General features: G+C 45.7%; 51 protein-coding genes and 1 other annotated feature. Of the genes, 40 read left to right on the plus strand and 11 right to left on the minus strand.

The genetic code is table 11. The features are described 5' to 3' along the window. The first annotated feature begins 184 nt into the window (after nt 1–184). The 4 genes from ilvD (G5A70_RS12695) to G5A70_RS12710 are packed head-to-tail and all read left to right on the plus strand — an operon-like array spanning nt 185 to nt 5,338. Nucleotides 185–1,906 carry a dihydroxy-acid dehydratase gene (gene ilvD, locus G5A70_RS12695; protein WP_173749963.1) on the plus strand — a complete coding sequence of 574 codons (1,722 nt, stop codon included), beginning with the start codon at nt 185–187 and terminating at the stop codon, nt 1,904–1,906. After that, entirely contained in the window at nt 1,906–2,667 is a 762-nt protein-coding gene (locus G5A70_RS12700; protein ID WP_173749964.1) for an SDR family oxidoreductase, read from the plus strand. The genes ilvD (G5A70_RS12695) and G5A70_RS12700 overlap by 1 nt, the downstream gene beginning before the upstream one ends. Before the next feature lie 35 nt (nt 2,668–2,702). Then, nucleotides 2,703–4,430, plus strand: coding sequence for a dihydroxy-acid dehydratase (ilvD, locus tag G5A70_RS12705; protein WP_173749965.1), 1,728 nt, complete (start codon nt 2,703–2,705; stop codon nt 4,428–4,430). Nucleotides 4,431–4,441: 11 nt separating this feature from the next. Continuing rightward, the gene (locus tag G5A70_RS12710; protein ID WP_173749966.1) at nt 4,442–5,338 is read left to right on the plus strand and encodes a dihydrodipicolinate synthase family protein; all 897 of its coding nucleotides are present in this window, start codon (nt 4,442–4,444) and stop codon (nt 5,336–5,338) included. A 49-nt stretch (nt 5,339–5,387) separates the two neighbouring features. On the opposite strand, the gene G5A70_RS12715 is transcribed toward G5A70_RS12710, so the two are convergent. Continuing rightward, nucleotides 5,388–6,038: a tetratricopeptide repeat protein gene (locus tag G5A70_RS12715; RefSeq protein ID WP_173749967.1), complete on the minus strand. Its 651-nt coding sequence runs from the start codon at nt 6,036–6,038 to the stop codon at nt 5,388–5,390. Between the two features lie 215 nt (nt 6,039–6,253). Between G5A70_RS12715 and G5A70_RS12720 the strand changes: the two genes are divergently transcribed. The 10 genes from G5A70_RS12720 to G5A70_RS12760 all read left to right on the plus strand — a co-directional run bounded on the left by G5A70_RS12720 (nt 6,254) and on the right by G5A70_RS12760 (nt 13,732). Next, complete coding sequence (locus G5A70_RS12720; protein ID WP_173749968.1) at nt 6,254–7,000, plus strand: ABC transporter ATP-binding protein; 747 nt, start codon at nt 6,254–6,256, stop codon at nt 6,998–7,000. Beyond that, entirely contained in the window at nt 7,000–7,917 is a 918-nt protein-coding gene (locus G5A70_RS12725) for a SufB/SufD family protein (protein ID WP_173749969.1), read from the plus strand. The genes G5A70_RS12720 and G5A70_RS12725 overlap by 1 nt, the downstream gene beginning before the upstream one ends. A gap of 85 nt (nt 7,918–8,002) precedes the next feature. Then, nucleotides 8,003–8,932, plus strand: coding sequence for an alanine-tRNA synthetase second additional domain-containing protein (locus G5A70_RS12730; protein WP_173749970.1), 930 nt, complete (start codon nt 8,003–8,005; stop codon nt 8,930–8,932). A gap of 435 nt (nt 8,933–9,367) precedes the next feature. Then, a complete protein-coding gene (locus G5A70_RS15760) occupies nt 9,368–9,691 on the plus strand; it encodes an Rpn family recombination-promoting nuclease/putative transposase (RefSeq protein WP_226853710.1) in 324 nt (107 codons plus the stop codon). Next, nucleotides 9,684–9,971, plus strand: a complete 288-nt coding sequence (locus G5A70_RS15765) for a hypothetical protein (protein ID WP_226853712.1) — start codon at nt 9,684–9,686, stop codon at nt 9,969–9,971. The genes G5A70_RS15760 and G5A70_RS15765 overlap by 8 nt, the downstream gene beginning before the upstream one ends. A 407-nt stretch (nt 9,972–10,378) precedes the next feature. Beyond that, the gene (locus G5A70_RS12740; protein WP_173749971.1) at nt 10,379–10,591 is read left to right on the plus strand and encodes a FeoA family protein; all 213 of its coding nucleotides are present in this window, start codon (nt 10,379–10,381) and stop codon (nt 10,589–10,591) included. Between the two features lie 55 nt (nt 10,592–10,646). Continuing rightward, entirely contained in the window at nt 10,647–10,865 is a 219-nt protein-coding gene (locus G5A70_RS12745) for a FeoA family protein (RefSeq protein ID WP_173749972.1), read from the plus strand. Nucleotides 10,866–10,912: 47 nt separating this feature from the next. Further along, nucleotides 10,913–13,105, plus strand: coding sequence for a ferrous iron transport protein B (gene feoB, locus G5A70_RS12750; protein WP_173749973.1), 2,193 nt, complete (start codon nt 10,913–10,915; stop codon nt 13,103–13,105). A gap of 81 nt (nt 13,106–13,186) precedes the next feature. Further along, the gene (locus G5A70_RS12755) at nt 13,187–13,354 is read left to right on the plus strand and encodes a FeoB-associated Cys-rich membrane protein (protein WP_173749974.1); all 168 of its coding nucleotides are present in this window, start codon (nt 13,187–13,189) and stop codon (nt 13,352–13,354) included. An 18-nt stretch (nt 13,355–13,372) separates the two neighbouring features. Beyond that, on the plus strand, nt 13,373–13,732 hold the full coding sequence (locus G5A70_RS12760) for a heavy-metal-associated domain-containing protein (protein ID WP_173749975.1): 360 nt from the start codon (nt 13,373–13,375) through the stop codon (nt 13,730–13,732). A gap of 49 nt (nt 13,733–13,781) precedes the next feature. Here the strand turns inward: G5A70_RS12760 and G5A70_RS12765 are convergent, their stop codons facing one another. Next, nucleotides 13,782–14,687 carry a helix-turn-helix domain-containing protein gene (locus tag G5A70_RS12765; protein WP_173749976.1) on the minus strand — a complete coding sequence of 302 codons (906 nt, stop codon included), beginning with the start codon at nt 14,685–14,687 and terminating at the stop codon, nt 13,782–13,784. A 122-nt stretch (nt 14,688–14,809) separates the two neighbouring features. Between G5A70_RS12765 and G5A70_RS12770 the strand changes: the two genes are divergently transcribed. Next, complete coding sequence (locus G5A70_RS12770) at nt 14,810–17,566, plus strand: glycoside hydrolase family 3 protein (RefSeq protein ID WP_173749977.1); 2,757 nt, start codon at nt 14,810–14,812, stop codon at nt 17,564–17,566. Between the two features lie 39 nt (nt 17,567–17,605). Here G5A70_RS12770 and G5A70_RS12775 read toward each other — a convergent pair whose 3' ends face one another. Beyond that, nucleotides 17,606–18,208, minus strand: coding sequence for a TetR/AcrR family transcriptional regulator (locus G5A70_RS12775; RefSeq protein WP_173749978.1), 603 nt, complete (start codon nt 18,206–18,208; stop codon nt 17,606–17,608). 241 nt (nt 18,209–18,449) lie between these two features. On the opposite strand from G5A70_RS12775, the gene G5A70_RS12780 reads away from it, so the two are divergent. The 3 genes from G5A70_RS12780 to G5A70_RS12790 all read left to right on the plus strand — a co-directional run bounded on the left by G5A70_RS12780 (nt 18,450) and on the right by G5A70_RS12790 (nt 23,954). Beyond that, nucleotides 18,450–20,519, plus strand: coding sequence for an efflux RND transporter permease subunit (locus G5A70_RS12780; RefSeq protein ID WP_173749979.1), 2,070 nt, complete (start codon nt 18,450–18,452; stop codon nt 20,517–20,519). Between the two features lie 12 nt (nt 20,520–20,531). Beyond that, nucleotides 20,532–23,168: a hypothetical protein gene (locus G5A70_RS12785; protein ID WP_173749980.1), complete on the plus strand. Its 2,637-nt coding sequence runs from the start codon at nt 20,532–20,534 to the stop codon at nt 23,166–23,168. 108 nt (nt 23,169–23,276) lie between these two features. Further along, nucleotides 23,277–23,954 carry a 4Fe-4S binding protein gene (locus tag G5A70_RS12790; RefSeq protein ID WP_173749981.1) on the plus strand — a complete coding sequence of 226 codons (678 nt, stop codon included), beginning with the start codon at nt 23,277–23,279 and terminating at the stop codon, nt 23,952–23,954. 48 nt (nt 23,955–24,002) lie between these two features. On the opposite strand, the gene G5A70_RS12795 is transcribed toward G5A70_RS12790, so the two are convergent. Together G5A70_RS12795 and G5A70_RS12800 are read right to left on the minus strand one after the other, a co-directional pair. After that, nucleotides 24,003–24,812 (minus strand): ABC transporter permease, encoded by an 810-nt coding sequence (locus G5A70_RS12795; RefSeq protein WP_330489597.1) that lies wholly within the window; start codon nt 24,810–24,812, stop codon nt 24,003–24,005. Next, nucleotides 24,787–25,575, minus strand: a complete 789-nt coding sequence (locus G5A70_RS12800; RefSeq protein WP_173749982.1) for an ABC transporter ATP-binding protein — start codon at nt 25,573–25,575, stop codon at nt 24,787–24,789. The genes G5A70_RS12795 and G5A70_RS12800 overlap by 26 nt, the downstream gene beginning before the upstream one ends. Before the next feature lie 139 nt (nt 25,576–25,714). Here G5A70_RS12800 and G5A70_RS12805 point away from each other — a divergent pair, with 139 nt between their 5' ends. Both G5A70_RS12805 and G5A70_RS12810 read left to right on the plus strand, forming a co-directional pair. After that, entirely contained in the window at nt 25,715–26,713 is a 999-nt protein-coding gene (locus G5A70_RS12805; protein ID WP_173749983.1) for a 2-hydroxyacid dehydrogenase, read from the plus strand. A gap of 192 nt (nt 26,714–26,905) precedes the next feature. Then, entirely contained in the window at nt 26,906–27,334 is a 429-nt protein-coding gene (locus G5A70_RS12810; RefSeq protein WP_173749984.1) for a flavodoxin, read from the plus strand. Between the two features lie 14 nt (nt 27,335–27,348). Here the strand turns inward: G5A70_RS12810 and G5A70_RS12815 are convergent, their stop codons facing one another. The 3 genes from G5A70_RS12815 to G5A70_RS12825 all read right to left on the minus strand — a co-directional run bounded on the left by G5A70_RS12815 (nt 27,349) and on the right by G5A70_RS12825 (nt 30,714). After that, on the minus strand, nt 27,349–29,259 hold the full coding sequence (locus G5A70_RS12815) for a PfkB family carbohydrate kinase (protein ID WP_173749985.1): 1,911 nt from the start codon (nt 29,257–29,259) through the stop codon (nt 27,349–27,351). A 103-nt stretch (nt 29,260–29,362) separates the two neighbouring features. Continuing rightward, a complete protein-coding gene (locus G5A70_RS12820) occupies nt 29,363–30,142 on the minus strand; it encodes a carboxymuconolactone decarboxylase family protein (RefSeq protein ID WP_334297957.1) in 780 nt (259 codons plus the stop codon). A 29-nt stretch (nt 30,143–30,171) separates the two neighbouring features. Beyond that, the gene (locus tag G5A70_RS12825) at nt 30,172–30,714 is read right to left on the minus strand and encodes a flavodoxin family protein (protein WP_173749987.1); all 543 of its coding nucleotides are present in this window, start codon (nt 30,712–30,714) and stop codon (nt 30,172–30,174) included. A 129-nt stretch (nt 30,715–30,843) separates the two neighbouring features. Here G5A70_RS12825 and G5A70_RS12830 point away from each other — a divergent pair, with 129 nt between their 5' ends. The 6 genes from G5A70_RS12830 to G5A70_RS12855 all read left to right on the plus strand — a co-directional run bounded on the left by G5A70_RS12830 (nt 30,844) and on the right by G5A70_RS12855 (nt 35,009). Next, complete coding sequence (locus G5A70_RS12830) at nt 30,844–31,224, plus strand: hypothetical protein (protein ID WP_173749988.1); 381 nt, start codon at nt 30,844–30,846, stop codon at nt 31,222–31,224. Nucleotides 31,225–31,462: 238 nt separating this feature from the next. Then, a complete protein-coding gene (locus G5A70_RS12835; RefSeq protein WP_173749989.1) occupies nt 31,463–32,647 on the plus strand; it encodes an MFS transporter in 1,185 nt (394 codons plus the stop codon). Nucleotides 32,648–32,650: 3 nt separating this feature from the next. Continuing rightward, complete coding sequence (locus G5A70_RS12840; RefSeq protein ID WP_173749990.1) at nt 32,651–33,073, plus strand: NUDIX hydrolase; 423 nt, start codon at nt 32,651–32,653, stop codon at nt 33,071–33,073. After that, entirely contained in the window at nt 33,060–33,827 is a 768-nt protein-coding gene (locus G5A70_RS12845; protein ID WP_173749991.1) for a GNAT family N-acetyltransferase, read from the plus strand. Before G5A70_RS12840 ends, G5A70_RS12845 begins: the two co-directional genes overlap by 14 nt. A gap of 14 nt (nt 33,828–33,841) precedes the next feature. Continuing rightward, complete coding sequence (locus tag G5A70_RS12850; RefSeq protein ID WP_173749992.1) at nt 33,842–34,495, plus strand: lysoplasmalogenase family protein; 654 nt, start codon at nt 33,842–33,844, stop codon at nt 34,493–34,495. A gap of 40 nt (nt 34,496–34,535) precedes the next feature. Then, nucleotides 34,536–35,009 (plus strand): methylated-DNA--[protein]-cysteine S-methyltransferase, encoded by a 474-nt coding sequence (locus G5A70_RS12855; RefSeq protein WP_173749993.1) that lies wholly within the window; start codon nt 34,536–34,538, stop codon nt 35,007–35,009. A gap of 129 nt (nt 35,010–35,138) precedes the next feature. On the opposite strand, the gene G5A70_RS12860 is transcribed toward G5A70_RS12855, so the two are convergent. Continuing rightward, on the minus strand, nt 35,139–36,887 hold the full coding sequence (locus G5A70_RS12860) for an Rqc2 family fibronectin-binding protein (RefSeq protein WP_173749994.1): 1,749 nt from the start codon (nt 36,885–36,887) through the stop codon (nt 35,139–35,141). A gap of 171 nt (nt 36,888–37,058) precedes the next feature. Between G5A70_RS12860 and G5A70_RS12865 the strand changes: the two genes are divergently transcribed. Genes G5A70_RS12865 through G5A70_RS12895 form a run of 7 tightly spaced genes read left to right on the plus strand, consistent with a single transcriptional unit; the run spans nt 37,059 to nt 42,158 of the window. Next, nucleotides 37,059–37,937 carry a YicC/YloC family endoribonuclease gene (locus G5A70_RS12865; protein WP_173749995.1) on the plus strand — a complete coding sequence of 293 codons (879 nt, stop codon included), beginning with the start codon at nt 37,059–37,061 and terminating at the stop codon, nt 37,935–37,937. A gap of 14 nt (nt 37,938–37,951) precedes the next feature. Continuing rightward, entirely contained in the window at nt 37,952–38,224 is a 273-nt protein-coding gene (locus tag G5A70_RS12870; RefSeq protein WP_173749996.1) for a DUF370 domain-containing protein, read from the plus strand. Further along, on the plus strand, nt 38,217–38,855 hold the full coding sequence (gmk, locus tag G5A70_RS12875; RefSeq protein ID WP_173749997.1) for a guanylate kinase: 639 nt from the start codon (nt 38,217–38,219) through the stop codon (nt 38,853–38,855). Before G5A70_RS12870 ends, gmk begins: the two co-directional genes overlap by 8 nt. Next, complete coding sequence (gene rpoZ, locus G5A70_RS12880; RefSeq protein ID WP_173749998.1) at nt 38,852–39,136, plus strand: DNA-directed RNA polymerase subunit omega; 285 nt, start codon at nt 38,852–38,854, stop codon at nt 39,134–39,136. The genes gmk and rpoZ overlap by 4 nt, the downstream gene beginning before the upstream one ends. A 60-nt stretch (nt 39,137–39,196) precedes the next feature. Continuing rightward, the gene (rimO, locus tag G5A70_RS12885) at nt 39,197–40,537 is read left to right on the plus strand and encodes a 30S ribosomal protein S12 methylthiotransferase RimO (RefSeq protein ID WP_173749999.1); all 1,341 of its coding nucleotides are present in this window, start codon (nt 39,197–39,199) and stop codon (nt 40,535–40,537) included. Beyond that, nucleotides 40,521–41,063 (plus strand): CDP-diacylglycerol--glycerol-3-phosphate 3-phosphatidyltransferase, encoded by a 543-nt coding sequence (gene pgsA / locus G5A70_RS12890; RefSeq protein WP_173750000.1) that lies wholly within the window; start codon nt 40,521–40,523, stop codon nt 41,061–41,063. Before rimO ends, pgsA begins: the two co-directional genes overlap by 17 nt. A 15-nt stretch (nt 41,064–41,078) precedes the next feature. Beyond that, entirely contained in the window at nt 41,079–42,158 is a 1,080-nt protein-coding gene (locus tag G5A70_RS12895; RefSeq protein WP_173750001.1) for a nicotinamide-nucleotide amidohydrolase family protein, read from the plus strand. 4 nt (nt 42,159–42,162) lie between these two features. Here the strand turns inward: G5A70_RS12895 and G5A70_RS12900 are convergent, their stop codons facing one another. Both G5A70_RS12900 and G5A70_RS12905 read right to left on the minus strand, forming a co-directional pair. After that, the gene (locus G5A70_RS12900; RefSeq protein WP_173750002.1) at nt 42,163–42,444 is read right to left on the minus strand and encodes a hypothetical protein; all 282 of its coding nucleotides are present in this window, start codon (nt 42,442–42,444) and stop codon (nt 42,163–42,165) included. Next, the gene (locus tag G5A70_RS12905; RefSeq protein WP_173750003.1) at nt 42,437–42,814 is read right to left on the minus strand and encodes a hypothetical protein; all 378 of its coding nucleotides are present in this window, start codon (nt 42,812–42,814) and stop codon (nt 42,437–42,439) included. The genes G5A70_RS12900 and G5A70_RS12905 overlap by 8 nt, the downstream gene beginning before the upstream one ends. 112 nt (nt 42,815–42,926) lie before the next feature. Between G5A70_RS12905 and G5A70_RS12910 the strand changes: the two genes are divergently transcribed. The 7 genes from G5A70_RS12910 (at nt 42,927) to trpA (ending at nt 49,948) form a co-directional block, all read left to right on the plus strand. Next, nucleotides 42,927–43,100: a hypothetical protein gene (locus G5A70_RS12910; protein ID WP_173749962.1), complete on the plus strand. Its 174-nt coding sequence runs from the start codon at nt 42,927–42,929 to the stop codon at nt 43,098–43,100. 11 nt (nt 43,101–43,111) lie between these two features. After that, nucleotides 43,112–43,400: a binding site (T-box leader), on the plus strand. Between the two features lie 80 nt (nt 43,401–43,480). Then, a complete protein-coding gene (gene trpE / locus G5A70_RS12915; protein WP_173750004.1) occupies nt 43,481–44,944 on the plus strand; it encodes an anthranilate synthase component I in 1,464 nt (487 codons plus the stop codon). Continuing rightward, nucleotides 44,941–46,548: a bifunctional anthranilate synthase component II/anthranilate phosphoribosyltransferase gene (locus tag G5A70_RS12920; protein ID WP_173750005.1), complete on the plus strand. Its 1,608-nt coding sequence runs from the start codon at nt 44,941–44,943 to the stop codon at nt 46,546–46,548. The genes trpE and G5A70_RS12920 overlap by 4 nt, the downstream gene beginning before the upstream one ends. Before the next feature lie 3 nt (nt 46,549–46,551). After that, nucleotides 46,552–47,337, plus strand: coding sequence for an indole-3-glycerol phosphate synthase TrpC (gene trpC / locus G5A70_RS12925; protein ID WP_173750006.1), 786 nt, complete (start codon nt 46,552–46,554; stop codon nt 47,335–47,337). Next, nucleotides 47,334–47,957 carry a phosphoribosylanthranilate isomerase gene (locus tag G5A70_RS12930; protein WP_173750007.1) on the plus strand — a complete coding sequence of 208 codons (624 nt, stop codon included), beginning with the start codon at nt 47,334–47,336 and terminating at the stop codon, nt 47,955–47,957. Before trpC ends, G5A70_RS12930 begins: the two co-directional genes overlap by 4 nt. Next, a complete protein-coding gene (trpB, locus tag G5A70_RS12935) occupies nt 47,950–49,134 on the plus strand; it encodes a tryptophan synthase subunit beta (protein WP_173750008.1) in 1,185 nt (394 codons plus the stop codon). The genes G5A70_RS12930 and trpB overlap by 8 nt, the downstream gene beginning before the upstream one ends. After that, the gene (gene trpA / locus G5A70_RS12940) at nt 49,127–49,948 is read left to right on the plus strand and encodes a tryptophan synthase subunit alpha (RefSeq protein WP_173750009.1); all 822 of its coding nucleotides are present in this window, start codon (nt 49,127–49,129) and stop codon (nt 49,946–49,948) included. The genes trpB and trpA overlap by 8 nt, the downstream gene beginning before the upstream one ends. Nucleotides 49,949–49,981 lie beyond the last annotated feature (33 nt).

Below are 49,981 nucleotides of genomic sequence, written 5' to 3' on the forward strand. Positions count from 1 at the left end.
TAATAATCAGCAAGGATGATTATAGGTTCTGTGGATAAAACTGCGGAAACTCAAGGAAGGCATTCTCTTGACGCAAGGAGAAAATAGTGCTAAAATACAAATAGATATGACGTATGATGTCTTAAAACAAAAGAGAGAAACCTTATAAAAAACTTCCAAATACTTATGGAAAAGGAGAATGATTATGGAATTAAGAAGTCAGGAATTAAGAAAAATTGCACCGGAATTAGACCCTCTTCGTCTGGGAACAGGCTGGAAGGTAGAAGATTTGTCAAAACCTCAGATTATGATTGAAAGTACCTTCGGAGACAGCCATCCGGGCAGCGGACATCTTCTGGAACTGGTGGAAGAGGCCAGAGAAGGAATCGCAGAGGCAGGCGGCCATGGGGCCAGATACTTTACAACAGATATCTGTGACGGAGAAGCTCAGGGACATGATGGTATTAATTACTCTCTGGCTTCCAGAGATATGATTGCCAATATGATTGAGATTCATGCCAATGCGACGCCTTTTGACGGTGCTGTGTTTGTGGCAAGCTGTGATAAGGGTATGCCGGCACACTTAATGGGTGTGGGAAGAGTGAATATTCCCTCTATTGTAGTGACAGGCGGCGTTATGGATGCGGGTCCGGACCTGCTGACACTGGAACAGATTGGAAAATACAGCGCAATGTGTGAACGTGGAGAAATCACAGAAGAGAAGCTGACTTACTATAAGCAGCACGCCTGCCCATCCTGCGGCGCCTGCTCCTTTATGGGAACAGCCTCTACCATGCAGATTATGGCAGAAGCCCTGGGATTAATGCTGCCGGGCAGCGCCCTGATGCCTGCTACCAGCCCGGATTTAAGAAAAGTGGCAAAAGAAGCCGGAAAACAGGCAGTATGGCTGGCAGAGCACAATCTGACACCGGATAAAATTGTTACGATGAAATCTTTTGAAAATGCAATTATGGTGCACGCAGCCATTTCCGGTTCCACCAACTCTCTTCTTCATCTGCCGGCCATTGCCAGGGAATTTGGTATTGAAATTGACGGAGATACCTTTGACAGACTCCACAGAGGAGCTCATTACCTTCTGAATATCCGTCCGGCAGGAGAGTGGCCAGCACAGTATTTCTACTATGCAGGCGGTGTGCCGACAATTATGGAAGAAATTAAAGATATGCTGCATCTGGATGTGATGACCGTTACCGGAAAAACACTGGGTGAAAATCTGGAAGATTTAAAGAAGAATGGATTCTATGACAAATGCGATGCCTATCTGGCAAAAGTAGGATTAAAGAGAGAAGACGTCATTCGTCCCTTTGATAAGCCTTTCGGTACAGACGGAAGCATTGCCGTTCTTTACGGAAACCTGTGTCCTGACGGAGCAGTGGTGAAACACACAGTTGTTCCAAAAGAAATGTTTGAGGCGACCTTAAAGGCCCGTCCCTTTGATTGCGAAGAAGACGCTATTCATGCGGTACTGACCCATGAAATTAAACCGGGGGACGCTGTGATTATCCGCTATGAGGGACCGAAAGGAAGCGGAATGCCGGAAATGTTCTATACCACAGAAGCGATTGCTTCTGACGGAGAATTGGGAGCTTCGATTGCACTTTTGACAGACGGAAGATTTTCCGGCGCATCCAAGGGCCCGGCCATTGGACATATTTCTCCGGAAGCAGCCCAGGGCGGCCCGATTGCTCTGGTAGAAGAGGGCGATTTGATTGAGGTGAATATTCCAAACCGTGTACTCCGTATTGTGGGAATTGCAGGAGAAAAAAAGACAGAAGAAGAAATCCAGGAAATTTTAAAAGAACGTAAGAACAACTGGACACCGAAGCCATTAAAATATGACAAAGGCGTATTGAAAATATTCTCAGAACATGCAGTTTCTCCTATGAAAGGCGGGTACATGAAATAATGAATCTGTTCGATATTACAGGGAAAAAAGCCATTGTCACAGGAGGAACCAGAGGGCTTGGCTATGGTATGGCAGAGGGCTTTCTGGAAGCCGGCTGTGAGGTGGCTATTGTAGGAACTTCAGATAAAGTGTATGAGGTGGCAGAAGACTTCCAAAAAAGAGGTTTTTCCTGCCACGGCGTAAAAGGAAACCTGGGAGAGCGGGAAGATGTTTATCGGGTATTCCGGGAATGTGTCGAAAAGCTGGGCGGTGATTTGGATATTTTGCTGACGGCTCACGGCATACAGAGAAGACACAGCGCAGAAGAGTTTCCCATGGAAGAGTGGGATGAGGTGATTGGTGTGAATCTGACTTCCGTTTTTATTCTGTGTCAGGAAGCAGGGAAACTTATGTTGAAAAAGGGATATGGCAAGATTATCACCATTGCTTCTATGAATTCGTTTTTTGGAGGGCAGACCATTCCGGCCTATGCAGCAGCAAAAGGCGGCGTGGCGCAGCTGACCAAAGAGCTGACCAATGACTGGCTGGCCAGAGGGGTGAATGTCAATGCCATTGCCCCTGGCTATATGGCAACCGAGATGAACAAAGCTCTGTTAGACCCTGAAAATCCCAGATTTGCTTCTATTTCAGAGAGAATCCCGGCACATCGCTGGGGAACCGGAGAGGATATGAAGGGGACAGCTATTTTCCTGGCCTCTCATGCCAGCGACTATGTAAGCGGTGCTGTGATTCCGGTGGATGGCGGATATCTGGTGAAGTAAGATACATGGATACCTGTATAAAGGAGCGGATAAGTATGAATAAAAAACAGAAAAGTGCACCCCAGCGGCTTTTATGGGCGCAGTTTGATGCCTTGCAGATGGGCTCCGGCTGGGACGAAGAGGATATTCAAAAACCTCAGATATTGTTGGAGGATGTCTTTGGAGACAGTCATCCCGGCAGTGTTCATCTGGCAGGGCTTATGGAACAGGCCAAATACGGAGTCTTTGAAAAAGGTGGATTTCCCGCTCAGTACCACACCACGGATATCTGTGACGGCTGTGCCCAGGGACATGACGGTATGAATTATATTCTGGCTTCCAGGGAAGCTATCTGTGATATGATAGAGGTGCATGGCAGTGTGTATCCCTGGGACGGAATGATTTTGTCTGCCTCCTGTGACAAGTCCATTCCTGCCCAGTTAAAGGCGGCTGCCCGTCTGGATATTCCTGCTATTTTTGTACCTGGCGGCAGTATGCGCCCCGGACCTGATATGACAACTTCCTTAGTGGCAGGGGATATTTCCCTGCGTCAAAAGAGAAAAGATGCCATTACGCCAGAGGAAATCCGGGATTATAAGAAAACAGGATGTCCTTCCTGCGGAGCCTGCACGTTTCTGGGAACAGCCAGTACTATGCAGTGTATGGCTGAGGCATTGGGACTGGCGCTTCCCGGTTCAGCGCTTATGCCGGCTACCATGCGGGATATTCTGGCCTGTGCCAGAAAAGCAGGACGCCAGATTATGGAATTAGTAGAAAAAGATATAAAAGTCAGTGATATTCTCACAAAAGAAGCACTGGAGAACGCCATTGTGGTACACAGCGCCATTGGGGGTTCTACCAATGCCACTCTGCACTTGCCTGCTATTGCAAGAGAATTGGGAATTTATCTGGAACCGGAGCTTTTCGATGAAATCAACCATAGGGTTCCTCATTTGGGAAATATTACTCCAAGTGGAGAGCATTTAACCGAAGCCTTCTGGTTTGCAGGAGGCATTCCTATGGTGGAACTGGAACTGAGAGATATGCTGCATTTGGATGTGATGACCGTAACCGGAAAAACGCTGGGAGAAAATCTGGAAGAGATTCAAAAGGAGGGCTTTTTTGAACGCAATATCGGTTATCTGCACAATTATGGTTTGCACAGAGAGCAAGTTATTTTCCCGGTGGAAAAAGCAGAAGAAAAAGGTTCTGTGGCTGTTTTACGGGGAAATCTGGCGCCAGACGGGGCAGTTATCAAATATTCTGCCTGCACGCAGGAAATGCGGGAACGCAAAGGACCGGCAAAAGTGTATAACAGCGAGGAGGAAGCTTATCAGGCCGTGGTAGAGGGCAGGGTAAATCCCGGAGATATGCTGGTTATCCGTTATGAAGGCCCAAGAGGAAGCGGAATGCCGGAAATGTTGATGACAACAGAGGCCATTGTCTGCGATGAACGGCTCAATGGTTCCGTGGCCTTGATTACAGACGGGCGTTTTTCCGGTGCTACCAGAGGAGCGGCTATTGGACATGTATCTCCGGAAGCAGCAGCAGGAGGCCCGCTGGCTTTTATTGAAACGGGTGACATTTTGAAGTACAGTGTGGAAAAACGTTATCTGAACGTTGTGGGAATCCAGGGACAGGAATTACCCGAGGAAGAGATTCAGAAAGTTTTGAAGGAACGAAGCCAGGCAGGTATTATCCCCCGTCCTAAACGGAAAGGGCTGTTTGGACGTTATACCAGACATGCACTTTCCGCCATGGAGGGGGCAGGATACGAAGAGTAGGGAGGAACATTATGAAGGCAAAATGGATTACACCGGTAGTGACAGCCCTGGACCAAAAGGGGCATATAGATATCGAAGCAAATAAAAGGATTTATGATTTTCTCATAGACGGCGGTATGGACGGTATCTTGCTGTTTGGCAGTATCGGAGAGTTTTTTGCACTTTCCCTGGAAGAAAAGAAAATCATGATTCGGGAGGCTGTAAAACACATTCGTCATAGAGTCACACTTTATGTGGGAACCTGTCATATGGAATTTGAGACCTGTGTGGAATTGTCTAATTATGCCATAGAGCAGGGAGCTGACGGCGTGATGGTGATTTCTCCCTACTATTTCAATCTGCCGGACAGTGCGATTCTGCATTTCTATGATACATTGGCAGAGCAGGTGAAGGGATCTGTACTTTTGTACAATTTTCCGGACCGTACAGGGCACGACCTTTCCCCGGAACTGATATACCGGCTGGTGTCTGAACATGAAAATATTGTGGGCATTAAAGATACGGTGGCCACTATGGGGCATACCAGAGCTATTATTCAGAAGGTGAAAAAAGAGTTTCCCAATTTTATGGTGTATTCTGGATTTGACGAGTTTTTCGGACACAACGTACTTTCCGGAGGAGACGGTTGTGTGGCTGGTCTGTCTAATTTTGCTCCGGAAGTAGCTTCCGCTTATGCCAATGCAGCCAGAAATGATGATTTGGAGAAAATGGCACAGTGTCAGCAGAAAATTGACAGCCTGATGGCTATTTATGATGTGGCACCGCAGTTTATTCCTACCATTAAAAAGGCCATGGCAGTGCGCGGTATTCAGATGGAACCGGTGTGCGCCCAGCCCCTTTTGCCGGCTACAGAGGAAGAGACCGGCAAAATCCGGGAAATTTTAAAACATGCAGGATTGAAGGAATAGAAAAACTCCCCGCAAGACGGAAATGCTGTCTTTGCGGGGAGTTGTGCTTTTAAGAATTTTCTTTTTCCGGGTGTTCCAGCTCATCAATAGCCAGGCGGAAACCGTTCTGTGCAGCTTTCATGCGCCAGAAATCCGCTTTTTCAACGTCTTTTTCTACCCCTTCACCATAGCGGTAGAGGACAGAAAGGTTATACTGGGCTGCCGGAATATTGCCGTTTGCGGCTTTTTCAAAAAGCTGAAAGGCTTTTGCTGGTTCATAGGGAATGGTTTCTCCTGAGAGAAACTGTGCGCCCATGCAGCACATAGCCCGGAAATCTCCCTGGGCGGCAGCTTTTTTATACCAGTCAAAGGCCTTGGAAATATCGGGTTTTGTGCCAATCCCCTCTTCGTAACAGCGTCCCATGTTGTACTGGGCATTCATGTTTCCGCTCTTTGCAGCCTGGTTCATGTAGAAAAGGGCTTTTTTGTCATCTTTTTCCACACCCCTGCCCTGGGCATAGAGAAGCGCCAGATGCATAGCGGCCTCTATATGGTCTTTTTTTGCTGCTTTTTCATACCACTGTGCTGCCTGAGCATAGTCCACAGAAGTACGAATACCGTTTTCATAATAATAGCCCACACCGTAAATAAAATCCCGCTGTCCGTTTTCTGCGAGGATTTTCAATTCTTCTACGGTGAGATTTAAATTTTTCATATCCATAGGTGTGTTCTCCATTTGTCTGTGTTTTGTAAAATAATATTCATTATACCACAAAGCAACGGCCAGGGGAACCTGTTACCGTCTCCGGAAGGACAAAATTATGAAAATCCCTTTACAATAAGAAAACAGCCTTATATAATAGAAAACGGACGAAAATTGTTAATATTTGGCTGAGCCAAAGAACAATTTCATGACATAGAACGGAGGGAAAAACCATGCTTGAATTAAAGGACGTGTCCTTTCGTGTTCCGGAGGATTCCAAAGAGGAAGAAAAGGGAATTCTGGAGCATGTAAGTTTCACCCTGGAGGACAATAAATTTGTTGCCATTACAGGACCAAACGGCGGAGGAAAATCCACGCTGGCAAAAATTATCGCAGGAATTGAAAAGCCCACAGAGGGACGCATTTTCTTTGACGGGGAGGATATTACAGACTGGAGTATTACCGAAAGGGCCAGGCACGGTATCAGTTATGCTTTCCAGCAGCCGGTGCGTTTTAAGGGAGTAACGGTCTTTGATTTAATTAATCTGGCGGCAGGAAAGGACATTTCCCTGTCCGGCGCCTGTCAGTATCTTTCCGAAGTGGGGCTGTGTGCCAAAGATTACATTAACCGGGAAGTAAACAGCAGTCTTTCCGGCGGTGAGATGAAGCGTATTGAAATTGCTACGGTGATGGCAAGAGGAACCAGGCTGTCTGTTTTTGATGAACCGGAGGCTGGTATTGATTTGTGGAGTTTTCAGAACCTGATTCATGTGTTTGAAAATATGCATAAACAGCAAAGCGGCTCCATTCTGATTATTTCTCACCAAGAGAGAATTTTAAATACAGCAGATGAAATTCTGGTCATTGCAGACGGGAAACTGGTACGCAGAGGAAGCAAGGATGAAGTGCTTCCGGCATTATTAAGCGCAGCAGAGACAGATACGGGCTGCAGTATCTGGCAGAAGGGAGTGCAGAACTAATGGATACCATACAAAAAGAACTTTTAGAGGCAGTGTCAGGGCTGCATGAAATCCCTGTAGGTGCATATAATATCCGGACCAACGGCAAGACGGAAGCCAGAAACAGCACGGAGCATATTGAAATTATCCCCAGAGAGAGCGGAGACGGTATTGTCATTAAAATCAAGCCGGGAACAAAAAACGAGAGTCTTCACATTCCCGTGGTTTTAAGCCAGGCAGGTTTAAAAGAAACAGTGTACAATGATTTTTATATTGGAGATGACTGTGATGTTACCATTATTGCAGGCTGCGGTATCCACTGCGGAACCGATGATTCCAGCCAGCATGACGGTATCCACAGCTTTTTTATCGGGAAAAATTCCAAGGTGAAATATGTGGAGAAGCATTATGGCAGCGGAGACGGCAAAGGACAGCGTATTATGAATCCGGAGACCATTGTGGAAATCGGAGAAAACAGTTATATGGAAATGGATACTGCCCAGATAAAAGGTGTGGATTCCACGATTCGCAAGACAACAGCAAAACTGGGAGCACATGCCAGCATGAAAGTCATGGAAAGACTGATGACGCATGGAACGCAGAAAGCGGAAAGCCGTTTTATCGTGGATTTAAACGGGGAAGATTCCGGAGCCAACATTATTTCCCGTTCCGTGGCAAAGGATGAATCCCATCAGCTTTTCCAGTCCGTGTTAAACGGAAATGCAAAGTGCAGCGGACATACGGAGTGCGATGCGATTATTGTGGGCAATGCAAAAATCAGTTCTATTCCGGAAATCACAGCAAACAATTCAGACGCGGCGTTGATTCATGAGGCTGCCATCGGCAAAATTGCAGGGGAACAAATTGTGAAACTGATGACACTGGGACTGACAGAAGAAGAGGCGGAAGAACAGATTATCAGCGGATTCCTGAAATAAAAACTGGAAATAATAGACGCTTTCTTGTCTGATTTGTGGTAAAATAGAGATAACTATTAATTGGGAATGGAATGAGGGTATTTCTATGATTTATAACAATGTAAGACATGAATGTAACCTTTATAATTTCTTTTTTGCGCCGAGGGGAAACCGCAGGGTTATGGAGTTGGGCATGAAGATTACCCAGATGTATTTGAATCCATTTGACCGGATTATCGGCATTATCGGCGCCAAGGATTCGGGAAAGAGTATGCTCATTAAAGGCATGTTTCCCGGGATTCAGACAGTAGAATCAGATGACGAATACGATATTCTGGACATGCCGCTTCTGAATTCAGAAGATGTAGGTTTTTACACACCCAGAACCTTTCATGTGGATGTGCGTGCAGCTATGAAATATGTGTCTCTGGAGCGGATTGCCGAGGCGGTCCATCATGTGACCAGCCAGCAGAAACGGGTGATTGTAGAGCATTTTGAAATCCTGTATCCGGTGCTAAAAAGAAATGCGGACTTGCTCATTGGAATCGGGGAAGAAGTGATTGTCACAAGACCGTCTCTTTTTGGACCTTTGCCGGGAAACATTGCGGACATTGTTTTTAAGTCTCTGGTTTACCGGAAAATGGCCCACAGCGCGGAGGATTTGTTTGGGTACTGCGTCAGGGATATTGAGCGTCCCCGTTCGACCCGTTCCGGTATTAAGCATGGATTTATGATTAATTATGCAGACAAGCCTGCTTTTGATTTGGAACAAATCGAGGGAAGAATTCTGGATTTGATTCGCCAGGATTTGCCTATCGTACCTTATGATGAGGAACATATCAAAATCGGGGACGAAATCATCCCCTGTACCGGACCGCTGATGCATGTGGAAAGCACTGGGAAGATTGTAAATTTCTCTCTGGTGAAGGAATTTTACTATGAGCCTAAGTTCCGCGAATATGTGGTGGCGGGAACCGTGGGGTATAAGCATGAAGTGACAGAGAATGATGAAGAACTGAATAATATTGAAATTTAGTCAGATTTCAGATAAAAGAGAAGTGAACACAACATGAATGGTTGTATAGCTTCTCTTTTTTTCGTTGTAAAAGAGGGGTATAACGTAATAAATGAAAAAAATTAATTATTTTGTAAAAAACAGATGAAAAATACATAGAAATGTTGTATTATCCCATCTTTGACAGTTGGAGAAGAAAAACGGCAACAAAGTAAGCAACTGTCAAACTCCCGCTTGTGCAGGTGTGGCTCTCGTTGCATAAAAGGAGAAAATTTGGAAGTAACTTGATTCTTGAGGTACGGTTCTTTATAATGAAAATATAGAACAGGGGGAGATGTAAATGTCTTACGATGCGGTTGTATGGCTACAAGGTTTTAAAGTACATGAGATGACACGATATCAATTACGATGATGATTGATGATAAGCTTTTAATTTAAAATAAGCGAGGTGTTAATGTGCAGAAAACGAAACGGAATGTAATGAATGAAAAAGACTTACAAAGGATAACAGAACTTCGCCTGATGGATGATGACTTTTTTTCAGAGGCTCTGGATGGGAAGATTATGGATATAGAAATCCAGCGTTCCGACAGGGGCTCAGGGGTGAAAAGGGCCAGGTTTCACAGCAGTATGATAGACCGCACACTTCTCAGTAAAGGAGAGGATTTTGAAGATTTGGTTGATACCTATGTAATCTTCATTACGGAAAATGATAAATTTGGTATGGGGATTCCGCTGTATCATGTGGAAAGAAAGATTACGGAGCTGGATGATGCATGATTTCAATTACAAAGAGGCAAAGGATATTGTAAATCCATTACTTGCAGAAGAAGTCAGATACTTAAAAGAGACAGAAGGAGGTCGAAGCCAGATGTGCAAACTTTTAGAAGAGATGAGAAATGAAGCTACCGAAAAAGCTACGGTTGAAGCTACTTATAACAAGGCCGTGAGTACTGCGCTGAAGATGCTGAAAAAGGGTTATTCGATAGAGGAAATTGCAGAGATAACGGATTTGCCTTTGGAAGAGGTTCAGGAACTGGCAGATAGGAAAACAGTATAAGATGATTTTCCATGCTTATGTGCAGTGGCATAACCGGGGAAATGGATAATTCTACCCAAGATAAAAATCAAAAATACAGTCAGAGGACATATTGTCTTTTATATAGTGGACAATCTCGTAAAACTTATTTTATCGAAATGGGAAGAAACATGAGATTTTATCAGTCGTCTAATTATGAAACGTATGGTTCGTTTTCATAGGCCCCAGCCGCTTTTTGTGGTTTAAAGAGTTCAACGGCAGCAATGCTCGCGCTGGGAGGAGTTGGTGCTTTGGTTGCTGTTGAACAAGTAAATTTTATAAAATTTACTATTGACATTTTGAAAAAGTTAGCGTATTCTAATCAATGAAGTTAGTGAAAACTAAGAAAAGTTAGAAGGCACTAAATATTTGATGAACGGAGGGATTCTATGCAGCCATTGATTTTTTTACAAAACGGAGAGCAGGCAACAATCAGACGAATAGGCGGTGCTGCGGAAACGAAAAGGTTTCTGGCGAATCTGGGATTTGTAGAACAGGCTCAAATCAGCGTCATTTCCAAGCTGAATGGAAACATGATTGTCAATATCAAGGATTCCAGAGTAGCAATTAACGAGGATATGGCAAAACGTATTATGGTATAGGGATGAACAACGTTTGTTATGAAATATTTTATCAAAGACAGGGAGGAGAAGTGAAATGACACTGAAAGATGCAAAAGTAGGTACCACAGTGGTGGTTTCCAAAATTGAGGGTGACGGTGCTTATAAACGCCGCATTATGGATATGGGAATCACAAAAGGCTGTGAAATTTTTATCCGCAAGGTAGCCCCTCTTGGTGACCCGGTAGAGATTACCGTTCGGGGATATGAACTTTCGCTGAGAAAGCAGGATGCCCAGTGCATACAGCTTCGATAAATTTTTTTGGACTAAAGTTAAATCTAACTAACCAGGAGGAATGAAAAATGGCAATTAAGATTGCGCTTGCCGGAAACCCCAACTGTGGAAAGACGACCATGTTTAACGCATTGACCGGGGCAAACCAGTACGTTGGAAACTGGCCGGGGGTTACAGTGGAAAAGAAAGAGGGAAAAATCAAAGGAAAGAAAGGAAACGGGGAAGAAATCATCGTGACGGACCTGCCGGGTGTTTACTCCCTTTCTCCTTATACATTGGAAGAGGTTGTGAGCCGTGATTATCTTCTGAAAGAAAATCCGGATGTAATTTTAAATCTGGTAGATGCAACCAATATCGAACGAAACCTGTATCTGACCACACAGCTGATAGAAACAGGAGTGCCTGTGGTGATTGCGCTGAACATGGCAGATTTAATGGAAAAAAATGAGATTAAGATTGACGTAAAGCGTCTCGGGACTCTCTTAGGCTGCCCGGTGGTGAAAACTTCTGCCCTAAAAGGCACCGGACTGGAAGAGGCGGTGAAAGAAGCGGTTCACTGTGCAAAGCAGGGAAAACAGGAGCTGCCGAAGAAAATCTTCGGTAAGGATATGGAAAGCGCCATTGCACAGGCTGAGGGCTGGCTGCAGGATGTTGCCGAAGAAAGCAAACTGAGATGGTATGCTGTGAAGCTTCTGGAAAGAGACAGCAAGGTTTTGGAAGAACTGTCTTTAGATGCCAAGGTGCGAGAACAGATTGAGGCAGAGGCAGAACGTCTGGAGAAAAAAGAAGATGATGATATGGAAAGTATTGTCACAGATGAGCGTTACTCTTTTATCCAGAAAGTTGTTGCAGATGCAGTAAAGAAGACGGCAAATAAGCTGACTATGTCCGATAAAATCGACAAAATTGTCACCAACCGTATTTTAGGTCTTCCGATTTTCCTTTTGGTCATGGGGCTGGTGTATTATGTTTCCGTAACGACAGCCGGCAGCATGGCAACCGACTGGACCAATGACACCTTTGTAGTGTCCATTCAGGACGCGGTTTCCGGATTTCTGGCTTCGGCAGGCGCCAATGATTTGATTATCAGTCTGGTTTCTGATGGTATTATCGGCGGCGTGGGAGCTGTGCTGGGATTCGTTCCTCAGATGGCAATTTTATTCCTGTTTCTTTCTGTTTTGGAAGACTGTGGTTACATGGTTCGTATCGCTTTTGTTATGGACCGTATTTTCCGCCATTTCGGACTTTCCGGAAAGAGTTTTATTCCGCTTCTGATTTCTTCAGGATGCGGTATTCCGGGAATTATGGCGTCTAAGACCATTGAAAATGACAATGACAGACGTTTGACCATTATGACAGCAACCTTTATTCCCTGCGGTGCCAAACTTCCGGTTATTGCACTTATGGGCGGTGTTATGGTAAGCTATACAACAGGCAGCTATGAAGCGGGCGGTCTGATGGCGCCGTTTATGTATCTTTTGGGGATTGTGGCTGTTCTGGTATCTGCCATTATGCTGAAAAAAACAAAACCGTTTTCCGGCGAACCGGCGCCATTTGTTATGGAACTTCCTCAGTATCACATTCCTTCTGCAAAGACTGTACTGCTTCATGTATGGGAGAGACTGAAAGGATTTATGATTAAAGCAGGTACGATTCTGTTCCTGGCTTGTGTAGTTATGTGGTTCCTGGGCGGATTTGGATTTACCAATGGCGGTTTCGGTATGGTAGAGGACAGCAACAACAGTCTTCTGGCCGCTGTCGGCGGAGTTATTGCACCGATTTTTGCACCTCTTGGATTTGGAGAATGGCAGCCAGTGTCTGCTTCACTTTCCGGATTCACCGCAAAGGAAGCCATTGTTTCTACCATGGGTGTCCTGGCAAATGTCAGCAGCAGTATGTCTGAAGACCCTATCACCGTAGGGGCAGCTATCCAGTCCTGGTTTCCAAGCGCATTGGCAGCATTTTCTTTCCTGCTGTTTAACCTTCTGGATTCTCCCTGTCTGGCAGCCATTGCGACGATGGCGCAGCAGATGCAGTCCAGAAAATGGTTCTGGTTTGCAATTTTATTCCAGAATGTGTTTGCTTACATGGTGTGCCTGAGTATTTATCAGATTGGTCTTCTGGTGACAGGAGGAGGATTTACCGCAGGCTCTGCGGCAGGGATTCTGGTAGCGGCAGTCATGCTGTTTATGTTATTCCGGCCAGACCCATATAAACATAAAAAAACCTATGCAAAGAGCTCTGTGCAGGCAGCAAGGTAAAAAATAGAAACAACAGCCTGAACAGGCACTTTCCAAAGTGTTTGCTTCAGGCTGTATTTGTATAGAGAGGAGTGAAAGAATATGTTCGCAGATATTGTATTGGCAGGCGGCATTGGCCTGTATTGCGGTTATGTGATTTACCGGCAGATAAAAAACCGTAAAAATCCAAAGGCAGGGTGCAGCGGCTGCTGCAGCAGTTGTCATGGCTGCAGTCATGCAGAACCTTACAATTCGAAAAAGCAGATTTAAAAGAAAGGCAGGAAGCATATGATAAATGGAATTATTTTAGTTTTAGTTCTTGCTGTTTTGATTCTGGCAGTAAAAAGTACAGTGAAACATTTCCGGGGAGAGTGTTCCTGCTGTGGCGGGAGCAAGGGTCTGATAAAGGAAACAGAAAAGAAACTTTCCAATCCCATTGTTGGGAAAAAGACAATCTCTATAGAAGGCATGACCTGTGACCATTGCAGACAGAGTGTGGAAAAAGCGCTGAATGCCATGGATGGGGTTTCTGCAAGAGTAAATCTGAAAAAGAAGCAGGCTGCTGTGGCTTATGACCGGACAGTGGCAGATACAGAACTGCGAAGAGCGGTGGAAGGAGCCGGCTTTCAAGTGACAGCAATAAAATAGTAAAAGATCACAGGTGCAGGCATTCGGTTAAGGAACCAGAGAAAATTCCTTAGCCGGATGCTGTTTCTTTTTTCATAAATTCTTTCCGAAACTGCAGGGGAGAGCGTTTTTTGTGCTGCCGGAACAGGCGGATGAAGTAGCTGGTAGAGCCAAAGCCGTAGGAGGCAGCAATTTCTGTTACCGGGAGTGTAGAGGAAACCAGCAGTTTTTCTGCTTCTGTGAGCCGGATACGGGTGACGTAATCGCTGAAACTCATGTGCAGAAGGTGATTGAAGCAGCGGGAAAAATAGCTGGAACTCATGCCGCACAGCCGGGCTGCCTCAGAGGCTTTCAGCGGCATATCGCAGTGTTCCTGGACGTAGGAAAGAGCCGGGGTAAGCTGTGCGGCCAGTTCGGCCTGAAAAGGCGCTTCAACAGGCTGTGCGGTGCCTTTCTGGTGCCAGTAGCGCAATACCCAGAGAAAAATGCTGCTGATATGGTTTCGGATGGCCAGAGGATAGCCGTAAGGCTTTTGCGCGTCTTCCTGAAACAAGGCATCTATGAGCTCGGGAATTTCCGTCTGTGCAAGAACGTTATGGGGAATGACTTTTTCCTGTATCTGACTGTCTGTGAGAAAAGGCAGAAGATAAAGGATTTCGGAACCGTTCTGAGAAAGTCCGTTATAGACCAGTTGGGGGAGAAACCGTATGACATAGTAAGTTCCTCCGTTTTCCGACAGGCTGTTAATGAGATGTACTGCATTGGCGGGAATCAGAACCATATCTCCGGGGCCGAACCGGTGATAGGAGTTCCCCAGGTAAATCTCAAAGGTTTCTTCCCGACCGAATAAAATTTCAATATATTCATGATAGTGGGCAGGGTAGACCATCCCCGTTCCTTTCATATCCTGCAAGTGGCATACATACTGTAAGGGAATACCGTCTATGCAGGGCTTTTTTTCTTTCATGTATTCCATGGCAAAGTCCTTCTATGACAAAATTTTATTATTTTTGAGCATGAAAATTATAGCATCAAATCCGGGAAACGTCTATAATAAAGCCAGAAAATTCCACAGGGAAACAGAAAGGAAAGGAAAAAATGGAGTGTACAAAAATGGGCGTGCCCTTAGAGGGCTTCGGCGATAAGGTAAGAGAGACGGCAGCAGAAGGAATGGTCCTTCTGAAAAATGAGAAACAGATGTTTCCGCTGACAAAAGAGGACCATGTGGCCATCTTTGGCAGATGTCAGATAAATTATTATAAAAGCGGAACCGGTTCAGGCGGTGCGGTACATACAGCCTATACCACCAATCTGGTGGAGGGTCTGCGCCGTTATAAGGAGATTTCCTTAAACGAAGAACTGGTGCAGATTTATGAAAACTGGGTAAAAGAAAATCCTTTTGATGACGGAGGCGGTGTCTGGGCAGGGGAACCCTGGTACCAGAAAGAGATGCCGGTGTCGGAAGAGATGGCAAGAAAAGCGGGAGAAACTTCCAATAAAGCCATTGTGGTAATCGGAAGAACCGCAGGAGAAGACCAGGACAATGCTCCCGTGGAAGGCAGTTATCTTTTAACAAAAGAAGAGAGACAACTCATTGAAACTGTGGCAGGGTGCTTTGAAAAGACAGCCGTGGTGCTGAATGTTTCCAACATTATAGATATGAGCTGGCTGGAAACCATACAGAACAAAGCGCATGTCTGCAGTGTGCTTTACACCTGGCAGGGCGGTATTGAAGCCGGAAATGCCAGTGCAGATGTGCTGACAGGGGCAGTGACTCCAAGCGGCAAGCTGCCGGATACCATTGCCTATGATATCGCAGACTATCCCAGCACAGAAAACTTCGGAGACGAAGAGAGAAACTATTATGCGGAAGATATTTATGTGGGTTACCGTTATTTTGAAACTTTTGCACCGGAAAAAGTGCAGTTTCCCTTTGGTTTCGGTTTGTCTTACACAGAATTTCAGACTCAGGTGACAAGAGCCAAAGTGCAGGGAGAGGGAAAGGAAGCAGTTGCTGTAATAGAGGCTTGTGTGACCAACACAGGCGCCGTATACAGCGGCAAAGAGGTTGTGCAGGTCTATTATGAAGCCCCTCAGGGAAAACTGGGACAGCCGGTACGTCAGCTGGCAGCTTTTCAAAAGACCGGACTTTTGGCGCCGGGAGAAAGCCAGAAGCTGACCTTTACCATCAAGGCATGTCAGCTGGCTTCTTACGATGACAGTGGCGTGACAGGATACAAAAATGCGTATGTGCTGGAGGAGGGGACGTATGGTTTTTATGTGGGAACCGACGTGCGAAATGCCGGACAGGTGCTTTTTGCAGAGGGAAAGGGTCTGAAGATTCCTTCCTGTGTGGTTGTGCAGAGCTTACAGGAGGTGCTGGCGCCTGCAGAAGCTTTTCAGAGACTTCGTCCGGGCAGATTGTCCGAACAGGGGATATATGAAAAGACAGAGGAAGATGTGCCTTTACAGAGCGTTTCTTTAAAGGCGCGGATTGCAGAAAATCTGCCGGAAGAAATGGAGATTACCGGAGACAGAGGGATTACTTTTTCTATGGTGCAGGAAGAGAAAACATCCTTAGAGGCATTTGTAGCACAGTTTACCAAAGAACAACTGGCGAGAATTGTAAGAGGAGAAGGCATGTGCAATCCTATGGTGACACCGGGAACAGCCTCTGCTTTTGGCGGAACAGCCCCAAGCCTTTACCGCTATGGAATTCCAGCAGCCTGCACTGCAGACGGACCTTCCGGAATCCGTATGGACAGCGGTCTTCAGGCCACACAAATGCCCATCGGAACCATGCTGGCGGCCAGTTGGAATCCTGAGATGATGGAAGAATTATACGAATGGGAAGGAAAAGAACTGTTAAGAAATCAGATTGATACCCTTTTAGGACCGGGCATGAATATACACAGAAGCCCTTTAAACGGAAGAAATTTTGAATATTTTTCAGAAGACCCTTATCTGACCGGAACATGTGCGGCGGCAGCGGTAAGAGGTATCGGGAAAACCGGAGCAGCTGCTACCATTAAGCATTTTGCCTGCAACAATCAGGAAAAAGGCAGAACCACGGCAGACTCTGTAGTGTCCCAGAGGGCTTTAAGGGAAATTTATCTGAAAGGCTTTGAAATGGCAGTAAAAGAAGGGAAGGCACGCTCTCTGATGACGTCTTACAATCCTTTAAACGGACACTGGACTGCTTCTAATTATGATTTGTGTACCACTGTTCTGCGGGGAGAGTGGGGATATGAAGGCATTGTCATGACAGACTGGTGGGCCAAGATGAACGACCCTGTAGAAGGGGGAAAAGGGGATATGAAGAATACGGCCGCTATGGTTCGGGCACAGAATGACCTGTACATGGTTGTTGGAAACGGCGGTTCCCAGGAAAATATCTATGAAGATAATACCTTGGAAGCGCTGGAAAGCGGAAACCTGAGTGTAGGAGAACTGCAGAGATGCGCTATGAATATCTGTCGCTTTATTTTGGAGAGCCCGGTGGCAAAAAGGCCTTTAAAGACACCGGAAGAACTGGAAAAGGAAGCCGGAAGCTTTGCTTTTGTGCCAGTGAAGCTGATTCCCGAAAAAGAGGAAACTATGCGGCTGTCTATAGAGCACACCGGACGGTATAAGTTTTTTGTGAAGCTGCGTTCCGGACTTTCTCAGCAGGCCCAGTCGTCCTGTAATCTGCTGCTGAACGGAAAGCCTGTAGCTACCGTACAGACCAATGGAACCGGAAACGAGTGGAATCTGATAAAGCTGGAGAACATCTATCTGGAACCGGGAGACTATCAGGCGGCGCTGCAGGACGTGAAGGCAGGCATGGAGATAGCCTGGGTGGAAGTGTGCAGGTAGAAAACGGGGAACGGTTCTTTGCGGCAGTTCCCCAAAAGATTATTCTCTGTATTGACTGAAAATTCCTCTGATAACCTCATAAAGAGGCTTCTTTATCTGGTCTAAAGGCACCGGCTGTTCATAAAGAATGGTATTGTAGCTGGTGCCGCTGACCAATTCTAATATCATATACATCATCAAATCCGGTGTGCGGTAGGTATGGGAAGCATGGGCCAGCATGGTTTCATAAATGGTGAAAATAGCGGGCGTATCTTTGCTTGGCGCAACACTTAAAAAATCTTTGAAAAATCCCCAACTCAAATGTTTGGAAATCAGCAGCACCAGATTGTGGTTCTGGGCAAACTGGTCCAAAATGTTGTCAATGATAAACAAGACCTGTTCTTCAAAATCTTCAATTTCCTTATGTTTTCTAAGTTCTGTATAGGCTGTCTGAAAAACCTGATTGGCCTTGTGACTGATTAAATGATTGCGGATATCATACTTATCCTTAAAATACAGATAGAAAGTTCCCTTTGCCACTCCTGCTTTTTTAACGATATCTGCAATGGAGGTCTTGTTAAACCCATTTTCAATAAACAAAGTGAAAGCAGAATCCAGAAGGGAGTTTCTTTTCTGCTCTTTATTAGTTTCTATCTTACTCATTGGTATTGCCTCCTTCCCCACAATTATAGAGAGAAAAGAGGGGAAAAGTCAAACCTCAAATGTCTGAAATGAGGAATTCTGCATATTGCATAAAAACGAAAACTGACTTTTGGTCATAAGTAATATTGACTAAAGGTCAGTTTTGCGTTATAACAATTAATGACCAAAGGTCATAAAAATAAGAATATGAAGACGCTATGTCTGCATATGTTTAGCAAAAACGGGAAAGGGAGGAAAGGAAATGGTAAAGCTGGGAAGGAAAATTGTCAAATTCCGGGTTCCGATTTTTGTTCTGAGCCTGCTGCTGTTGATACCATCCGTGATAGGATATATAAACACCAGAGTGAATTATGATGTGCTGTACTATCTGCCGGATGATATTGAAACGATGAAGGGACAGAATATCCTGGTGGATGAATTCGGAACCGGTGCGTATTCCATGTTCGTATGTGAAGGCATGCCAAATAAAGATGTGGCGGCTCTGAAAGAAAAAATAGAGGAGGTAGAGCACGTTTCGCAGGTGGTGTGGTACGACAGTTTTGCGGATTTAAGTCTTCCGACAGAAATGCTGCCGGAGAAAATACGAAGCGTTCTGTTCTCAGAAAATTCCACCATGATGTTTATTATTTTTGATACGACTACATCAGCGGATGAAACTATGGACGCCATAGGAGATATCAGAAAGCTGGCGGGAAAGCAGTGCTTTGTCAGCGGCATGTCGGCCATTGTAACAGATACCAAAAATCTGGCAGAGTCGGAGGTGGCTATTTATGTACTGATTGCCGTTGTACTGTCCTGTATCGTTCTGGCGCTGGCCATGGAATCCTATCTGATTCCGTTTCTGTTTCTGGCCAGTATCGGTATTGCCATTGTTTATAATATGGGAACGAATATTTTCAAAGGAGAAATTTCTTATATTACCAAGGCGTTAAGTGCAGTTTTACAGTTGGGTGTTACCATGGATTATTCCATTTTCCTGTGGCACAGCTATCAGGAACAGAAGGAAACTTATAGAGAGAACCGCAAGGAAGCCATGGCCCAGGCCATAGCTGCTACCATTAAATCCGTAGTGGGAAGTTCGGTTACTACCATTGCAGGCTTTGTGGCGCTTTGCTTTATGAGTTTTACTTTGGGTATGGATTTGGGAATTGTCATGGCAAAAGGTGTGGTATTTGGCGTTCTCTGCTGCGTTACCGTGCTTCCGGCTATGATAATGATTTTTGACAAACCTCTGGAAAAGACAAAGCACAGACAGTTGATACCGGATTTTCCGAAAGTCTCAGAATTTCTGGTCAGGCATCATAAAACCTTTGCGTTTCTCTGCGTGGCTCTGTTTATACCGTTTGCCTATTTTCAGGCAAATGCAAAAGTATATTATAACCTGGATGCCAGCCTTCCAAAGGATTTGGAATCCATTATGGCCAATGAAAAACTGCAGAAGGATTATGATATGGGTGCGGCCCACATGATTCTCATGGATAAAAACATTTCCGGTAAGGAAAAACACAAAATGATAAAGGAAATGGAGCAGGCAGATGGTGTAAAAGAAGTGCTGGGACTGGAGAGCATTATCGGACCGTCTCTGCCGGAAAGCATGATACCAAAGGAGATTAAGGACATTCTGGAAAGTGACAACTATGAACTAATGCTCATTACCAATGAGTATCAGACAGCTTCCGAAGAAGTCAATGACCAGATTAACGAATTGAATCAAATTCTGAAATCTTATGATAAAAACGGCATGCTGGTAGGTGAGGCACCCTGTACCAAGGATTTGATTGAAATCACAGACCATGACTTTAAGGTAGTCAGCGCAGTTTCCATCGTGGCCGTTTTTCTGATTATCCTGTTTGTGTTCAAATCCATGACCCTTCCGGTGATTCTGGTACTGGTTATTGAGGGGGCAATTTTCATTAACATGGGAATTCCGTATCTCACAGGAACAGAGCTGCCGTTCATTGCCTCCATTGTTATCGGAACCATTCAGCTTGGGGCAACGGTAGATTATGCTATTTTGATGACCAGCCGTTATGAGCAGGAAAGAGGAGGCGGCAAGAGTAAGAAGGAATCCATCAGTATTGCCCTGCAGAGCAGTATCCGTCCCGTTATGGTATCAGCATTCAGTTTTTTTGCGGCAACCTTTGGGGTTGGTGTGTATTCGAAGATTGATATGATTAGTTCTCTTTGTCTTCTTATGGCAAGGGGCGCATTAATCAGTATGTGCGCAGTGCTGCTGTTTCTGCCTGCCATGTATTGGATATTTGACAAAGTTATTTGTGCAACAAGTAAAAATTTCAAGGTTAGGAAATAGGAGGTTTTGGCTATGAAGAGGAAAAATGTGCAGGCGCTTCTGGTGGGTATGGCTGTGATGATGTCGGTGATTCTGCCCACATCGCCCATACTGGCAGCAGAAAACACACAGACAGAGAAGGAGCAGACCGTTTATGTAACTGCAGATGAAAATGGAAATTCAGAAAATGTGATTGTCAGCAACTGGCTGAAAAACAAGGGAAAAGAGAAAACCCTGAAAGATAAAAGCAGTCTGACAGACATTGAGAATGTGAAAGGTGATGAAACTTTTAAACAGAACTCAGACGGAACACTTACCTGGAATACGGACGGCGGAGATATTTATTATCAGGGAACCACAGGCAAAAAATTGCCGGTTTCTGTAAAGCTGACGTATTATCTGGACGGTAAGGAAATCCAGGCTTCTGATTTGGCAGGAAAAAGCGGTAAGGTAAAAATCAGAATCGACTATGAAAATACAGAAAAACGGACCGAAGAGGTCAATGGAAAAAAAGAAGAAATCTATACGCCGTTTATGATGATGACGGCCATGATTCTTCCAGCTGATACTTTTACCAATGTAGAAATCACAAATGGCAAGGTGCTTTCCGACGGAACGAATGATATTGCAGTAGGGTATGGATTTCCGGGTCTGTCAGACAGCCTGAAGCTGTCAGATATGAAAGAATTGGACGATATGGAAATTCCGGACTATGTGGAACTGACGGCAGATGTGAAAGATTTTTCTCTGGGAATGACGGCTACCATAGCTGCCACAGGTCTTTTAGAAGATTTGAATCTGGGAGAGACTGCCAACACTGACGATTTAAAGAAAAAACTGGATACGCTCACTGATTCTTCCACGGCTTTGGTAAAGGGCAGCAAAGAACTGCAGGAAGGCATTGCCGCTCTGGACAGTTCTGCAGATACTTTTGTAAACGGCTTAAACAGTGCGGATGACGGCGCCGGAAAGCTGAAAAACGGCATTGATACCATGAATAACAGCAAAGGGGAACTTTTGGACGGGATTGCTCAGCTGACTGCAGGTATGAATTCACTGGAAGGCGGAGCCGGACAATTAAGGGATGGCATCAGTGCTTATACGGATGGCACTTCTAAGCTGGGCAGCGGAATTACCCAGGTGGCAGACGGCGCGGCAGCGCTTAACAGCGGTATGGAAACCCTTGACGAGAAAAAGGGAACGCTGCTTGACGGTATCGGTCAGTTAAGCGCAGGAGGAACACAGCTGGCTGCGGGAAGCGAAAGCCTTAAACAGGGTGTGCAGGCTTACACGGCAGGGACGGCCCAGTTGGATGCAGGTCTTGGAAAGCTACAGAGTGAACTCGGCGGTTCTGTGGGGCAGGCATCTAAACTTCCGGAGGCCATTCAGAGTCTCACAGACGGAGCCGGACAGCTGATACAGGGAGCAGAAACTTTAAAAGAAGGCATGACACAGGCAGAAGGGGCGGCCGGAAAGTTGGGAGCCAGTGTAACAGGATTGAAAACTGCGGCGCAGACAGTAGGAGATTTAAGCGGTCAGGCGGCAGGTATGATTGAGAACTTTGTAAACAGCCAGACAACACCAAGCGTAGATACCAATGCAGTAAACGAACAGGCCAGTGCCCAGGCGAATGAACAGCAGTATAACAACGTGGCGGCAGCTTTGGATGCTGCAGGTGTATCGGAAGAAGAAAAACAGGCCGTACTGGCAAATCTGGGCGGTATCGGAGTATCTGTGGATGTGAAGGTACCGGTGACTTACGGTGACAACAGCGGTGCGGCAGATACAATCCAGGGATTGCAGCAGATACAGGGGGCAATGACAGCAGTAAATGGACAGATACCAGAGGCAGAAGCAGTACTTTCAGAAGCAGAAGCACAGCTTCATACCATGAAAGAAGGAGCAGCCAGTGCTGCAGCCGGAGCAGAAACTTTACAGAAAGGCGCCTGGTCTTTGAAAGAGGCGGCAGGTTCTATGGGGAATTTGACTTCTCTTTCTGAAAAACTGCAGAAGGCAGTGGGAGAATTGAAAAAAGGCAGTGAAGCACTGACTGCTAAGAATACAGAGCTAAATGCAGGCGCCGTATCTGTAGCTTCCGGGGCTTCGTCCTTAAATGCAGGACTGCAGCAGATGTCAGAAGGTGCAGGCCAGTTAAGCGGCGGTATTGCTCAGCTGACCCAGGGCAGCAGCGCTTTACAGGCGGGAACGCAGCAGCTTCAAACAGGTGTAAATGCATTGACAGCAAAGAATGATTCCTTAAACAGCGGGGCAGCCGGGTTAGCCCAGGGCAGTTCGGAACTCTTAAAGGGCGGCAGTGCACTGGCGGCAGGAGGAAATGTGTTAAGCGACGGCATTTCCCAACTAGCAGACGGAGCAGCAGCCTTAAAAGACGGAACGTCCCAGCTGGCAGCAGGGGGAAAAGAGTTAAAGGGCGGAACTGCAAAATTAAAAGATGGTTCCACACAGCTAAGGGATGGTATGGAGAAATTTGATAAAGAAGGTGTACAGAAGCTTGCGGATATGGTAAACGGTGATGTGAAAACAGTTCTGGACAGACTGAAAGCAGTAGAAAATGCAGATAAGTCTTACAAAGCCTTTGACGGACAGTCTGAGAATGTGGACGGAAAAGTGAAATTTGTTATTGAAACTGCCGGAATTGAAGCAGAATAAAGACATTTTGTCATTGTATCCTCTGGCAAAAAGAGCTATAATGTTCCTTACGCAGAAAAATGCAGAAGAGAACTCTATATCTATACAGAAGGAAGAGAGGATACGCAAATGAGTGTATATGCCATTTATTTCAGCCCAACCAGGGGGACAGAGAAAATCGTCAAGATACTGACAGAAACCTTTGGCGCATATAAGGAAATAGACTTGTGCAAGCCGAAAGCGGAAAAAAATATTGCGGCTTTTAAGGCGCAGGATATTTGTTTCTTTGGTGTGCCTTCCTATGGAAACCGGGCCTATGAAGACACCCTTCTGGAGCTGCAGGAAGAAGTGGAAAAACAGGGATTTGTGTGTGCTGCTGCTGTGGCAGCTATTGCAGAACATTCCATTATGCACCAGTTTGCCACAAGAAGACCGGATCGGAAGGATAAGAGCGAACTGAAAGCCTTTGGAGAGAAAATCCGGCAGAAACTCCATACTGCAGAGACTTATGAAAAGCTGGCTCTGCCGGGCAGCAAGCCTTACAGAACGTATCAAGGTGTGCCGTTAAAGCCAAAGGCAGATAAACACTGTACAGCCTGCGGCCTGTGCGCCAGAGTCTGTCCGGCTGGTGCAATTCCCGGTGACAATCCAAAGAAGACGGATAAATCCAAATGTATTTCCTGTATGCGCTGCGTCCAGGTCTGCCCTCAGAAGGCAAGAAATATAAGTAAATTAAAAGTGAAACTTGCTTCTGCGAAGATGAAAAAGACTTGTACAGAGCGCAAGGCAAATGAATTGTTTTTATGATAAAAAGAGGCTGCGGGGTGCAGCCTCTTTTTCAAGCATGAGCAGCATCTATTTATGGCTTTTCAGATAACGTTTTTCCAAAAAAGAAATCATTCCATATAAAAAAATGGCAATGATACATAAAATTACAATGGACATAAGCATAGTGGTCAGTTGGAAGACCTGGCTGGAATAGATTATCAGGTAACCAAGTCCGCTTTTGCTTCCAATCATTTCTCCAATGACAATTCCAATCAAAGACAGTCCGATATTTACCTTCATAACGCTTAAAATCAGAGGGACAGACCCCGGAAGAATCACTTTCAAGAGCGCATCTTTTTTTGTGCCACCCAGCGTTTTTATAAGTTTTAATTTATCCGGATCTGTTTCGCAGAAGCCGGTATACAGATTCATGATGGCGCCGAAGACGGCGACGGAAATTCCGGCAAGAATGATGGTTTTCATATTGCTGCCTAGCCACACAATGAGAAGCGGAGCCAAAGCGGATTTCGGCAGACTGTTTAAAACCACAAGATACGGTTCCAGTACGGCAGACAGTCTGGGAAAGGCCCACAAAAGAACCGCGCACACAATACCCAGCAGTGTGACCAGAAGAAAACTGATGAGCGTTTCTGTGAGCGTGACAGAAATATGCCGAAGGAGCGTGCCGTTGTGAAAAAGTTCCGCCATTTTCTCAGCTATCTGGGAGGGGCTGGAGAAAATAAAAGAGTCTATCGTGCCTGTTCGGGCACAGATTTCCCATAAAAAGAGAAAAGCAAAGAAAAGAAAAAATCGGAAAAACTGTATGAGCATGGCATTTTGTTTCAGCTTTTTCAGATATTTTTTCTGCTCCTCAGAGGGATTGAGAGGATACATCATGATGATTCAGCTCCTTCCATATTTCATTAAAATAAGTTTTAAATTCAGGGGCATTGCGGGAAGCCATAGGGGTACGCACAGGCATGGAAAAAGTAATGGGAATGATTTTTTGTATGTGCGCAGGTCTCTGGCTGAATACAATCACCCGGTCTGCCATACTGACGGCTTCAGAAATATCATGTGTGACTAAAATAGCGGTTTTTCCTTCCCGGCGGATAATGGTTCCGATGTCATCACTTACGGATAAACGGGTCTGATAATCCAGAGCAGAAAAGGGTTCGTCCAGAAGCAGCAGTTCCGGTTCTAAAGCCAGAGTGCGGATGAGTGCCGCCCTTTGCCGCATACCTCCGGAAAGCTGGGAGGGTCTTGCGGTTTTGAATTTGTCCAGTCCATAGTCTGCCAGAAGCTGCTCGGCGCGTGCTTTGGTATCCGGGGAAAGTCTTTTTTGAATTTCCAGCCCCAGCAGGATGTTGCTGTAAATGGTCCGCCATTCAAAAAGATGGTCTTTTTGCAGCATGTATCCAATGCTGGCAGTTTTTTCCTGTAAAGGTTTTCCGGCTAAAAGAATTTCGCCTTTTTCCGGATGTAAGAGGCCGCAAAGCATATCCAGAAACGTAGATTTACCGCACCCGGAGGGACCTACGATGGCAGTAAATTCTCCTCTGGATACGGAAAAAGATATATGAGAAAGGGCAGGTGTTTCCCCGGATTTTGTGTGGTAGGCATAACTGATGTCATTTACATTTAAAAGAGGTTCGCCCATAAAATCAATCCTCCTGGTGGTATATATCATTATGATATGAAGAAAAACAGGTACTTGACAAATATAGTAGATATTATTACTATGATAAAGAAGCATAGTGATTAAAATCCTGAGAAGTACAGAACAGGAGGAATGCAGAATGAGGATTTTATTTTTTGACACAAAAACTTATGATAAGGAATCGTTTGAAAAACAGACAGGAAATTATCCTGGTATAGAAATTGATTATTTAAAAACGGATTTGGCACCCAAGACAGCGCCGTTGGCCAAAGGATATGACGCAGTCTGCGCTTTTGTAAGCTCTGATGTGGGAAGCGAAACCATGGATGCGCTTCACGAAGCGGGAGTTCGTCTGGTCTTAATGCGCTGCGCAGGATTTAACAATGTGGATTTAGAAAAAGCAGCAGAATACGATATTGAGGTTATGCGTGTGCCGGGATATTCTCCCGAAGCCGTAGCGGAGCATGCAATGGCTCTGGCCCTTGCAGCAAACCGCCGTATTCACAAAGCGTATGTAAAAGTGAGGGAAAATGATTTCAGCCTTGGCGGACTGATGGGGATGAATTTTTACCAGAAGACGGCCGGAATCGTGGGTACAGGAAAAATCGGTGCAGCTATGGCGAAAATCTGTCGTGGCTTTGGCATGAAGGTCATTGCCTATGATGTATATCAGAACCCGGAACTGGCTGATTTTGTAACCTATGTAACCTTAGATGAATTGCTGGCTTCCAGTGACTTGATTTCCCTGCACTGCCCGCTGATGGACAATACCTATCATCTGATTAATAAAGACACCATTGCGAAAATGAAGGATGGGGTAATTCTGGTAAATACCTCCAGAGGCGGTCTGGTAAAAACCAATGACCTGATTGACGGTATCCGTGCCAGAAAGTTCTTCGGTGTAGGACTGGATGTTTATGAGGAAGAGACAAAGAACGTATTTGAAGACCGTTCAGATGAAATCCTGGAACACTCCACAACAGCCAGACTTTTGTCTTTCCCCAATGTTATGATTACGTCTCACCAGGGATTTTTTACAGAGGAAGCCCTGGCGGCCATTTCTCAGACCACGCTGGACAATGCCGTGGCTTTTGAAAAAGGAGAAATCACCGGAAATGAGGTCACAGAAAGACAGTAAACCTGAAAAGGAAAAGACTGCAGCGAAAAATGCAGTCCCTGTTAGGAGAATATGCTCTTGACAGGGGCTGTTTTTTTATGATTTCAGGGTTGACAAAATTCTGGAAAAGTGTTACTTTAAAACAAGGTTAGGAAAGACTAACTAAAATTGCTGTAAGCAAAATATCCTAAAGGAAAGAAAGGTGTAAAAGTAATGAGTAAAATCGCAGTTGTATATTGGAGTGGAACCGGAAATACAGAAGAGATGGCGAATGCCGTTGCAGATGGGGCAAAGGCGGCAGGAGCAGAAGCCGTTTTGCTGACCAGTGGAGCGTTTGACGCTTCTATGACAGAGAATTATGATGCGATAGCTTTTGGCTGCCCGTCTATGGGAGCCGAAGAGTTGGAAGAAGAGGAATTTGCGCCTATGTTTGAAGCGTGTGAGAGAAGACTGGAAGGAAAGAAAATTGCTCTGTTTGGCTCCTATGGCTGGGGAGACGGCGAATGGATGAGAAACTGGGAGGATACCTGCCGCTCAGATGGAGCCGTGCTTGTCTGCGACAGTGTCATCTGCAACGACGCACCGGATGAAGAGGCCGTGGCTGCCTGCAAAGCACTTGGAGCAGCGCTTGCAGCAGCGTAAAAGGGCCAATTCTTTTATACTCGAAAGTTTAATAGTTCCGGTTCTGCAATGCGGATATGGTTTTCCAGAGACGCTTTGTCTACAAGGGCAGGAACAACCCCGGTTCTGGAAACGCAGAATCCAGCGGCATAAGTGGCAATGGGAATTGCTTTTTCCAGAGGACAGCCTTCTGTCAGATAAGAAGCCAGGGCTGCGATGAAGGCGTCGGCACCGCCGGTAGAATCCACAGAGGGAAAAGCGGCGGCCGGAAAGGCACATGCCATATCTTTCGTTCTTAAATAAGAGCCCCGATGGCCAAGGGTAATAATGACTACCGGACAGCCCAGGGAAAAGAAAAACGCAGCTTGCTTATCCACTTCCGTTTCCTGAGGGCACAAAAGAGCAGCTTCCTTCCGGTTTGGAACAAAGATGTCCGTGTTCTTCAAAAGTTTATCCGGAAGAGTCTTTAATGCTGCAGGCTTCACAATGGTCTGTGCCCCATATTTCCGGGCCGTTTCGGCAGCACAGATACAGGTTTCCACAGGAATTTCTGTAGAAATCAGGCAGTAACCGCAGCCCTCAAACAAATGCTCCCGGGAGGAAATATCTTCCGGGAAAAGATTTTGGTTGGCTCCCGGAAGAATGGTAATGCTGCTTTCTGCGTCTTTCTGCACATGGATATAAGCCTTTCCGGTAATGGAAGCGGAATCTCTCCGAAGCCCCAGGGTCAGAACCTGTTCTTTCTTTAAAGAGTCGTAAATCATGGTGGAATCGTAGTCATTTCCAATCTTTCCGATAATGGTCACTTCCCTTCCCAGGCGGGCGCTTGCAATGGCCTGGTTAGCTCCTTTGCCGCCCAGTGCCATACAGGAAGACGTGGTGATAATCGTGCTGCCGGAACTGGGAGGTTCTTCTACATTTAAAGTAATATCCATATTAATACTGCCTACAGATACCAGTTTTTTGTAGCGGCAGGAAGGCGGTTCGCTGATACTTTCTTCATGGTCAAAGAGCAAATCTCCGAATTCAAAAAGGGCAAACTCCGGTTCGGACTGTTCTTCGCAGCGGGCAATCAAAGACTCACATGCCTTTTCTCCGAAACGCTCATAAGGAATACGGATAGAGGAGATTCGGGGAAAACAAATGGCTTCCCTGCCGTCTTCCCGCAGGCTGACCAAAGATAAGTCAGAAGGAATGTGATAGTGAAAGCTGTCCACTTTTTCATAAAGAGAAAGGGCTGACTCGAAATGTGTGCTGACCACTCCTGTAAAGCCCTGCCGGGATATTTGGGTATAGAAATCCGGGTCAAAAACAGAAATTTTTCTGTCTTCGGTATAGGGGATTTCATGGTCAAACAGACATTTTTTAAAGCCTTCAAACACCATATCTGAGCGCAGGCTGCCGGGCTTTGTAAGACAGCAGATATGGGTATGACGGTAATCCAAAAGCTTTTTGGCAGCGGCATATCCCATTTGGGAGAAATCAAGGCAGCAGGCTTCCTGAGGAAAAGAGCTGTTGATGTAGGAAATGGGAATGTTCTGCTCTTTGAAATGTCGTGCCTGGGAAAGGCTTTCTTCGCAGACAGGTTCCCAGAGAACTCCGTCAATCTTGTGTCTGCACAGTGCTGTGATGTGTTTTAATTCCTGCTTGGGATTATCTGCACTGTCACAGATTAAAACGTTATAGCCGTGTTTCTGGGCTGTCTGCAGGATACCGTTCAGCATCAGATGCATCTGGGAAGTTCGTTTCAGAAGAACACCGATGAGGAAGGTTCTGGCGGAAGAAATGCTCTTGGCTGCCCCGTAAGGGGTATAGTTGTATTCCTTTACGATTTTCAGAACCCGGTTTTTGGTCTCAATATTTATATTTTCGGCTTTGTTATTCACAATTTTGGAAACTGTGGATATGGAAACACCGGCCAAATTTGCAATATCTTTTATGGTCATAAAGAAAATACCTCACTTTCGTTGATAGATTTATTATTGACTATCTGAAAAAGTTTGTCAATAATAAGGATTTGCTTAAGTGAGGTATCTTTTTTTGGGGCTTCTATTCTATTGGATATTCCTTATGGTGTTCGTCCGTGAGTTTTTCATAGACTTCATCGCTTACTGCTTCCAGCCACTGATTGGAAGTGTTTTCTCCGGGGCATTCCATAGCCAGATGACTGAACCAGCTGTGAGCTTTGGCGCCGTGCCAGTGCTTTACATTAGCCGGAATCGTAATGACATCGCCGGGTTTTAAAGACTGCGCCTCTTTGCCTTCTTCCTGATACCAGCCTTCGCCGTCTACACACAGAAGAATTTGTCCGCCGCCTTTGTCAGCGCGGTGAATGTGCCAGTTATTGCGGCAGCCCGGCTCAAAAGTGACGTTGGCAATGAAGACAGGGCAGTTCTGGGGATTCGTAAGAGGCTTTAAGTAGCTGTTTCCTGTGAAATATTGGGCAAATGCCGTATTTGGCTCGCCCTGACCGAAAAAGCCGCCGTGAGCTTCTGTTGGGACATCTTCTGCATAGACTTCTTTTGCCATACGAAAGGCTGCCCATGCATTGGACCAGCCGGCATAAAAAGCCAGATGTGTGAGAAGTTCTGCCATTTCTGTGTGGGTAACACCGTTTTTACGGGCAGAAGCAAGATGGTGCTGCAAAGAACTGTCCACAATCCCTTTGCTGACTAAAGCGGTAACCGTAATCATGGAGCGCAGTTTGGGGGCAAGCTGGTCTTCTCTGGACCAGACTTCTCCAAAGAGTACATCATCATTTAAACGTGCAAATTCCGGTGCGAAATCGTTTAGGGCATCTCTGCCTGCTGTTTGTTTTATCATAGAAATTCCTTCTTTCTTTTAAAATATGGTTGTTCTTATCTGATAGAAGCGCCCATGGAGTAAGCTTTTTCCAAAGCGGTATGCCCCTGCATCTGATTGGGGTCATCCACACCGCCTGCAAAGACAACGCCGGCCAGCCGCGCTTTTTCGTAGCAGTCAATCCAGCCCTCCAGGCTGCTGATGGCTCTTTTATCAGTGCCTTCTTCTTCCTCTGCGGCAGTGGAAAGCAGATAAATATCGCGGAACGCATAATCAGAGGAATAAAGTGCATTGGCCCGGTCAATCAGGGTTTTCATCTGACCGCTGATATCATAGTAATAGATAGGGGTTGCCCATACGATTACATCTGCCTGCTGCATTTTCTCTGTAATGGGGGCAGCGTCGTCAGAAATGACACACTTATGCAGTTTCTGACAGGCCAGACAGCCTTTACAGAATGCAATCTGCTTATCCCTTAAAGTGATTTGTTCCACTACATTTCCTGCAGCTTCGGCCCCTTCGGCAAAGGCATGAGCCAGAGTTTCCGAATTGCTCTGATTTCTCAGGCTGGTACTGATAATAAGAACTTTCTTAGACATACAAAAACCTCCTGTTTTTTTATTGACATTGCTGTCTATCTGTGTTATTTCTTTTGCTATATAGAATAATCCTTGAAGTAAACTCTAAGTCAAGAACTTTTTTCAGATTTTAATCGGAGGAGGCGCAATATGTTTGGATTTGGAAGGAAAAAACCGAAAACCTTATGGATTTCCATGCAGGACATTTTGAAGATTATGCGGGAGGATTATGAGAAAGAGAGTACCTTTGAACTCATAGATTTTTGTTACAAGGGTACCGTACACCGTATGGGCTCCTGTACCATTCCTCTGGACGAGGAACCGCGGAAAGAAGACATTCGTTTTGTGTTTGATGAGGATGTCTATGGGACACTGGAAGAGTTTCTGCAGTATGTCCGGCTGGAAGGTATGACACTTGTGGAAATGGAGGAGGACGTGGAGGTTTTGCAGGCCGGAATTGTAGGCGGAGAGACACTGCTGAGTTCTCCGTGGGGAGAGAACAGGCTTAGTGCGCATGCAAAAAACAAGTAAAAGCAGATTTACTTTTTAAGAAATTTATGGTATATTGTAAGCAGTTTTGAAAAAAGGAGGCGCACAAATGGGCTGGAAAACACCTTATTTGATGATTCAAAAAGGAAACTTTTTTGGTGTTCAGGCTATAAGTGCGCCCATTTTTAGGAATATTTGTCTGAAAACTCGTTGAGTTTTGTCGTTTTCAACTCTAAAAGTGGGCATCATTCTACAAAATATAAGAAAAGAGTGGTGCAATATGAATATCAAAAAACAACTTCAGAATTTATATCTTTATGAAATTATCAGCGGACTTCAAATTGTAGATGCAGTATGGGTTTTACTCCTTTTGAGCCGGGGCTTTTCTCTGGCCCAGACAGGGATTGCAGAAGGATTCTTTCATGTGGTCAGTATGTGCTGTGAAATCCCAAGTGGTATGCTTTCGGATATGATAGGGCGGAAAAAGACACTGATTCTGGCAGGTCTTGTATCGGCTGCAGGTTCCTTGTGCATGATTGCCACAGACTGGTTTGGCGTGATTTTAGTTGCCATGGGTCTGAATGCGTTCAGCTATAATCTGGTATCCGGTACAAGGGAAGCGTTGACTTATGACAGTCTTTTGGAAAGCGGACAGGAAGAACGGTATTTGAAGGTGTCGTGCATACAGGAAAACATTTATCTTGGAGTTTTCGCGCTGACGAATCTGCTCACGGTAGTCACGGTGACGCTGGGGTATCGAAAAGCCTATCTTATTTCTGTGGTACAGGGACTTCTGTGTTCTGCTGTAGCCTGGCGGCTTTCAGAAACAAAAATCGGAAGAGAAAAAAAGAAAGAAAAGCTGACACTGGCTGATATGGGAAGGGAACTTAAAAATTATTCTGTGGAGAGTATAAGATTTTTAGTTGAAAATTCTCTGGTTTGCAGGCGTATGCTGGTTTGCGGTGCTGTTTCTGCCGGATGCTATATTGTCTATATGATGATGCAGGAGCATTTGGTAGAGTGCGGATTAAGCGCTAAATGGGTTGGAATTCCGCTGCTGGTTCTTTCGCTTTTCAGTATGGCAGGGGCAACTCTGGGAGAAAAAATGGGAAGGGTAAATTTGAGAAAACTGCTGTTTTTTGGCGGTTTGCTGACCTGTCTTTTTATCTCTGCAAGCGGCAGTTCTGTATTGATAGTTTCTGTTCTGGCAGCAGGACTTGCTCATGGGCTTGAGGAAATGTTGATGCTGCGTATAGAAAATGAAAATCAGAAGATGTTTTCCAGCGAAATACGTGCTACAATGGTATCAGTAAGCAGTATGCTGTACAGTGTGTTTATGGTTGTATTAAGTCCGGTGGCCGGATGGATAGCCAAAGAATATTCCATTGCAGCAGCTTTTACAGGACTTGGTATATTTGCGGCAGGTATGGTGTGCGTATTTGTTTTATGGGAGAGAAAGGAGTAATGTATGATACAGGTGAATTTTTCCCAGGTTGTAAATAAGGCAGAAAAGGAGAAGTGCAAATTTGCAGTCATTGTTTCCAGATATAACGGACAATGGGTGTTTTGCAGGCATAAAGACAGAACAACCTATGAATGCCCAGGTGGACACCGGGAAGTACAGGAAGATATTTTAGATACTGCAAGAAGAGAATTGTATGAGGAAACGGGGGCGGTAGAATATGAACTTTCCGTTGTGGGGATTTATTCTGTAAAGCAGGAAGAAAGGGAAGATTTCGGCCTGTTATGTAGATGTGAAATTCTGGAGTTTGAAGAAATTCCGGAAGAATCAGAGATAAAAGAAATTCGGCTTTTTAAAGATTTGCCGACGGGCTGGACGTATCCGGAAATACAGCCGGTATTATTGGAGAAAGCTTATGGTCTCCGTTAAGTATAAAGATATTTCTGGCTTTTTCAAAGATACGCAGGAATCCTTTCTTTGGTCTTGTAAGCAGGGGATTATGGGGAATTTTTATGCCAGAGAGAGAAACTTTAAATCTCTTATGGCTGTGTTGGGAGACTTCACATTTTTCGACGGAGAACCGGACAGGGCGTTGGTGGAATATCTGCCAAAGGAGAGCAAACCAGAGTTTCGAATTCTGGTTCCACCGGATGAAGCGTGGGGGAGGCTCATTGAGGACTGTTACCGGGGGCGAAGCCGGAAAATTATGCGTTACCGCATGAAAAAGGAGCCGAATACTTTTGATACAGACAGCCTGAAACGAGTGGCCCGGCTTCCAAAAGGGTATACTTTTAAGTGGATAGAGGAAGAATTTTACAATCGGTGCAGAGAAGAAGAATGGAGCCGGGATTTTACGGCTCAGTTTGCTGATTATGAGAGTTTTTGTACCTTTGGAATGGGGGTGTTGGCTCTAAAAGGGGAAGAGCTTGTTTCCGGGGCGTCTTCGTATTCAGCCTGGAAGGGCGGCATTGAAATAGAAGTGGATACCAAAGAGGAATATCGAAGGCAAGGGCTGGCCTCTGCCTGCTGTGCCCGACTGATATTGGCTTGTCTGGAAACAGGGCGATATCCCTCTTGGGACGCCCACACCGAAAATTCTCTGGCACTTTCAGAAAAGCTGGGGTATCATTTGGACTGTCCTTATACAGCGTATGAAATATATGGGGAAGGAAGTAAAATCTAGGGAGAAGGTGGCGTATGCTTGTTCTATGGACGTTGTTTGCAGTACCTGTTATAGGAACAGGGATTCTTTTACATCGGAAATTGCAGGATTGGGAAAAGAAAGATTGGAATATTTTGCCGAAATGTTTGTCTACCTGGATGGTCGTATTTACCGGAGTATGGGGACTCTGCCAGACAGAAGATATGCATACAATGGGAAAGCAGTGGATTTTGTCTGCACTGCTGTTGTTTCTTCTGGCAGACGCCTTGCTGAAAGTGAAATTTTTCTGGGGAATGGGCGCCTTTGCAGCAGGACATATATTTTTGATAGGCTGGATTTTGTCCAAAAGCAGATTCTATCTGGCGGAAATTATTCTTTGGCTGATACTTATGGGGATTTGCCTGTTTCTTTTCCGGGAAGAAGTAAAAGGTGCGAGGGAAAATCCAAAACAGTATGCCATGTTGTTGTATCCTGCTGTTTTGATGGGAATGACAGTGCTGGCTCTTTCTCTGCCTTTCCGTTTGGGAAAGGAGTACGGGTGGATAGCTTTGGGGGCAGGCTTGTTTGCAGTTTCCGATATGATGGTGGGAAAAAGTTTTTTCCACGAGCAGACAAAAGGGATTCACTATCTGGCGCTTGGGCTGTATTATAGCGGAATTTACTGCTTTGCGCTTATGATGTGGATGTGATTTCGTTTTTACGTTTAAGGGATAGGGAAAGGAGTATGCAATGACAAAAGAAAAGTTAAGTCGGGCTGTATATAAAAGCCCGGTAGGAGAATTGCTTATTGTATGTACAGAAACAGCATTGCTGTCTTTGGGGGTTCGGAAAGAGCAGGAATCTGCAGAGGATAAAGAAAATAACCCTGTTGTCCAACAGACCATCAAAGAGTTGGAGGAATATTTTGCCGGAAACCGGAAGGTATTTACTGTGCCTTTAGATTTGCGGGGAACAGAATTCCAGAAAAAAGTCTGGGAAGCTTTGAGAGAAATTCCTTATGGGGAGACCCGTTCCTACAAAGAGATAGCAGAAAAAATTGGAAATCCCAAAGCCAGCAGAGCTGTAGGCATGGCGAATCATCGGAATCCCATTGGGATTGTGGTTCCCTGTCATCGTGTGGTTGGCGCAAATGGAAAACTAACCGGTTATGCAGGCGGTATTCCCATGAAACAGGCCCTTTTGGAGTTGGAAAAACCAATGTAAAGGCAGGTGGGATTATACCCAGGGAATTAAAATTCCATGGACACTATAAAGTTTTCAAGAATAAGAAAAGGCCCTATGACGAAGCTGCCGGAAAAAGCAGCGGCGTCACAGGGTCTTTATTTGGTGAAATCAGTCGTTTTTTGCCAGTTGGATACCGGAAATGTCGGGCTCTATCATCAGGGAATAGTTGGTATAATACACCACGAATCCGGGTTTTGAGCTGTTTGGCTTTTTCACATGTTTCTTCTGAATATAGTCGATTTCCACTTTGGGAGCTGTGCGTCCGCTGGAGTAGTAGGCAGCCAGTCGTCCTGCTTCTTCAAACGTTCTGTCCGGCAGTTCTTCGTTGTTGCTTTTGACAATAACATGGGAGCCCGCCATTTTCTTTGCGTGGAACCACCAGTCATTGCCGGTGGCAAACTTAAAGGTCAGCTCTTCGTTCTGGTAGTTATTTTTTCCTACATAAATATGATAGCCGTCACTGGAAATATAGTGAAGAGGCTTGGATTTTTCCAGGGCTTTTTTCTTTTTGGTGTAATGCTTTTTAATATAACCGCACTCGGTCAGTTCTTCTTTAATCTGGGACAGGTCGCTTTCTGTCAGTGCAATATCCAGAGCCGTGCTGACAGACTCCAAATGCAGGATTTCTTCATGGGTTTCTTTTAACTGTTCTTCCAAAGCCTGGGCAGTTCGTTTCAGTTTGTTATAACGGTCAAAATATTTCTTGGCATTTTCCTGGGGTGTCAGAGTATTGTCCAGCGGAATGGTAATCTCTTCGTTGGTGTAGTAATTCAAAGCCTGGAAGGATTTGCAGCCGCTTTCCAGATTGTAGCCGTAGGTATTAATCAGCTCCCCATAGACTTTGTACTTATCCATTTTCTCTGTATCTTTCATCTGCTTTGTCTGCAAATCGTATTTTTTGCGGTTGCGTTCCAAAGCGGTCTGGACAATTCGGCGCAGGTCGGCGGATTTCTGGCGGATTCGGGTAATCTGGTCTTTTTGTGCGTAGTATTGTTCCAACACAGTGGATATGGAAGGAAAGTCTCTTTTTTCCGCTGTGGTGTACTTAGTCAGAGGAATAGCTGCATATTCCAGAGGTTCCCCTTTTTCATTGTATACAATATTAGGTTGAAAATCGCCGTTTTTTATATCCTCCATGACACGGGTGAAGGTGTGAAACAGGTGTTCCCGTGCAGTTTCGCTGAGGGCCTGGGGAGAGAGACTTCCGTCCACAGAAGCGCGAAAACAGATTTCCTCAGCAATACAGGGGCTGATACCTGTCAGGGAGGTATAAATTCCTTTGGCTATGGCCGTAGGTTTGGTATATACCATGCTGTAAAAGGTTTCCTGGGTCATGGTCAGTGGATTTGCTTTCTCCTGAGTTTTTGGAAGAAAATAGTCTCTTCCGGGCAGAACTTCCCGGACAGAACTGACATTACAGGACACATGCTTGATACTGTCCAGAATCATGCGATTTTCATTCAGGAAAATAATATTGCTGTGTTTGCCCATGATTTCTACAACCAGAGTTTTAAAACACAAATCCCCCAGTTCGTTTAAATGTTCGATGCGAAATTCAATGGCACGCTCCATGTCCGGTTGGGTTACTGCCGTGATTTTTCCGTTTCCCACATGCTTTCTCAAAAGCATACAGAAATTGGGCGCCGTTAAGGGACTGGTTTTGTTCCTATCTGTAAAATAGATAAGCGGAAGAGAAGCACTGGCAGAAATCAGAAGCCGGTACTGGGTTTTATTGTTCTTTATGGTAATCAGCAGCTCGTCAGGTTCGGGCTGGGCAATTTTGTTGATTTTTCCGCCAACAATGGTTTCATTAAATTCTTTCACCATGCCGGCAATGGTAATTCCGTCAAAAGCCATAATGAGTCTCCTTTCTTTTGAATATGCAAAAGGCATATGAATTAAAGTTCATTCTATCATAAATTTCCACCATAAGCAAAAAAATATTTGACGGCTCTTGGGGATTGGCTTATAATAACCATGTATGTTTATGCCTTACGGTAAATCAAAGACATAAGAAAGAGTTCAGAGATGATAAAGAGCATGACCGGCTTTGGCAGAGCCGAATTGTTAGACGAAGAAAAGAAAATTACAGTGGAAATGAAGTCTGTTAATCACCGCTATCTGGACGTAAATATGAGAATGCCCAAGAAATTCAGCATTTTTGAGGCTTCTATCCGTTCTCTTTTAAAGGAGTACATTCAGAGGGGAAAGGTGGACTTATTCATTACCTGTGAAGACTATACCCAGGGCAGAATGGCTGTGAAATACAACCGGGATATTGCGGCACAGTACATGGAATGTCTGCGGCAGATAGGCGAGGACTTTGAGTTGGACGAAGAAGTGGACGCTGCTGCGCTTTCCAGATATCCGGAAGTTCTGACCATGGAAGAACATGAAAGCGACGAAAAGGAACTCTGGAGTTCGTTGGAAAATACCATTCGCAGGGCAGCAGAGCAGTTTGTGGAGACCAGAAGCCAGGAAGGTGCCCATTTGAGACGGGATATTCTGGAAAAACTGGCGGACATGGACGAAAAGGTTGCCGGGGTGGAGAAAAGATACCCGGATATTATTAAAGAATACAGAGAAAAACTGGAGACAAAGGTCAGAGAACTGCTGGCGGATACGCATATCGAAGAGAGCCGCATTGCCGCAGAGGTGGTACTTTTTGCAGATAAAATCTGTACGGATGAGGAAACGGTACGCCTGAAAAGCCACATTGCACATATGGGGCAGGTGCTTTCAGAAGATGACGGCATTGGCAGAAAGCTGGATTTTATTGCCCAGGAAATGAACCGGGAAGCAAACACAATTCTGTCTAAGGCGAATGACTTGGAAACCTCCAATTTGGCCATTGATTTGAAGACGGAAATCGAAAAAATCCGGGAACAGATTCAAAATATTGAATAAAGGCAGGAAAAGCAATGGCAAAGCTTTTAAATATCGGATTCGGAAATGTTGTGAATATGGATAAGATAGTAGCTGTGGTAAGCCCGGACGCGGCCCCCATTAAGAGACTGGTGCAGGCGGCTAAAGAGTCGGGGCGGTCTGTAGACGCGACCCAGGGCCGAAAGACCAAGGCCGTGCTGATTACAGACGGAGATATGCTGGTGCTGTCTGCCCTGCAGCCGGAAACCATAGCAAAGCGTTTTGGTACATTTTCAGAAAATGAAGCAAAAGGGGAATATGATGGCTGATAAAGGAATTTTAGTAGTGGTATCCGGATTTTCCGGTGCCGGAAAAGGAACACTGATGAAACGTCTGCTGGAAAAGTATGACAATTATGCGTTGTCTGTGTCTGCGACCACCAGAGCGCCAAGACCGGGAGAAGAACACGGCAGGGAATATTTTTTCCATACAAAGCAGGAATTTGAAGAATTGATTCTGCAGGACGCTCTGATAGAGTATGCCCAGTATGTGGACAATTATTACGGAACGCCTAAGGCTTACGTGGAGAAGCAGTTAAATGCGGGAAAAGATGTGATTCTGGAAATTGAAATCCAGGGTGCGTTAAAGGTGAAGGAAAAAATGCCGGAAACCCTTCTGCTTTTTGTAACTCCGCCAAGTGCCCAGGAATTGAAACGCCGTCTGATTAACCGAGGCACAGAGAGTCTGGAAGTCATTGAGTCCAGGCTGGCCAGAGCAGCAGAAGAGGCAGAGGGAATGCCGAAATATGACTATATTTTGATTAACGATGAGATTGAAGAGTGCGTAGATACCATGCACAGCATTATTCAGAGCCAGCATGACACGGTCAAAAACCGTGAGTCTTTTATAGAGAAAATGACAGAGGAAGTTGCTGTATTTAAGAAAGGAGAAGAAGTATGATACACCCATCTTACACAGAATTAATGGAAGCTATCAATGAAGGTGCAGAAATGGAGGACGAACCGTTAGTAACCAGCCGTTACTCCGTAGTGCTTGCTACCAGCAAAAGAGCAAGACAGCTTATTGCGGGAAAAGATGCCATGGTGCCAAGCTATGGGAAAAAGCCGCTTTCCACTGCTGTAGAAGAAATTTATAAGGGCAAGGTTCATATTCTGCCGGAAGACGCAGAATTGGAGGAAGAGCCTGCAACAGAAGAAGACACAACAGAAACAATGGAATAAGAAATAGAAAGGACTGCTGACCGGCTTTGGCGGCAGTCCTTTGTGCAATAAGGAGGATGCATGAGGAAAGTATTGTTTATTTCCCTGGGCTGCGACAAGAATCTGGCGGATTCGGAAGAAATGCTGGGAATACTGGTGGAAAATGGTTATGAAATTACCAATGACGAGACAGAGGCAGAGGTGATTGTAGTGAATACCTGTGCCTTTATTCATGATGCCAAGGAAGAAAGTGTCAACAGTATTCTGGAAATGGCGAAATATAAGGAAGAAGGGGTTTTAAAAGCCCTTTTGGTTACGGGATGTCTGGCTCAGCGGTACAAAGACGAAATTATGAAGGAAATCCCGGAGGTAGACGCAGTGCTGGGAACCACCAGCTATGACGGAATCATTACAGCTTTGGACAAGGTGTTTGAGGGAGAGCGGTATGAAGAGTTTAAGGATATCAATGTGCTTCCGGCAAACAGCAAGAAGAGAATGATTACCACCGGCGGATATTTTGAATATCTGAAAATCGCCGAAGGATGTGACAAGCGGTGTACTTACTGTATTATTCCAAAACTCCGGGGGAATTACAGAAGCGTGCCAATGGAGCAGCTGCTGTCCCAGGCTGCCTATCTGGCAGAGCAGGGTGTGAAAGAGCTGATTTTAGTGGCACAGGAAACAACGGTTTACGGAAAAGACCTTTACGGGGAGAAATCTCTGCACAAGCTGTTAAAAGAACTGTGCAAAATACCGGGGATTCAGTGGATTCGGATTCTTTACTGTTATCCGGAGGAAATTTATCCGGAACTCATACAGACTATGAAGGAAGAAACGAAAATCTGTCATTACCTGGATTTGCCCATTCAGCACTGCAGTGACCGGATTCTGAAAAGAATGGGAAGGAGAACCACCAAGCAGGAGCTCATAGACATTGTACAGACTCTGAGAAAAGAGATTCCTGACATCATTCTTAGAACCACACTGATTACCGGATTTCCGGGAGAGACGCAGGAAGACCACGAGGAACTGCTGGATTTCATTGACAAACTGGAATTTGACCGTCTGGGTGTTTTCACTTATTCTGCAGAAGAGGATACCCCTGCAGCCCTGATGCCGGACCAGATTGACGAGGAAGTGAAGCTGGACAGACAGGCGGAACTGATGGAACTGCAGCAGGAGATTTCCATGGATAAGGGAAATGATAAAATCGGCGCTGTGGTAGAAGTGATGATTGAAGGAAAGGTCGCAGATGAAAATGCCTATGTGGGACGTACTTACGGGGATGCGCCCAAGGTAGACGGCTATATTTTCGTGAACACAGATACGGAACTGATGTCAGGCGATTTTGCGCGCGTGCATGTCACAGGTGCGTTGGAGTATGATTTGATAGGAGAGTTGGAAGATGAATACACCGAATAAATTAACCATTGCGAGAGTCATTATGATTCCCTTTTTCGTAGCTTTTTTAATGTATGATATTACAGGAAGTGCAGACAAATGGATTGCCCTGGCTATTTTTGTCATTGCCAGCCTTACGGATACTCTGGACGGTTATCTGGCCAGAAAACACAATCTGGTAACAAATTTCGGCAAGTTTATGGACCCTCTGGCGGATAAGCTGCTGGTATGTTCTGCCCTGATTTGCTTTACCTCCACAGGACAGTTGGCAGCCTGGATTACCATTGTCATTATTGCAAGAGAATTTATCATCAGTGGTTTCCGTCTCATTGCGGCAGATAATGGCATTGTCATTGCGGCAAGCTACTGGGGCAAGTTTAAGACGGTTTCCCAGATGATTATGATTATTCTGATGATTATGGATATCCAGAATACGGTTTTCCAGGGGATTCTTACACTGTTTGTAGTCATTGCAGTGGCTCTGACGATTATTTCTCTGGTTGACTATATTGCAAAAAACAAAAGTGTACTGAGCATGCAGGATTAAAAGGGAGTGGAGAGCATGACTGCGGAACTGATTTTTATAGGAATGGATTTGCTGGAACAGGAAGCGGCCAAGGACGGCAGCCGGTATCTGGCTGAAAAGTGTAAACGATTTGGATTTTCTTTCAATGGGATAAGCCTTGTAAGAGAAGATAAAAAGCAGGTGACAGAGACTGTAAAGGCGGGGCTGAAACGTTCGGATTTGGTTTTTGTGTGTACGAAGACCGGGGAACTTTTGGAAGGTCTGCCAAAGACTCTGACACAGGAAAAGGGGCTGATTCTTCTTCCGCAGGAAGAGGAGAAAATGGCTGTAGTATTGGAAGAGAGGCTTGCCTGCTGTCTGGAAGAAAAACAGGCAGGGGCAGTCTGCTGTGACACTGTGAAGCTTTGTGGTCTGGAAGAAAAGGAAATTCGGGAAAAAATCAGAGACCTGCAGGAAGAAAAGCAAAATCCCGTGCTGCAAGTCTTTTCCTATCCGGGGGAGGTGCATATTTGTGCAGCGGCATACGGGGAAACCAAAAAGGCAGCTAAAAACCTTTTAAAACCGGTTATCCGGGAACTGAAGGTTCGTTTTGGAGCTGATATCTATACCACAGAGGAAAATAAAAATCTGGAAACCGCAGTGGTGGAGCTTCTGAAGAAGCAGGATTTGACGCTGACCACGGTAGAATCCTGTACAGGAGGCGCACTTGCCGCCAGAATTATCAATGTGCCGGGGGCTTCGGATGTGCTGAAACAGGGCTTTGTGACCTATTCCAATAAAGCGAAAAGAAAAGCGGTCAAGGTAAAGAAGCACACGCTGAAAAAGTACGGCGCTGTCAGTGAGCCCTGTGCCAGAGAAATGGCAAAGGGCGGCGCCTTTGCGTCTGGTGCAGATACGGCACTGTCGGTTACCGGATTTGCAGGTCCGGAGGGCGGTACAAAAGAATTTCCGGTAGGAACCGTGTTTATTGGCTGCACCGTGAAAGACCAGACAAGAGTAAAGGAATGCCATTTTACAGGAAACCGAAGCAGCGTAAGAGAACAGGCAGTCACCCAGGCTCTGGTGCTGCTCCGGGAGTGTATTCTGAAAAATTTTGAACAGAAAAGCGGAAAATAGTGGTTCAGCGCATCATTTTTATCAGTTGAAGCATACGGTCCATGCGCTGGATTTCTTCCTGGGATTTTCCGGCTTTTAGGACCTGAATGATAGTTTCCATTTCCTGAGAAGAAAACTGCAGGTTGCTTTCTTTGTTTCGGGAAGCGGCGGACATGAGAAAGGGCAGAAGCTCCTGTGGGCTTTTGCCCTTTCCCTGTTCTGCCAGTTGTCCCAGCATAGCCAGTTTGGACATATCCATGCCGGAAAGTTTGGGATTGTTCATCCAGGATTCGTTTTGATTATTCATAGCTATGTTCGCCTCCTTGCGCATACATGCCGTCCGTATGAAATTCCGGGGGCAGGGGTTTCTGGGACAGTTCCAACATCTGCAGCATTAAAAGTGTGTTAATCATATTGTTCAGTTTTTCTTTTGCAGGGCCGTGGCAGGCATTGCTGCAGGCTGTCAGCATTTCTACCGGGTCGCTTTTCTGTCTGGAACAGATTTCCATGTTTCCTTTGGAAGAATGGAAAAAATGTATGGTGTTCTGCAATTCCAGAAACTTGGCAAATACAGATACCACAGACTGCCCCGAAGACGGCAGATAGGGAAGCGCAGCCTTTAAAATCTGTACGGAATCTCCGTTTACCATCTCATCTAACAAATTCTGAGAATCCATATGCAGGCTCCAATTCTTGAGTTTCTATCACTATATGCGAAAAGAGGGTGGGATATGTTTCTGAACACAGAAATTTTTTCTGCATATCCTATTACGAAAGGAGAAATTTCCTATGAATGATGAAAAAACCAGATTGGTGGAGGAAGGCAACACCATTTATGAAATAGATTTGGAATGTATGCAAAGGAAACAGGAGCGGAACCGGAAGTGGGAAAGCAGAAAGAAAAGAATACAGCCGCCGAAAAAAATGCTTGACAAATCCCAAAATCCCCCTTATACTCTGTAACAAATTAAAACTTTAAACCGATGAATAAGAAGAGTAAGCAGAGATATTTGTTTTCAGAGAGCCGCGGATGGTGGGAGCGGGGCAGCAAGAGTTTTTGCTGAATGGACTTGTGAGGGCAGCTTGAAATCTTCAGGGAAGAGAGTAGACGCTGACGGGGAAACCAGCCCGTTATCCGTTGGGAATGTATGTCAGTACATGAAAGAGTGGTTTTGTGTCCGGCAGTTTCCATATGTTTAGGAAAGCGCCGGACACAGGCAATTTGGGTGGTACCGCAGAGGCAAAGAAGCCCCTGTCCCATTTGGAAATGATTCCAGTGGGGCAGGGGCTTTTTTCAATTCGAAATCCACAGGTGCTCTTTCTGAAAAAGGGAGGAAACAAAGATGTTAAAACCAGATTATGAAACCGCAAAAAAGTTTGCAGAGAAGTACTCCGTGCTTCCTCTTTACAGGGAACTGCAGGGAGACAGTACAACGCCTATTGCCATTTTGCGAAAGCTGTCGCAGAAAAAGAAGAGATATTTTCTGCTGGAAAGTGTGGAGGCACAGGAGCGGTGGGGCAGATATTCGTTTCTGGGATGTGACCCTGTCTGCCGGGTCACCTGCAAAAACGGAATTGTGAAGGTGGAAAGCAAAGGTGGGACAAAGACGGAAAGGACGGAAAAACCGCTGCATGTTTTACGGGAGATTTTAAGGGATTACCGTACGCCGGTATTTCCGGAACTGCCGCCTTTTACCGGAGGATTGGTGGGATATTTTGCATACTCTATGATAGGCTATGCAGAACCTGTTTTAAACATAAAAGAGAGTGCATTTGCGGATTTTGATTTGATGTTGTTTGACAAGGTGATGGCTTATGACCACCTGAAACAAAAAATTTTTGTTATTGTAAATGTGAAAACCAGACGGTTGGAGGAAAATTATGAGACAGCCGGGAAACAGATCGAGGAATTGTGCCAGCTGCTGCAGCGGGAGCTGCCGGAAGAAAAGCCGCGAGAGCCGGAAAACATTACTTTTACCTGCAATACAACAGAAGAAGAATATTGCAGGACTGTAGAAAAAACAAAAGCCTATATTCACAGCGGAGATATTTTTCAGGCAGTCATTTCCCGGCAGTTTGAGGGAACCATGAGGCAAAGTCTGTTTCCTGCCTATCGGATTTTGCGAACCACCAACCCTTCTCCCTATATGGTCTATCTGCACACAGAGGAGGAAGAACTGATGAGCACGTCCCCGGAAACCCTGGTGCGGCTGAAAAACGGCAGGCTGGTGACGTTTCCGGTGGCAGGTTCCAGACCCAGAGGGAAAACAACAGAGGAAGACCGGAGAATGGAGAGCGAACTTTTGCAGGATGAAAAGGAACTGGCAGAACACAATATGCTGGTGGATTTGGGCAGGAATGACCTGGGGAAAATCAGCAAATTTGAATCTGTAGAGGTCACAGAATATATGATGGTGCATAAATATTCAAAAATTATGCACATTTGCTCCCAGGTGGAAGGAAATATCCGGGAAGACAGGGATGCTTTTGACGCTATTGAGGCAGTTCTTCCGGCAGGAACCCTTTCCGGAGCGCCTAAAATCCGGGCCTGCCAGATTATTGAAGAACTGGAAAAGACACCCAGGGGCATTTACGGCGGCGCTTTAGGTTATATGGATTTTACCGGGAATATGGACACCTGTATTGCTATCCGCATGGCGGTGAAAAAGGGGGATACGGTTTATGTACAGGCAGGCGGCGGTATTGTGGCAGACAGTGTGCCAAAAAAGGAATATGAGGAATCCGCCAATAAGGCGGCGGCCGTTATGCAGGCAGTGATAAGGGCAGGAAAGGGGTTAGATATATGATTTTATTTATTGATAATTATGACAGTTTTACCTACAATCTGGTGCAGTATCTGGGGAGTCTGCAGCCAAACCTGGAAGTGGTGCGGAACGACAGGATTACCTTAAAGGAAATCGAAGAAAAAAATCCCACCCATATCATTTTGTCACCGGGACCGGGATATCCCAAAGACGCAGGTATCTGTGAAGAGGTTATCCGGCATTTTCAGGGGAAGATTCCCATTCTGGGAATTTGTCTGGGGCATCAGGCCATTTGTGAGGTATACGGCGGAGAGATTGCTCCTGCTTCCCATCTGATGCACGGGAAAACCAGTCAGATTTTTCCAAAGGGTGTAAGTCCTTTGTTTGAAGGAATAGATGGAGCATTTCGGGGAGCCAGATACCATTCGCTGGCGTTAAAGAGAGAAACCTTGCCGGATTGTCTGCGGGTGACGGCTTTGGCGGAGGACGGAGAGGTTATGGCCGTGGAGCACCGGGACTATCCGGTGTACGGACTGCAGTTTCACCCGGAATCCATACTTACGGAGCAGGGAATGAAATTTCTGGAAAACTTTTTAAAAATACAGGGAAGAAAGGAAAGAACGCTCATGATAAAGGAAGCCATTCACACACTGATGGACGGGAAAGATTTGGATTACGGCACCGCAAAGGCGGTTATGGAGGAGATGATGGAAGGCAGAGCCACACAGGCGCAGATGGGAGCTTTTTTGGCGGCGCTGCGGATGCAGGGGGAAAGTATTGACGAGATTACCGCTTTTGCAGAAGTCATGAGAGAAAAAGGCGTGAAAATCCGTCCCCAGAGAGAAGTCATGGACATTGTGGGAACCGGAGGGGACGAGGCGGGTACCTTTAATATTTCCACAACGGCAGCTTTTGTAGTGGCGGCGGGAGGGATTCCGGTGGCAAAGCACGGAAACCGCAGTGTGTCCAGCAAAAGTGGGGCAGCAGATGTACTGGAACATCTGGGGGCCAATGTTTCCCTGGACGCAAAGCAGAATGAAACGGTGCTGAACCAGACGGGGATGTGTTTTCTCTTTGCTCCGGTGTACCATTCTTCTATGAAGTATGCGGCTCCGGTGCGAAAAGAAATGGGAGTACGGACCGTTTTTAACATTCTGGGTCCTCTTTCCAATCCGGCGGCAGCCACCATGCAGCTTCTGGGCGTTTATGACAAAAAGCTGGCAGAGCCTCTTGCCCGGGTGCTGGGGAATCTGGGGGTAACCAGAGGGGTAGCTGTGTGCGGCGCAGACGGTTTGGACGAAATTACTTTGACAGGGGAAACACTGGTGTGCGAAATTCGTTTCGGAGAAATTACCAGCTACACCATTACCCCGGAACAGTTTGGACTGAAGCGGTGTACACTTTCTGAATTAACCGGAGGCAGCCCACAGGAAAACGCCCGGATTACCAGAGACATTCTGGAAGGGAAAGAGCGGGGGCCTAAAAGGGATGTGGTGCTGTTAAACGCAGGTATGAGCCTGTATCTGGGGATTGACGGCATTTCTCTTGAGGAGGGGATTCATATGGCAGGAGAGTTGATTGACAGTAAAAAAGCTCTGGCGAAACTGGAAGAATTTGTGGCGGCGACAGGAAAGTATGAGGAGTAGAAGATGATATTAGACCAGATTGCAAAAGATACCCAAATCCGGGTGGCGAAAAAGAAAGAGGCATGCCCGCTGGAAGAAATCAGAGAAAAGGCCCTGGCTTGTGAAAATACTGGGGAATTTCCATTTGAGAAAGCTCTTGCGGGAAAAGAGATGTCTTTTATCTGCGAGGTGAAGAGGGCTTCTCCTTCCAAAGGGGTGATTGCCCCTGTGTTTCCTTATCTGCAAATTGCAGAGGAGTATGAAAAAGCAGGTGCTTCTGCGATTTCCTGTCTGACGGAGCCAAAATACTTTCTGGGACAGGACCGGTATTTGCGGGAGATTGCTTCTAAGGTGAACATTCCGGTGCTTCGCAAAGATTTTACAGTGGACAGCTATCAGGTATATGAGGCAAAGGTTTTAGGCGCCTCAGCCGTACTGCTTATCTGCAGTCTTTTGGAGGAGGAAACTCTGCGTGCTTATGTGGAACTTGCGCACAGTCTGGGGCTGTCGGCTTTGGTGGAGGCTCATGATGAGGGGGAAATAGAAAAGGCGCTCAGGGCAGGCACCAGGATTTTAGGAGTCAATAACCGGAATTTGAAGGATTTTACGGTAGATGTGGAAAACAGTCTGCGGCTTCGCCAGCAGGTTCCGGAAGACGTAATTTTTGTAGCGGAAAGCGGGATACGCACCGGGGAAGACATAGAAAAGCTGAAAAAAGGAGGGGTACAGGCCGTGTTAATTGGAGAAACTCTGATGAGGAGCAGAAATAAAGGGAAAATGCTCCAGGAACTGAAAGAAGGGAAGCGATGAGCAGGGTGAAAATCTGCGGACTGAAAACCGTGGAGGAGATTCGTATGGTGAATGATCTGCTGCCGGATTATGTGGGTTTTGTGTTTGCAAAGAGCAAAAGGCAGATTTCTTTTTCACAGGCCATTGCCATGAAGCAGAACCTTTCTGCGAAAATCAAAAGCGTGGGTGTGTTTGTCAATGCTCCGAAGGAGGAAGTGCTGCAGGCGGCCAGTCTGGGGATTGTAGATTTGCTTCAGCTTCATGGAGACGAGGATTGGGAATATGTGCAGCAGATAAAGGCGGAGACAGGGCTTCCGGTCATAAAAGCCATAAGAGTTCGAAACCGGGAGGATATTTTAAGAGGAGAGGAACTGCCCTGTGATTATCTCCTGTTGGATACTTACAGGGCAGGGGCATATGGCGGCTGTGGGGAAGTCTTTGACTGGAAGCTGATTCCAATGCTGAAAAAGCCCTTTTTCCTGGCAGGAGGACTGAATGGAGAAAATGTACAAAAGGCAGTTTCACGGTGCTGCCCTTTTGCCGTGGATGTCAGCAGTGCAGTGGAAGAGCAGGGAAGAAAATCAGAGGAAAAGGTACGCAAATTTCTAAAAAAGGTAAGAGAGGTACAGAAATATGAGTAAAGGAAGATATGGGATTTACGGAGGACAGTATATACCGGAGACCTTAATGCAGGCGGTACAGGAGGTGGAAGCGGCCTATGAAAAATACAGCAAAGACGAAGAATTTCAAAGGGAACTGGAGGATTTGCTGAAACATTACGCGGGGAGACCTTCTCTCCTCTACTATGCCGAAAAAATGACAAAAGACCTGGGAGGAGCCAGAATTTACCTGAAAAGGGAGGATTTAAACCATACCGGCTCCCACAAGATTAACAATGTGCTGGGGCAGGTGCTTTTGGCCAAGAAAATGGGAAAAACAAGAGTCATTGCAGAGACCGGGGCGGGACAGCATGGGGTGGCCACCGCTACGGCGGCAGCTCTTATGGGCATGGAATGTGAAATTTTTATGGGAAAAGAGGACACAGACCGTCAGGCTTTAAATGTCTTTCGCATGGAACTTCTGGGGGCAAAGGTACATGCCGTAACCAGCGGAACCCAGACTTTAAAAGATGCGGTAAACGAAACCATGCGGGAGTGGAGCCGCCGCATGGACGATACCCTCTATGTCCTGGGCTCTGTCATGGGGCCGCATCCTTTTCCCATGATTGTCCGTGATTTTCAGAAAATCATAGGAAAAGAAATCAAAGAGCAGCTTATGGAAAAGGAAGGATGTCTTCCCAATGCAGTCATTGCCTGTGTAGGAGGAGGAAGCAATGCCATGGGGGCTTTTTATGAGTTTCTCCCCCATAAAGAGGTGCGGCTTATTGGCTGCGAAGCGGCAGGGCTGGGGGTAGATACGGCCAAACATGCAGCCACCATCAGCCGGGGGACAACCGGGGTTTTCCATGGCATGAAATCCGTTTTCTGTCAGGATGAATATGGACAGATTGCACCGGTGTATTCCATTTCCGCAGGACTGGATTATCCGGGAATCGGACCGGAGCATGCACATCTGGCGGAAACCGGAAGGGCAGAGTACGTGCCGGTTACAGATACAGAGGCAGTAGAGGCCTTTGAATACCTCTCCAGAACGGAAGGTATTATTCCTGCCATAGAAAGCGCGCATGCTGTGGCTTATGCCAGAAAGCTGGCCCCGTCCATGGAGAAAAACCAGATAATCGTAGTAAACATTTCGGGCAGAGGAGATAAGGATGTGGCAGCCATTGCCAGATACAGAGGAGTGGACATTTATGAATAGAATCCAGGAAGCATTTCAGAACAAAAAAGCATTTATTCCGTTTATCACAGGGGGAGACCCCTCTTTGGAAATTACAGAACGTCTGCTTTATGCCATGGAAGAGGCAGGGGCAGATTTGATTGAAATCGGAATTCCCTTTTCCGACCCCACCGCTGAGGGCGTGGTGATACAGAAAGCCAATGAACGTGCGTTAGAGGCAGGCTGTACCACGGATAAACTGTTTGATACCATAAAAAGGGCCAGAAAAAAAGTCCGGGTTCCCATGGTATTTCTCACTTATGTCAATCCCATTTATACTTATGGGAAAGAAAGGTTTATGAAAAGATGTGTAGAGTGCGGCATTGACGGGCTGATTGTGCCGGACATGCCTTTTGAGGAAAAAGGGGAGCTGGCTCCTGTGTGCGCCGATTATGGAGTGGAAATCATTTCTCTGATTGCGCCGACCTCAAAGGAGCGCATACAGAAAATTGCAGAAGGGGCACAGGGGTACATTTACTGTGTTTCCTCTCTTGGTGTTACGGGAGTGAGAAGTGAGATTACCTCGGACATTGCAGGTATGGTGAAACTGGTGCGCCAGGTGACAGATACTCCCTGCGCGGTAGGCTTCGGTATTTCCACACCGCAGCAGGCAAAGGAGATGGCAGGGATAGCAGACGGCGCCATTGTGGGAAGCGCTATTGTGAAAATAATCGAAGAATATGGAAAAGACGCGGTTCTCTCTGTGGCGGAATATGTGCAGAAAATGAAGAGAGCCGTATCCGAAAGAAGTCAGACGGACAGCGTACAGGATTTCTTGAGTTTCCGCAAACTGTAATTCAAAAATGAATATGTCTGCCCAAAGTGCCAA

The sequence above is a fragment of the Blautia hansenii genome (assembly GCF_013304445.1).
Lineage (GTDB): Bacteria > Bacillota > Clostridia > Lachnospirales > Lachnospiraceae > Blautia.

Bases quoted from the DNA above. Each gene is read 5' to 3' on its own strand.
- G5A70_RS12905 (WP_173750003.1), bottom strand. From the start codon at position 42,814: ATGGATTCTCAGAATTTGTTAGATGAGATGGTAAACGGAGATTCCGTA.
- G5A70_RS12860 (WP_173749994.1), bottom strand. From the start codon at position 36,887: ATGGCTTTTGACGGAATTACCATTGCCGGCATGGTGAAAGAATTTAAT.
- rpoZ (WP_173749998.1), top strand. From the start codon at position 38,852: ATGATACACCCATCTTACACAGAATTAATGGAAGCTATCAATGAAGGT.
- G5A70_RS12845 (WP_173749991.1), top strand. From the start codon at position 33,060: ATGGTCTCCGTTAAGTATAAAGATATTTCTGGCTTTTTCAAAGATACG.
- ilvD (WP_173749963.1), top strand. From the start codon at position 185: ATGGAATTAAGAAGTCAGGAATTAAGAAAAATTGCACCGGAATTAGAC.
- ilvD (WP_173749965.1), top strand. From the start codon at position 2,703: ATGAATAAAAAACAGAAAAGTGCACCCCAGCGGCTTTTATGGGCGCAG.
- G5A70_RS12725 (WP_173749969.1), top strand. From the start codon at position 7,000: ATGGATACCATACAAAAAGAACTTTTAGAGGCAGTGTCAGGGCTGCAT.
- G5A70_RS12830 (WP_173749988.1), top strand. From the start codon at position 30,844: ATGTTTGGATTTGGAAGGAAAAAACCGAAAACCTTATGGATTTCCATG.
- G5A70_RS12720 (WP_173749968.1), top strand. From the start codon at position 6,254: ATGCTTGAATTAAAGGACGTGTCCTTTCGTGTTCCGGAGGATTCCAAA.
- G5A70_RS12795 (WP_330489597.1), bottom strand. From the start codon at position 24,812: ATGATGTATCCTCTCAATCCCTCTGAGGAGCAGAAAAAATATCTGAAA.
- G5A70_RS12730 (WP_173749970.1), top strand. From the start codon at position 8,003: ATGATTTATAACAATGTAAGACATGAATGTAACCTTTATAATTTCTTT.
- G5A70_RS12805 (WP_173749983.1), top strand. From the start codon at position 25,715: ATGAGGATTTTATTTTTTGACACAAAAACTTATGATAAGGAATCGTTT.
- G5A70_RS12700 (WP_173749964.1), top strand. From the start codon at position 1,906: ATGAATCTGTTCGATATTACAGGGAAAAAAGCCATTGTCACAGGAGGA.
- G5A70_RS12710 (WP_173749966.1), top strand. From the start codon at position 4,442: ATGAAGGCAAAATGGATTACACCGGTAGTGACAGCCCTGGACCAAAAG.
- G5A70_RS12765 (WP_173749976.1), bottom strand. From the start codon at position 14,687: ATGGAATACATGAAAGAAAAAAAGCCCTGCATAGACGGTATTCCCTTA.
- G5A70_RS12770 (WP_173749977.1), top strand. From the start codon at position 14,810: ATGGAGTGTACAAAAATGGGCGTGCCCTTAGAGGGCTTCGGCGATAAG.
- G5A70_RS12755 (WP_173749974.1), top strand. From the start codon at position 13,187: ATGTTCGCAGATATTGTATTGGCAGGCGGCATTGGCCTGTATTGCGGT.
- G5A70_RS12900 (WP_173750002.1), bottom strand. From the start codon at position 42,444: ATGAATAATCAAAACGAATCCTGGATGAACAATCCCAAACTTTCCGGC.
- trpA (WP_173750009.1), top strand. From the start codon at position 49,127: ATGAATAGAATCCAGGAAGCATTTCAGAACAAAAAAGCATTTATTCCG.
- G5A70_RS12745 (WP_173749972.1), top strand. From the start codon at position 10,647: ATGACACTGAAAGATGCAAAAGTAGGTACCACAGTGGTGGTTTCCAAA.
- G5A70_RS12790 (WP_173749981.1), top strand. From the start codon at position 23,277: ATGAGTGTATATGCCATTTATTTCAGCCCAACCAGGGGGACAGAGAAA.
- gmk (WP_173749997.1), top strand. From the start codon at position 38,217: ATGGCTGATAAAGGAATTTTAGTAGTGGTATCCGGATTTTCCGGTGCC.
- G5A70_RS12910 (WP_173749962.1), top strand. From the start codon at position 42,927: ATGAATGATGAAAAAACCAGATTGGTGGAGGAAGGCAACACCATTTAT.
- G5A70_RS12780 (WP_173749979.1), top strand. From the start codon at position 18,450: ATGGTAAAGCTGGGAAGGAAAATTGTCAAATTCCGGGTTCCGATTTTT.
- G5A70_RS12740 (WP_173749971.1), top strand. From the start codon at position 10,379: ATGCAGCCATTGATTTTTTTACAAAACGGAGAGCAGGCAACAATCAGA.
- trpC (WP_173750006.1), top strand. From the start codon at position 46,552: ATGATATTAGACCAGATTGCAAAAGATACCCAAATCCGGGTGGCGAAA.
- trpE (WP_173750004.1), top strand. From the start codon at position 43,481: ATGTTAAAACCAGATTATGAAACCGCAAAAAAGTTTGCAGAGAAGTAC.
- G5A70_RS15765 (WP_226853712.1), top strand. From the start codon at position 9,684: ATGCATGATTTCAATTACAAAGAGGCAAAGGATATTGTAAATCCATTA.
- G5A70_RS12835 (WP_173749989.1), top strand. From the start codon at position 31,463: ATGAATATCAAAAAACAACTTCAGAATTTATATCTTTATGAAATTATC.
- G5A70_RS12815 (WP_173749985.1), bottom strand. From the start codon at position 29,259: ATGACCATAAAAGATATTGCAAATTTGGCCGGTGTTTCCATATCCACA.
- G5A70_RS12800 (WP_173749982.1), bottom strand. From the start codon at position 25,575: ATGGGCGAACCTCTTTTAAATGTAAATGACATCAGTTATGCCTACCAC.
- G5A70_RS12895 (WP_173750001.1), top strand. From the start codon at position 41,079: ATGACTGCGGAACTGATTTTTATAGGAATGGATTTGCTGGAACAGGAA.
- G5A70_RS12865 (WP_173749995.1), top strand. From the start codon at position 37,059: ATGATAAAGAGCATGACCGGCTTTGGCAGAGCCGAATTGTTAGACGAA.
- G5A70_RS12825 (WP_173749987.1), bottom strand. From the start codon at position 30,714: ATGTCTAAGAAAGTTCTTATTATCAGTACCAGCCTGAGAAATCAGAGC.
- G5A70_RS12870 (WP_173749996.1), top strand. From the start codon at position 37,952: ATGGCAAAGCTTTTAAATATCGGATTCGGAAATGTTGTGAATATGGAT.
- G5A70_RS12775 (WP_173749978.1), bottom strand. From the start codon at position 18,208: ATGAGTAAGATAGAAACTAATAAAGAGCAGAAAAGAAACTCCCTTCTG.
- G5A70_RS12715 (WP_173749967.1), bottom strand. From the start codon at position 6,038: ATGGATATGAAAAATTTAAATCTCACCGTAGAAGAATTGAAAATCCTC.
- G5A70_RS12920 (WP_173750005.1), top strand. From the start codon at position 44,941: ATGATTTTATTTATTGATAATTATGACAGTTTTACCTACAATCTGGTG.
- G5A70_RS12810 (WP_173749984.1), top strand. From the start codon at position 26,906: ATGAGTAAAATCGCAGTTGTATATTGGAGTGGAACCGGAAATACAGAA.
- feoB (WP_173749973.1), top strand. From the start codon at position 10,913: ATGGCAATTAAGATTGCGCTTGCCGGAAACCCCAACTGTGGAAAGACG.
- G5A70_RS12850 (WP_173749992.1), top strand. From the start codon at position 33,842: ATGCTTGTTCTATGGACGTTGTTTGCAGTACCTGTTATAGGAACAGGG.
- G5A70_RS12785 (WP_173749980.1), top strand. From the start codon at position 20,532: ATGAAGAGGAAAAATGTGCAGGCGCTTCTGGTGGGTATGGCTGTGATG.
- G5A70_RS12760 (WP_173749975.1), top strand. From the start codon at position 13,373: ATGATAAATGGAATTATTTTAGTTTTAGTTCTTGCTGTTTTGATTCTG.
- G5A70_RS12840 (WP_173749990.1), top strand. From the start codon at position 32,651: ATGATACAGGTGAATTTTTCCCAGGTTGTAAATAAGGCAGAAAAGGAG.
- G5A70_RS12930 (WP_173750007.1), top strand. From the start codon at position 47,334: ATGAGCAGGGTGAAAATCTGCGGACTGAAAACCGTGGAGGAGATTCGT.
- pgsA (WP_173750000.1), top strand. From the start codon at position 40,521: ATGAATACACCGAATAAATTAACCATTGCGAGAGTCATTATGATTCCC.
- rimO (WP_173749999.1), top strand. From the start codon at position 39,197: ATGAGGAAAGTATTGTTTATTTCCCTGGGCTGCGACAAGAATCTGGCG.
- trpB (WP_173750008.1), top strand. From the start codon at position 47,950: ATGAGTAAAGGAAGATATGGGATTTACGGAGGACAGTATATACCGGAG.
- G5A70_RS12855 (WP_173749993.1), top strand. From the start codon at position 34,536: ATGACAAAAGAAAAGTTAAGTCGGGCTGTATATAAAAGCCCGGTAGGA.